This window comes from Candidatus Thiodictyon syntrophicum (assembly GCF_002813775.1).
In the GTDB taxonomy this organism is placed as follows: Bacteria; Pseudomonadota; Gammaproteobacteria; order Chromatiales; family Chromatiaceae; genus Thiodictyon; species Thiodictyon syntrophicum.
Map to the genome: position 1 here is coordinate 3,835,818 of NZ_CP020370.1, position 56,123 is coordinate 3,891,940.

General features: G+C 67.2%; 57 protein-coding genes and 1 tRNA gene. 18 read left to right on the top strand and 40 right to left on the bottom strand.

Translation table 11 applies throughout. The features are described from left to right. The first annotated feature begins 100 nt into the window (after positions 1–100). The 3 genes from THSYN_RS16065 to THSYN_RS35370 all read left to right on the top strand — a co-directional run bounded on the left by THSYN_RS16065 (position 101) and on the right by THSYN_RS35370 (position 2,935). On the top strand, positions 101–1,144 hold the full coding sequence (locus THSYN_RS16065) for a Fic family protein (protein ID WP_100920031.1): 1,044 nt from the start codon (positions 101–103) through the stop codon (positions 1,142–1,144). A 172-nt stretch (positions 1,145–1,316) separates the two neighbouring features. Further along, positions 1,317–2,162: a class I SAM-dependent DNA methyltransferase gene (locus THSYN_RS35365; RefSeq protein WP_216644548.1), complete on the top strand. Its 846-nt coding sequence runs from the start codon at positions 1,317–1,319 to the stop codon at positions 2,160–2,162. Between the two features lie 38 nt (positions 2,163–2,200). Continuing rightward, the gene (locus THSYN_RS35370) at positions 2,201–2,935 is read left to right on the top strand and encodes an SAM-dependent methyltransferase (protein ID WP_216644549.1); all 735 of its coding nucleotides are present in this window, start codon (positions 2,201–2,203) and stop codon (positions 2,933–2,935) included. A gap of 3 nt (positions 2,936–2,938) precedes the next feature. Here THSYN_RS35370 and THSYN_RS16075 read toward each other — a convergent pair whose 3' ends face one another. From THSYN_RS16075 to THSYN_RS16085, 3 genes are all read right to left on the bottom strand, one after another. After that, complete coding sequence (locus THSYN_RS16075; protein WP_100920032.1) at positions 2,939–4,468, bottom strand: Ppx/GppA phosphatase family protein; 1,530 nt, start codon at positions 4,466–4,468, stop codon at positions 2,939–2,941. Beyond that, entirely contained in the window at positions 4,465–5,283 is an 819-nt protein-coding gene (locus THSYN_RS16080; protein WP_100920033.1) for a CYTH domain-containing protein, read from the bottom strand. The genes THSYN_RS16075 and THSYN_RS16080 overlap by 4 nt, the downstream gene beginning before the upstream one ends. A 317-nt stretch (positions 5,284–5,600) precedes the next feature. Beyond that, positions 5,601–6,368 carry a competence/damage-inducible protein A gene (locus THSYN_RS16085; RefSeq protein ID WP_100920034.1) on the bottom strand — a complete coding sequence of 256 codons (768 nt, stop codon included), beginning with the start codon at positions 6,366–6,368 and terminating at the stop codon, positions 5,601–5,603. Between the two features lie 207 nt (positions 6,369–6,575). Here THSYN_RS16085 and THSYN_RS16090 point away from each other — a divergent pair, with 207 nt between their 5' ends. The 3 genes from THSYN_RS16090 (at position 6,576) to THSYN_RS16100 (ending at position 13,784) form a co-directional block, all read left to right on the top strand. After that, positions 6,576–12,323 carry a right-handed parallel beta-helix repeat-containing protein gene (locus tag THSYN_RS16090; RefSeq protein WP_100920035.1) on the top strand — a complete coding sequence of 1,916 codons (5,748 nt, stop codon included), beginning with the start codon at positions 6,576–6,578 and terminating at the stop codon, positions 12,321–12,323. A 122-nt stretch (positions 12,324–12,445) separates the two neighbouring features. Beyond that, positions 12,446–12,988, top strand: coding sequence for a CpsD/CapB family tyrosine-protein kinase (locus tag THSYN_RS16095; protein ID WP_172965296.1), 543 nt, complete (start codon positions 12,446–12,448; stop codon positions 12,986–12,988). Positions 12,989–13,016: 28 nt separating this feature from the next. Continuing rightward, the gene (locus THSYN_RS16100) at positions 13,017–13,784 is read left to right on the top strand and encodes a hypothetical protein (protein WP_100920037.1); all 768 of its coding nucleotides are present in this window, start codon (positions 13,017–13,019) and stop codon (positions 13,782–13,784) included. A gap of 74 nt (positions 13,785–13,858) precedes the next feature. On the opposite strand, the gene THSYN_RS35375 is transcribed toward THSYN_RS16100, so the two are convergent. From THSYN_RS35375 to THSYN_RS37005, 5 genes are all read right to left on the bottom strand, one after another. Next, entirely contained in the window at positions 13,859–14,038 is a 180-nt protein-coding gene (locus THSYN_RS35375; protein ID WP_157817725.1) for a hypothetical protein, read from the bottom strand. Then, positions 14,031–14,954, bottom strand: coding sequence for a hypothetical protein (locus tag THSYN_RS16105; protein WP_216644550.1), 924 nt, complete (start codon positions 14,952–14,954; stop codon positions 14,031–14,033). The genes THSYN_RS35375 and THSYN_RS16105 overlap by 8 nt, the downstream gene beginning before the upstream one ends. Positions 14,955–15,073: 119 nt before the next feature. Next, positions 15,074–16,900, bottom strand: a complete 1,827-nt coding sequence (locus tag THSYN_RS16110) for an SLC13 family permease (protein WP_100920039.1) — start codon at positions 16,898–16,900, stop codon at positions 15,074–15,076. A 404-nt stretch (positions 16,901–17,304) separates the two neighbouring features. Next, positions 17,305–17,988, bottom strand: a complete 684-nt coding sequence (locus THSYN_RS16120; protein WP_100920041.1) for a MarC family protein — start codon at positions 17,986–17,988, stop codon at positions 17,305–17,307. A gap of 288 nt (positions 17,989–18,276) precedes the next feature. Beyond that, entirely contained in the window at positions 18,277–18,564 is a 288-nt protein-coding gene (locus THSYN_RS37005; RefSeq protein WP_335582518.1) for a flavoprotein, read from the bottom strand. A 319-nt stretch (positions 18,565–18,883) separates the two neighbouring features. Between THSYN_RS37005 and THSYN_RS33980 the strand changes: the two genes are divergently transcribed. Beyond that, complete coding sequence (locus THSYN_RS33980) at positions 18,884–19,054, top strand: hypothetical protein (RefSeq protein WP_157817726.1); 171 nt, start codon at positions 18,884–18,886, stop codon at positions 19,052–19,054. 253 nt (positions 19,055–19,307) lie between these two features. Beyond that, a tRNA-Phe gene (locus THSYN_RS16130) sits at positions 19,308–19,383 on the top strand. Positions 19,384–19,481: 98 nt separating this feature from the next. Here the strand turns inward: THSYN_RS16130 and THSYN_RS33985 are convergent. Next, positions 19,482–19,760, bottom strand: a complete 279-nt coding sequence (locus THSYN_RS33985) for an ion channel (RefSeq protein WP_157817727.1) — start codon at positions 19,758–19,760, stop codon at positions 19,482–19,484. Between the two features lie 269 nt (positions 19,761–20,029). Here THSYN_RS33985 and THSYN_RS16140 point away from each other — a divergent pair, with 269 nt between their 5' ends. Further along, positions 20,030–20,722 carry an RpnC/YadD family protein gene (locus THSYN_RS16140; RefSeq protein WP_157817728.1) on the top strand — a complete coding sequence of 231 codons (693 nt, stop codon included), beginning with the start codon at positions 20,030–20,032 and terminating at the stop codon, positions 20,720–20,722. A 64-nt stretch (positions 20,723–20,786) separates the two neighbouring features. On the opposite strand, the gene THSYN_RS16145 is transcribed toward THSYN_RS16140, so the two are convergent. The 23 genes from THSYN_RS16145 to THSYN_RS16255 all read right to left on the bottom strand — a co-directional run bounded on the left by THSYN_RS16145 (position 20,787) and on the right by THSYN_RS16255 (position 41,282). Then, positions 20,787–22,958 (bottom strand): tetratricopeptide repeat protein, encoded by a 2,172-nt coding sequence (locus THSYN_RS16145; protein ID WP_100920044.1) that lies wholly within the window; start codon positions 22,956–22,958, stop codon positions 20,787–20,789. A 266-nt stretch (positions 22,959–23,224) separates the two neighbouring features. After that, positions 23,225–24,073, bottom strand: a complete 849-nt coding sequence (locus THSYN_RS34950; protein WP_100920045.1) for a toll/interleukin-1 receptor domain-containing protein — start codon at positions 24,071–24,073, stop codon at positions 23,225–23,227. Continuing rightward, positions 24,070–24,843 (bottom strand): TatD family hydrolase, encoded by a 774-nt coding sequence (locus tag THSYN_RS16155; RefSeq protein ID WP_100920046.1) that lies wholly within the window; start codon positions 24,841–24,843, stop codon positions 24,070–24,072. Before THSYN_RS16155 ends, THSYN_RS34950 begins: the two co-directional genes overlap by 4 nt. 178 nt (positions 24,844–25,021) lie before the next feature. Continuing rightward, positions 25,022–25,417, bottom strand: coding sequence for a PilZ domain-containing protein (locus THSYN_RS16160; RefSeq protein ID WP_172965297.1), 396 nt, complete (start codon positions 25,415–25,417; stop codon positions 25,022–25,024). After that, positions 25,417–26,457, bottom strand: a complete 1,041-nt coding sequence (gene holB, locus THSYN_RS16165) for a DNA polymerase III subunit delta' (RefSeq protein ID WP_236848579.1) — start codon at positions 26,455–26,457, stop codon at positions 25,417–25,419. The genes THSYN_RS16160 and holB overlap by 1 nt, the downstream gene beginning before the upstream one ends. Beyond that, positions 26,447–27,106, bottom strand: coding sequence for a dTMP kinase (tmk, locus tag THSYN_RS16170; RefSeq protein WP_100920048.1), 660 nt, complete (start codon positions 27,104–27,106; stop codon positions 26,447–26,449). The genes holB and tmk overlap by 11 nt, the downstream gene beginning before the upstream one ends. A gap of 392 nt (positions 27,107–27,498) precedes the next feature. Then, entirely contained in the window at positions 27,499–28,497 is a 999-nt protein-coding gene (mltG, locus tag THSYN_RS16175) for an endolytic transglycosylase MltG (protein ID WP_100922456.1), read from the bottom strand. Next, positions 28,494–29,396 (bottom strand): aminodeoxychorismate lyase, encoded by a 903-nt coding sequence (gene pabC / locus THSYN_RS16180; RefSeq protein WP_100922457.1) that lies wholly within the window; start codon positions 29,394–29,396, stop codon positions 28,494–28,496. Before pabC ends, mltG begins: the two co-directional genes overlap by 4 nt. Positions 29,397–29,634: 238 nt before the next feature. Beyond that, on the bottom strand, positions 29,635–30,873 hold the full coding sequence (gene fabF, locus THSYN_RS16185) for a beta-ketoacyl-ACP synthase II (protein ID WP_100920049.1): 1,239 nt from the start codon (positions 30,871–30,873) through the stop codon (positions 29,635–29,637). 98 nt (positions 30,874–30,971) lie between these two features. Then, a complete protein-coding gene (acpP, locus tag THSYN_RS16190; RefSeq protein WP_100920050.1) occupies positions 30,972–31,208 on the bottom strand; it encodes an acyl carrier protein in 237 nt (78 codons plus the stop codon). A 149-nt stretch (positions 31,209–31,357) separates the two neighbouring features. Beyond that, positions 31,358–32,098: a 3-oxoacyl-ACP reductase FabG gene (gene fabG / locus THSYN_RS16195; RefSeq protein ID WP_100920051.1), complete on the bottom strand. Its 741-nt coding sequence runs from the start codon at positions 32,096–32,098 to the stop codon at positions 31,358–31,360. Next, entirely contained in the window at positions 32,085–33,047 is a 963-nt protein-coding gene (gene fabD, locus THSYN_RS16200; RefSeq protein ID WP_100920052.1) for an ACP S-malonyltransferase, read from the bottom strand. The genes fabG and fabD overlap by 14 nt, the downstream gene beginning before the upstream one ends. A 209-nt stretch (positions 33,048–33,256) precedes the next feature. Continuing rightward, entirely contained in the window at positions 33,257–34,213 is a 957-nt protein-coding gene (locus THSYN_RS16205) for a beta-ketoacyl-ACP synthase III (RefSeq protein ID WP_100920053.1), read from the bottom strand. Next, entirely contained in the window at positions 34,213–35,283 is a 1,071-nt protein-coding gene (gene plsX, locus THSYN_RS16210) for a phosphate acyltransferase PlsX (RefSeq protein WP_100922458.1), read from the bottom strand. The genes THSYN_RS16205 and plsX overlap by 1 nt, the downstream gene beginning before the upstream one ends. 119 nt (positions 35,284–35,402) lie before the next feature. Continuing rightward, positions 35,403–35,579 carry a 50S ribosomal protein L32 gene (gene rpmF, locus THSYN_RS16215; RefSeq protein ID WP_100920054.1) on the bottom strand — a complete coding sequence of 59 codons (177 nt, stop codon included), beginning with the start codon at positions 35,577–35,579 and terminating at the stop codon, positions 35,403–35,405. Positions 35,580–35,640: 61 nt separating this feature from the next. After that, complete coding sequence (locus tag THSYN_RS16220; RefSeq protein WP_157817729.1) at positions 35,641–36,177, bottom strand: YceD family protein; 537 nt, start codon at positions 36,175–36,177, stop codon at positions 35,641–35,643. Positions 36,178–36,329: 152 nt separating this feature from the next. Then, positions 36,330–37,067: a hypothetical protein gene (locus THSYN_RS16225; RefSeq protein WP_100920056.1), complete on the bottom strand. Its 738-nt coding sequence runs from the start codon at positions 37,065–37,067 to the stop codon at positions 36,330–36,332. Between the two features lie 86 nt (positions 37,068–37,153). Further along, positions 37,154–37,522 carry an HVO_A0114 family putative DNA-binding protein gene (locus THSYN_RS16230; protein ID WP_100920057.1) on the bottom strand — a complete coding sequence of 123 codons (369 nt, stop codon included), beginning with the start codon at positions 37,520–37,522 and terminating at the stop codon, positions 37,154–37,156. 124 nt (positions 37,523–37,646) lie between these two features. Further along, positions 37,647–37,976: a hypothetical protein gene (locus THSYN_RS16235; protein WP_100920058.1), complete on the bottom strand. Its 330-nt coding sequence runs from the start codon at positions 37,974–37,976 to the stop codon at positions 37,647–37,649. Continuing rightward, positions 37,976–38,194: a DUF433 domain-containing protein gene (locus tag THSYN_RS16240; RefSeq protein ID WP_100920059.1), complete on the bottom strand. Its 219-nt coding sequence runs from the start codon at positions 38,192–38,194 to the stop codon at positions 37,976–37,978. Before THSYN_RS16240 ends, THSYN_RS16235 begins: the two co-directional genes overlap by 1 nt. A 480-nt stretch (positions 38,195–38,674) precedes the next feature. After that, the gene (locus tag THSYN_RS16245; protein WP_100920060.1) at positions 38,675–39,181 is read right to left on the bottom strand and encodes a response regulator transcription factor; all 507 of its coding nucleotides are present in this window, start codon (positions 39,179–39,181) and stop codon (positions 38,675–38,677) included. A 17-nt stretch (positions 39,182–39,198) separates the two neighbouring features. Beyond that, entirely contained in the window at positions 39,199–40,875 is a 1,677-nt protein-coding gene (locus tag THSYN_RS16250) for a DUF6399 domain-containing protein (RefSeq protein ID WP_100918590.1), read from the bottom strand. Positions 40,876–41,054: 179 nt separating this feature from the next. After that, a complete protein-coding gene (locus THSYN_RS16255) occupies positions 41,055–41,282 on the bottom strand; it encodes a response regulator (protein ID WP_100920061.1) in 228 nt (75 codons plus the stop codon). 275 nt (positions 41,283–41,557) lie between these two features. On the opposite strand from THSYN_RS16255, the gene THSYN_RS16260 reads away from it, so the two are divergent. From THSYN_RS16260 to THSYN_RS16280, 5 genes are all read left to right on the top strand, one after another. Then, positions 41,558–42,385 carry a sulfotransferase family protein gene (locus THSYN_RS16260; RefSeq protein ID WP_100920062.1) on the top strand — a complete coding sequence of 276 codons (828 nt, stop codon included), beginning with the start codon at positions 41,558–41,560 and terminating at the stop codon, positions 42,383–42,385. Positions 42,386–42,397: 12 nt separating this feature from the next. Further along, positions 42,398–44,917 (top strand): hypothetical protein, encoded by a 2,520-nt coding sequence (locus tag THSYN_RS16265; protein WP_157817730.1) that lies wholly within the window; start codon positions 42,398–42,400, stop codon positions 44,915–44,917. 83 nt (positions 44,918–45,000) lie between these two features. Next, a complete protein-coding gene (locus tag THSYN_RS16270) occupies positions 45,001–45,183 on the top strand; it encodes a hypothetical protein (RefSeq protein ID WP_100920064.1) in 183 nt (60 codons plus the stop codon). Between the two features lie 17 nt (positions 45,184–45,200). After that, complete coding sequence (locus THSYN_RS16275; protein ID WP_157817731.1) at positions 45,201–46,388, top strand: phosphoenolpyruvate carboxykinase (ATP); 1,188 nt, start codon at positions 45,201–45,203, stop codon at positions 46,386–46,388. Then, positions 46,372–47,436, top strand: coding sequence for a nucleotidyltransferase family protein (locus tag THSYN_RS16280; RefSeq protein ID WP_157817732.1), 1,065 nt, complete (start codon positions 46,372–46,374; stop codon positions 47,434–47,436). The genes THSYN_RS16275 and THSYN_RS16280 overlap by 17 nt, the downstream gene beginning before the upstream one ends. A gap of 300 nt (positions 47,437–47,736) precedes the next feature. Here THSYN_RS16280 and THSYN_RS16285 read toward each other — a convergent pair whose 3' ends face one another. The 8 genes from THSYN_RS16285 to THSYN_RS16320 form a co-directional block, all read right to left on the bottom strand. Further along, positions 47,737–48,150 carry a PIN domain-containing protein gene (locus THSYN_RS16285; RefSeq protein ID WP_100920067.1) on the bottom strand — a complete coding sequence of 138 codons (414 nt, stop codon included), beginning with the start codon at positions 48,148–48,150 and terminating at the stop codon, positions 47,737–47,739. Continuing rightward, a complete protein-coding gene (locus tag THSYN_RS16290) occupies positions 48,140–48,361 on the bottom strand; it encodes a hypothetical protein (RefSeq protein ID WP_100920068.1) in 222 nt (73 codons plus the stop codon). The genes THSYN_RS16285 and THSYN_RS16290 overlap by 11 nt, the downstream gene beginning before the upstream one ends. A gap of 175 nt (positions 48,362–48,536) precedes the next feature. Then, a complete protein-coding gene (locus tag THSYN_RS16295) occupies positions 48,537–48,911 on the bottom strand; it encodes a type II toxin-antitoxin system prevent-host-death family antitoxin (RefSeq protein ID WP_236848580.1) in 375 nt (124 codons plus the stop codon). A gap of 100 nt (positions 48,912–49,011) precedes the next feature. Beyond that, the gene (locus THSYN_RS16300; protein ID WP_100920069.1) at positions 49,012–49,335 is read right to left on the bottom strand and encodes an addiction module antidote protein; all 324 of its coding nucleotides are present in this window, start codon (positions 49,333–49,335) and stop codon (positions 49,012–49,014) included. 3 nt (positions 49,336–49,338) lie between these two features. Continuing rightward, the gene (locus tag THSYN_RS16305) at positions 49,339–49,569 is read right to left on the bottom strand and encodes a hypothetical protein (RefSeq protein ID WP_100920070.1); all 231 of its coding nucleotides are present in this window, start codon (positions 49,567–49,569) and stop codon (positions 49,339–49,341) included. 257 nt (positions 49,570–49,826) lie between these two features. Continuing rightward, positions 49,827–51,131: an adenylosuccinate synthase gene (locus THSYN_RS16310; protein ID WP_100920071.1), complete on the bottom strand. Its 1,305-nt coding sequence runs from the start codon at positions 51,129–51,131 to the stop codon at positions 49,827–49,829. Between the two features lie 11 nt (positions 51,132–51,142). Continuing rightward, positions 51,143–52,432: an ATP phosphoribosyltransferase regulatory subunit gene (locus tag THSYN_RS16315; RefSeq protein WP_100920072.1), complete on the bottom strand. Its 1,290-nt coding sequence runs from the start codon at positions 52,430–52,432 to the stop codon at positions 51,143–51,145. Positions 52,433–52,554: 122 nt separating this feature from the next. Then, complete coding sequence (locus THSYN_RS16320) at positions 52,555–52,737, bottom strand: DUF2065 domain-containing protein (RefSeq protein ID WP_100920073.1); 183 nt, start codon at positions 52,735–52,737, stop codon at positions 52,555–52,557. A gap of 330 nt (positions 52,738–53,067) precedes the next feature. Here THSYN_RS16320 and THSYN_RS16325 point away from each other — a divergent pair, with 330 nt between their 5' ends. The 4 genes from THSYN_RS16325 to THSYN_RS16340 all read left to right on the top strand — a co-directional run bounded on the left by THSYN_RS16325 (position 53,068) and on the right by THSYN_RS16340 (position 55,980). After that, positions 53,068–54,138, top strand: coding sequence for an SGNH/GDSL hydrolase family protein (locus THSYN_RS16325; protein ID WP_100920074.1), 1,071 nt, complete (start codon positions 53,068–53,070; stop codon positions 54,136–54,138). 166 nt (positions 54,139–54,304) lie between these two features. Next, positions 54,305–54,685 carry a Uma2 family endonuclease gene (locus tag THSYN_RS16330; protein WP_236848581.1) on the top strand — a complete coding sequence of 127 codons (381 nt, stop codon included), beginning with the start codon at positions 54,305–54,307 and terminating at the stop codon, positions 54,683–54,685. A gap of 179 nt (positions 54,686–54,864) precedes the next feature. Next, on the top strand, positions 54,865–55,281 hold the full coding sequence (locus THSYN_RS16335; protein ID WP_100920076.1) for a hypothetical protein: 417 nt from the start codon (positions 54,865–54,867) through the stop codon (positions 55,279–55,281). After that, positions 55,282–55,980 (top strand): HNH endonuclease, encoded by a 699-nt coding sequence (locus THSYN_RS16340; RefSeq protein ID WP_100920077.1) that lies wholly within the window; start codon positions 55,282–55,284, stop codon positions 55,978–55,980. Positions 55,981–56,123: the final 143 nt, after the last annotated feature.

Sequence of the window (56,123 nt, forward strand, 5' to 3'; positions counted from 1 at the left end):
GAGGAGCTGTCGGCCCTGCTCCTCGAGCGGGCGTTCTCCTCCTGAAACGTTCGCGGTAATCCGAACAACCAACGCGGCAGACCAACTGGCTCCTTACACTATGAACACCCTGCGCCGCTTCTGCGCCTCTGACACAACCGTCCCAGCCGGGACCTCCTGGTATCTCGCCGACCTGGGCGAGGCCCGCGGTCAGCAGGCGCTGTTCACGCGCCAATCGCCGCAGCGCTTGAAGGCCCTGCGGGAGCACGCCTTGATCGAGAGTGCGGTATCGAGTAATCGCATCGAGGGCGTGACGGTAGAGCACGGCCGGGTACGCGAACTGATCCTGGGCCAGCCGTTATTGCGTGACCGCGACGAAGAGGAGGTACGGGGGTACCGCGATGCCTTGACTCTGATTCACGAGGGTGCCGCGGGGCTGGACCTCAGTGATGCGACAATTCGCAAGCTGCATCGGCTGACCCGGGGCGAGATTTGGGACGCCGGCAAGTATAAGGAAAAGGATGTCGACATCATCGAGCGCTATCCGGATGGCGACGAGCGGATTCGCTTCCGCACGGTACCCGCGGCTGAAACCCTGGGCGCCATGAGCGAGCTGCTAGCCGACTGGCAATGTTGCTTGGATGAACGCTGGATTCACCCGCTGATCGCGTTAGCGGCATTCAACCTGGACTTTCTTTGCATCCATCCGTTCCGCGATGGCAACGGGCGCGTGTCGCGCCTGCTGTTGCTGCTCCAGTCTTACCAACTGGGCTACGAGGTGGGACGATATATCAGCCTGGAACGACTCATCGAACAGAACAAGGCGCGCTACTACGAAACCCTGGAGCAAAGCTCCCAGGGGTGGCACGCGGGCAAGCACGACTCATGGCCTTACATCAATTATCTGTTCTACATCCTCAAGACGGCCTACCGTGAATTTTCCGAACAGCTGGGAGAGATCAAGTCGCCGCGCGGGGCCAAGACCGATCAGGTTGTTATGGCGATCAGGGGGTTGTCTGTCGAGTTCACCCTGAGTCAATTGGAGCATGCCTGCCCGGGCGTCAGCCGGGACATGATTCGGCGCGTCCTGCGCGACCAGCAGGCGGCCGGCGTCATCGCGTGCCGCGGGCGCGGGCCGGCGGCCCGGTGGCAGAAGAAGGGGTAATAACGGCTAGTGAGGGTAATAGAGGGGGTAATGACTCGATGCAACGGCTCAGAAGCCGCCCGCGTCTGGCCCCAAAGCTGGTATGTCACGCCCCTTCGGGGCTCTTGCGCTCCATTTTTGTTCACATTTTCAGCGCCTTCACGTAATAAAGCTTCCGGACTGGATACCCACCATGCCCCGCCCTCCCCAGAAAAAGACCGCGCCCAAGTCCATTGCCTCCCTGGGCTCCCTGTCCGCCTTCGTAAAGGGCGTCTGCGACGTGATGCGCCGCTCCAATTGCGCGAGCGCACTGCAATATGTCCCGGAGCTGACCTGGATACTGTTCCTGCGCATCCTGGACGCCCAGGAGTCGCGGGAGGAGGCGGCGGCGGCGATCCAGGGTCGGGACTTCAGCCCCGCACTGCGCACGCCCTACCGGTGGCAGGACTGGGCGGCGCCCTACTCCGACGCCCCGGACCACCCGCGCACCAGCGACGGCAAGGCCCAGGGCTGGAAGCGCCACGAGTTGTTCGCCTTGGGCGACGAACACCTGATCGGGTTCATCAACAAGGCCCTGCTGCCCCAACTGCGCCGGCTTGACCTGCTGCCGGACGGGCGCCCCAATCCGCAGGCGAGCCGCAAGCAGCGCATCGTGGGGCGCATCATGACGGCGGTCGAGCGGGTGCGGGTGGACTCCGAGACCAATCTGGGCGAGATCCTGGACCGGGTGCACCGATTGAGCATCGACCATATCGAGGACACCCATTTCTTCACCCTGTCGCAGGTCTATGAAGACCTGCTGCTCAAAATGGGCGAGAAGAATTCCGACGGCGGCCAGTTCTTCACCCCGCGTGAGGTGATCCGGGCCATGGTCCATACCCTGGACCCCCAGCCCGGCGAGACGGTCTATGACCCCTGTTGCGGCACCGGCGGCTTCCTGGCGGAGGCCTATGAGCACCTGGCCCGGCGGCTCGGCGAGGCACCGGCGGCCACCGCGCTCGAACGCCTCAAGCACGACACGTTCTGTGGTGCGTCCTGAGCCTGCCGGGCGGGGTCTTCACCACCGCGGGGGCGGGCGTGAAGACCAACCTGCTCTTTTTCACCAAGGGCCGGCCGACCCGCCGGACCTGGTATTACGACCTCTCTGGGGTGCGGGTGGGCAAGAAGCAGCCGCTCACCCTGGCCCATTTCGGTTTCGGCCGCGACGGAGAGGTCCTGGACGACGCGGCCCTACCGGCGAGCCTGCTCCAACTGCTCGCCGAAGAGGCGATCGAGCCGCACGCGGACCCCGGCCCCCTGCCCGGGACCACCGACCAGGAGGTCGGTGCGCCCTTCCCCAGCTTCGCCCGCCTGCTGCCGACGCGCGGCACCCCGGCGGCCGACAGCGGCCTGTCCTGGACCCTGGACATCGAGACCAGGAGGGACCAGGCGCGCGCGGCGATGGCCCCCCACCTGGCCGAGGCCGAGCGCCGGCGCGCCCAGGCAATCCACTGGCGGGCCAAGGCCGCGGCGCTGCGGCGGGACAAGACCCAGGGGTTGGAACTCGCCGCGACCCTCGCCCACTTGGCTGACGCGGAGCGGGAGGCGCGCGAGGCCCAGACGCGGGCGGATGCCATCGATGCGGCGGTCTTCGACCTGAAGGCAGTCAACCCCCGCGCCCGCGGCGGGCAGGACAGCCGCTCGCCGGAAGCGGTCTTGACCGTGATCGCGGCGCATCAGCGTACGATCGACTCGGCATTGACTCGGCTCGCTGGTTTATTGACAGACTCCGACTTGACCGGTGCTGCCGAAGGCCCGATCGATCAATTCTAAGGATCAAGCGGAAAACCGGTCAATGAGGACACCGTGGCGCAGCCCCCGGTCGCTGACCTCGAGCTGGTCCTGCCTGAACTTGTCGAGCAGCGTGCGCACGATCAGTGCACCGGCCAGGATGACGTCGGCGCGACCGGGCTGCAGGCCGGGGACGGCGGTCCGCCCGGCGCGGTCCAGGCCGGCATAGAGTGCAATCTGGCGCTCGATCTCGCCGCGGGTGAGGATGGCGCCCTGGATCAGGTCCGGGTCATAGCGGGTCATGCCCAGGCTCACCGACGCCAGGTTGGTGACGGCACCGCCCATGCCGACCAGGGCGTCGGGCGGCGCGCTCTGGTCGAGCCGGGAGAGTTCGCGGGCGATGGCGGCCAGGGCCGCGTCCAGGTGGTCGCGCTCGACCGGGGCGGCCAGCCCGAACTGCTCGGTGATGCGCACGGCGCCCAGGTCCAGGCTGAAACGCTCAAGCACCCGCCCTCCCCGCCCGATGGTGACCTGGGTGCTGCCGCCGCCGGTGTCGAAGACGGCGACCGCGCCGTCCGGCAGGCCGACCCCGGCCTGCACCGCGAGGTAGGCGAGCCGGGCCTCCTCGGCGCCGTCGATGACCTCGATCGTCAGGCCGCACTGCTCCCGCACGGCGGCGATGAAGGCGTCGCTGTTGCCGGCGTTGCGCAGGCCCATGGTGCCCAGGGCGAGGGTCTGCGCGACCCCGGCGGCGCGCGCCTGCGCGGCCATGGCACAGACGGCGGCGAGGGTCCGGTCCCAGGCGGCGGGGGCGATGAAGCCGGATTCGCGCAGGCCCTCGCCCAGGCGGGTGACCTCGCCGCGGTCCAGGACGCGCTGCCAGCGGCCGGCGGGGTCACGCTCGCCGATATGGAACTTGACCGAGTTGGTGCCCAGGTCGAGGACGGCGATGCGCAACGGGAGCGCTGCCGCGCCCAGGCCAGGCGCTGTGGCCACCAGGGACTTGAGGCCGCGGGGGTAGCTCTGGTTGGGCAGGTCCGCGAGCCCGAGCCGTTGCACCAGGGCGAGCACCGCCGCGGGGTCCTCGGACTCCACGGCCAGGGTCTGTGTCTGCGCCCCGCCGGCCGCGACCCGGGTCAGTTCGCTCATGCAGCCGTCCACCCGGTAGCGCGTGCGCTCCTTGTGGACGGCGAGCACCCGCAACTGAGGCTCCGGCGCGATCAGCTCCCGGGTCAATTCGTCCAGACTGTAGGCGGCGCGTGCGAGGGTCGGCACGGGCAGCCCCAGGGCCGCGAAGACCTGGCCCAGGGTCGCCGCGGGCAACGGGAAGCCGGCCTTGAGGACCGGGCGCCACTGCTCCAGACCGGCCCGGTCGGTCTGCTCCAATTGCTTGATGTCCATCAGGTCGTCCCGGACTTTGACGTTGGCATCGCCGTGGCTTGAGAGCAGATAGACCTCGTCGCTCGACTGGACCGGGGGCGCCGCCGCGTCGGCCAGGGCGGCGAGGCGGGCGCCGGGCGCGCCGAGCCCGGCGCCGAAGGTCCGCCACTCCCATCGGGGGACTGGGGTACTCATGGCTGGTTCGCGAGCGCGCGCTCGGCGTCCGGTACCAGCGTCTGCGCCGCCGCCGCCGCGCGCAGGGCCGCGGCGTGGTGCTCCAGGGCCCAGCGGGTCTTGGTCTGCTGGGCCGCATCCCGCTCGGCGCCGACCTCGGCGAGCAGGGCCATGAAGCCGCCGATGGCCACCGCCGCCTGGACCGCCGGGGCCTTGATCGACAGCTCCATGAGGCGCGCGCCATCGGAGCGCTTCCAGAGTTCCGCGGTGATGGGCCAGGGACAGGCCGGCGCCGTGAACTTCCAGCGGTGCGCCGCCAAGGGGCCGAGGATGGACAGTGAGTCGTAGTCGATGGGTTGCCGCCCCATGGCAGCCAGAAACTCATCCTGCCCCTTGGTGAACAGCTTGCCGATCCCCTTATTGCCCGCGATCACTTGCTTGATCAAGCCCTTGGCCACCGGTTCAGTGAGCGACGCCGATTTGGTCACGCCGGTCTCGCTGGCGTCCGCCTCCAGCTTGAAGCCCTCATGGGCGCGCCAGGTCGCCGACACCTCGCTCGGATTCACCGGGCGGAACTTGACCGTGCTGTCGTGCTGGTCCCCGATGATGCGCCGTGCCCGGGCGATGACCCCCGCCTCGAACAGGGCGAGATCGGGGGTGTCGAAGAAATAGATGAAGCGCTCCTCGTCATTGTCGATGCTCAGGGCGTAGCGGTTCAGCGCCTCCTCGATCTGAGCGTCCGGGATCGTGACCTTGATCTCGATGGCATCGACACCGGCAATCTCGCGGGCGACCTGCTCGCGGGTGGCAGCGCCTCTTTCGGCAGTGGCTTTCATCGTGTTTAGTCTCCGTGGTGGCAGGTGGGGTAGCGTGCGAACTGGTACCGGGAAGCCCAGCCCCCGATCCCATTGAAGGATAACCGTGGCCGGGAAAAATGGACAGGATTGACAGGATTTCTCAGGATTAGCAGGATGTCTTGTTGCGGCACGTCGTACCCGATTCATCCTGTTAATCCAGCAGAATCCTGTTAATCCTGTCTAATTTCCTGGCTCGTGCTCGCTCGCCGAACGGGTGTCGGCAATCTTGCTTTGCGGTACTCGAGACGGGCGGCGCCCGCCGATGGGTACTGGGCCACGGGACGGAACATGGCCGCTCAGCCAGGGGGCTGCTCCCGGCAGTCCATGCCGGCAGCGGCGAGCCCGGCGCGCAGTGCGGCCATGGCCGGCCCCAGGTCGCACCGCCCGCGCAGCCCCAGCAGGATGTGGGGATCGGCCCCGATATGGGGCAGGCTGAAGGGCTTGACCCCGGGAAAACGGCTACCCAGGGCCAGCATCAATGGAATCAACTCGCTCTCCGGCACCCCCAGGACCTCCAGCGCCGCCTCCCGCAGGGGCTCGGCGCGGTCCTGATAGTGCCCAAGCACCCATTGCGCCATCGGCCAGGCCATCTGTGGGAAACCCGGCAGAAACCAGTGTTGACGCAGTGAAAAGCCGGGGATCTGGTTGTACGAATTGGGGATCAGGTCACAGCCCGCAGGCAGGTCTGCCATTAAAATGCGGTGAGGGTAGGCGGTAGCACCGAAGCGCCCCTCGATCAGGGCGCGCGCCCCCGGGTGACGCACCAGGTCCAGGCCGGCCGCCGCGGCGGCGCAGGCACGGGTATGGTCGTCCGGGGTGGCGCCGATGCCGCCGCAGACGAACACCGGCACCCCCAGGCCGAGCGAGATGCGCAACTGCCCGGTCAGTACCTCGGGGTCGTCCGGCAACAGCCAGTGCCAGGCCAGACAGTGCCCGCGCGCGGCGAGCAGTTGCTTGAAGAACGGCAGGTGCGCATCCGTGCGCAGACCGTTCAATACCTCGTCGCCGATGACGATGAGGCCGAAACCGGGCGCACCAACGCCGGATTCTGCTTCCTTATCCATTGGTTATCTTGCCTCTATTGGTGGTCCGAAATGTCCTAATATTACTCGCTGGACGCACGTTGCGATGCAGTCTGCGATGCCGTTTTGCGATGTCGAGCGGTGCCGGCCGGGGCGGCGAGCCACTCCCGCGGGTCTCCAAACCCTCTCAAGGGGCCGACGCACGCCACAGTACAATCCGCAAGCCCCTAAAAGGGAAGGATAATAGCGATGAAAGACGCACGTCTCCGGGTCTGGTCCTACTGCCTTGCCTGGTCGCTGCTGTGCGCTCCGGCACAGTCGGCCACCTTGAGCATCGGCACCGGTGCGGCCTACGACACCCTCGCCGCCGCCTACGCCGCGGCCCGGCCGGGCGACGTGCTGGAGATAGCGGACGACCGCACCTATAACGAAAGCCTCTCGATCCTCAAGGCCGATCTGACCCTGCGCGCCGCCCCGGGGGCCTCCCCCACCATCCGCGGCAAGGGCGCCGGCCAGGGGGCGGCAGTCTTCGTGGCCGCGGACGGCGTCACCATCGAGGGGCTGACCCTGGACGGAATCGACCGCACCGGGCGGGTCATCGCCACCCTGGCGCCCACGCGCCTCACCATCCGCGACAACCGCATCCGCAACGGCGACTACGGCATCTTCGCCCTCTACACCGCGGGCGACGCCCCAGGCCTGCGCATCGAGCGCAACGACCTGTCCGCCAACAACACGGACATCTGGCTGCACAACGTCAGCGGCGGCCGGGTGGCTGACAACCGGGTCCACTCCAACTCGGGCACCGGGATCGGGCTCGGCGGCTACAGCGCCGGGGTCCAGGTGGTCGGCAATGAGGCCTATGCGGACCTGCCCCCGACGCAACTGCGCTCACGCTCCGGCATCCTCGTCAGCGGTGACGACAATCTGGTCGAACACAATGAGGTCCACGGCAACGTCCAGGGCATCGTCCTGAGCGCGAGCACCGGCAACCGGGTGGCCCACAACCGCGTCTCCGACAACAGCGCGCAGAACTTCAGCCTGAGCGGGGCACACGACAACAGACTCGACGGCAACCTGGACTTTTTCACCGGGGTCCCCTTCAAGGGCGGGCTCTCCATCCTGCTGGCCAATGCCAGCCGCAACCTGATCCTCCAGCACTCCTCGATCGGCGCCGGGCGCGGGGTCTGGTTCACCCAGACCGGGGGCGCGAGCCGCGACAACAACGTGCGCGACTCGCTGTTCAGGGGCGACCCGGTCACCGGCAAGTACGGGCTCGACGCCACCACCGGGGCACTCACCCAGACCGAACTCGACCACCTTGCGATCTCGGGCTTTCGCATCGCGGTCGGCGCCGGCCTGGCCGCCACCCACTTGAACGGCGCCGACCCACGCCTGACCGCGGATTACCACCTGGCCGGCGATAGCTGGGCCCTGAGCGCCGGGAGCGCGGGCCAGCCGGTGGGCGCCACCGGCACCGGCCCTCAGGTCCCGAGCAACCGCGAACTGGACAGCGTCGCCGACCTCAACGCCTTCACCGCCGTCAACACGCCCGCCGCGGCCCTGACCGGGGGCCTGCTCACCCTGTCCGATCCGCAGGACCAGACCCTGCGCGACGCCGGCCTCATCGACCGCGCGGACCTGCCCGGGGACCTGGACGTAATCCTGGAATACCGCGATCAGGCTCTGCCCAATCCCGGCTATCAGGCCACGCTGGCCCTGATGCTGGTGGGACCCGACTACCAGTGGGCGAGCGACCAGCCGGTGGCGCGTCTCACCCATCGCATCCACGACACCAGCGACTGGTCCTGGCACGACTTCACCCAACCCGGCGGTCCCAACTGGTACTACAACCACAGTGGGCGCTTGCAGAGTGGGCTGTTGCGCCTGACCCGGCAGTCCGGGCTGATCCGCGCCTATGCCTGGAACACGGACCATTGGCAGGCACTGGCGGGCAGCGCTCTGGGGGTCGCAAGCGGGGCGCGGCTGCGCGTCGGGGTGCGGATGCTCAACAACTGGAATGACGACTACGCAGTCCAGATCGAGCGCATCCAGGTCCAGTCGGACGCGGACGGCGACGGGCTCCTGGACGCGGAGGAAGAGGCCATCGGCACCTTCCCGGACCTGGCGGACAGCGATGCAGACGGGACCCCGGACGGCGCGGATCTCAGCCCCCGGGATGCCCGCACCGGGGTCGCCACCCCGGCCCCGCTGGTGGGCACCGCCGCGGTGCGGCTGGACTGGTACCGGGCACCGACCCAGGACCTGTTCATCGTGGCGCGGAATCTGACCGGGGCGGACGCCACGCTCGACGTCACCTTGGACGGCCTCGGCGCGACCGGCGAGGTCGTGGTGCCGCTGGAGGCGACCAGCCTGCCGCTCACCGCCGGGCACCTCACCGACACCCTGCCGTCCTTCGGCCGGCGTCTGTATCGGCTCCCGGCGGGTGTCTCGCACCTGTACCCGGCACCGCCCGCGGCGCCCTTGGTGCAGCCCCGCCAGGGACCCTGGACCCTGGATCTCAGCCGCTATGTCTTGGATCTTTACGGCGCCGAGGTCCTGCGTTACAGCCTCATGTCCAGCGACGCGGGCCTGAGCGCCAGCCTCAGCGGGTCGCAACTCACGCTGACGCCGACCGGCGAGGCCTGCGGCACCACGACCCTGCGCTTTACCGTGGTCAATGGCCTGGACGAGCAGACGCTCGTTGACCTGCCGCTGCGCACGCTCGGCAGCGCCGGACCCAATCTGATCACGAACGGCGGATTCGAGCAGGTCGGCAACACGGCGGGCCAGATCCCGGGTTGGACTTACGGCATCTGGAGCGGGGCCTCGCAACTGGACCAGGATACCCTGGCGCTCGAAGGGCAGCACGCCGCGCGCCTGCAAGGTCTGGGCACCAACAAGGCGGCCATCCGCCAGACCCTGACACTGCCGCCCGGGCGCTACCGGCTGAGCGCGCGGGTCGCCTCCTGGGATCTCAAGCCCGGTGAGTACAACCAGACGAGCCTGCTCTATCTGACCGGCGTGGGCGCCTCCGACCTGTCGCTCAAGCTGGTCTCCGGCGACCGCGACTGGAGCGTCGCGCAGCAGGTCTTCACGCTCACGCAGACGCGCAGCGTCACGCTCTATTTCTTTATCTACGGCCCCGGCTACCTGTGGGTCGACGATGTGCGGCTCCAGACCCTGGAGCCCTGCGCGAGCGACCCCGACGGGGGGACGCTGCTCGGCCCCACCGGCGACGCACTGGGCTTCCTGCCCCCGGTCACGGTCGCGGATCGCGTGCTCCAGGGCTATTGCGGCGACCCGGGGATGGCCGCGACCCGCCTGTGCCAACGCCTCGCCGGGATCGACCCGGCGAGCCTGGCCCCACCGCGCGCCGCCGCCCCCCTCACCCTGGCCGCCTTCGCCGCGCTGGCCCCGGTCGGCGACACCGCCCGCTATCTGGACCTGACCCCCGAGGTCGCGGCGGCGCCCGACTGGAGCGGCTACGACTATCTGGAGATCCGTCTCACCAACCCGGGCGCGAGCACGCTCAAGGGCATCGTCGAGATCCGCGACCGGCAGACCACGGACTATTGGTCGCGGGTGAACTGGTACACCGAGTTCGTCCCCGGCGAGCAGGTCATCCGTATCCCGCTCCAGGTCTTCGTCGGCGAGAAGTCGGTGATCAAACAGCGCCGCCGCCTGGATGTCACCGCCATCACGCGGCTCTTCGTGGACGTGCTGGAGCCCGGGCAGGTCTTTGTCCAAGACGTGCGGCTGACGCTGGAGCCGCCCTACCGGCACGACTTCGCACGCCTCATCAAGCTCGACCCAGGTACCGACACCAGCCCCGTGATGTTCGGGTTCACTGCCCTGACCACGGCCTCCGGCTATCGACCCGAATACGGCTTCGGGCTGCGCAATACCCCGGCGGCACTGCGCGCCGAGGACCGCCGCCACCCCGACGACCTGCTGCGTGACTGGATCTCGATCCCATCCGGGGAGCTCGCCGTCGACCTGCCCAACGGGCGCTATCACGTCTGGCTGATGCTGGAGGACCCCGGTTACTGGGAGTATGTGCAGAACTATGACTGGCGCTCGGTCTCCGCCGAGGGCGCCGTCAAGTATCAGCACGTCATGAGCGCGGACAACCTGTGGGCGCGCATCTTCGCCAACGCCGCCACGCAGGACCTGCCCGGCGACGACGCCTGGCAGCGCTATATCCCGACGCGCTACCAACCCGTGGAGTTCACGGTCGAGGTCGCCGACGGCCAACTCAACCTGGGTTTCGCCGCCGGGTCCTCTTTCACCTATGCCAACACCCTGTCCGCCCTGCTGATCTGGCCCGCCGCCCAAGAGGCCCAGGGCCAGGCCTTCGTGGCGGAGCTGTGGGAGCGGCTGCGGGCACACTTCGACACCGAGTATGTCCAGACCCTGCCCGCGACCGCCCCGCACCCGGTACCGGGCCCGGAGTCCGCCCCCGGCCTCCTGGTGTTCCAGCGCCACTTCGACCAGGATATCCAGGCGACCGACATCCCGCAGAGCCCGGAACTGGTCGACATCCTGGCGCTCGATCTCGCCCGCGGCGAGTTCGAGCCCCTGACGGTCGGTCTCTACGCCAAGACGAACCTCACCCTGACCCGGGCCGAGCTGACCCTGCCGGGGCTCGCCACCCAATCACTGAGCGTCCGGACCAAGTTCCGCCGCACCGCCCCCGGCGGGGTGCGCTACACGGCGCTGCCCCATCTGCTGGACGACCTGGCACTACCGCTGGAACTGCCGGCCAACCAGTCCCGGCGGCTCTGGTTTGTGGTTCAGGCACCGGCAGACGCCCAGGAGACGGAGATCCAAGGCAGCCTGCTGCTGGGCTTTGCCAACGGCAGCCAGGTGACCCTGCCGGTCATCGCGCGGGTCGCGCCCTTCGTCCTGCCACCGGCCGACATCCCCTTCGGTTGGCTGGGCGCCCTGCCCAACTACCCGTCCAGCGCCTTCCCGGGCGCGGTGGACGCCCGCGCCGTCGCAGACCTGGGCCCGTCCCTGCAACTGGCCCAGGACCACGCCATGACCTCCTTCAGCGGCGGGCGCGGCGGTCCGGCCGTCAGCGGCTCTGGCGCCGGGGGCCTGCTGCTCGACTTCAGCCGCTTCGACTCGGTGATGGGCGCGGCGGCCGGCGCCTTCCCCTTTGCCCCGCTCAGCTATGGCGGGCTGGCCCCCAGTGGTGGGCTCGGCTTCGAGGGCTATGCCGTCACGGACACCCAAAGCCGCTACGGCAAGCCCTACGCGATGGTGCTGGCGGAGGTCCTGGGCGCCGTGCGCGCCCATGTCGCCGCCCGCGGCTGGGCGGAACCGGTCTATACGGTGGGCGACGAACCGGGCGAGGCCGGTATCCCCCAGGTCATTGCCTTCGCGGACGCCATCCGCACCGCCGGGTCCAAGACCTCGGTCTTCACCAGTTTCACCAGCACGACCGAACCCAAGGCCGCGCTGGGCGCCCATGTCGATCAGGTCTATCTGTCACACCACAGCGCCGCCGCGCTGCAGGCCATCCTCGATCAGGGCCACGACTGCGGCACCTACAACCTGGGCGGACGCTATGCGCGCGGGATCTACCAATTCCTGCTGCGCAGCCTGGGCTGCCGCGCCGGCTTCTACCAATTCGCCTTCAACTCCACCCACGGTGACCTGTATTATCCGCTGGACGGCCGCGAGGACGACCTGGTGGCCGCCCTGCCCACGGCCACGGCCGGCAGGCTCCTCCCCACCCTGGACGCCGAGCGCTTGCGTGAATCGATCGACGACTTCCGTTACCTCCTGGCCCTGGAACAGGCCCTGGAAGACCCGCGCGACGCCCAGGCGGCGGCCGAGGCCCGCGCCTGGCTCGACGGCACCCTGGAGGACCTGCGGATCGGCCACCTCGAACTGGCCGACCCGCCCCTGGACGACGCCGGCCTGGACGCGCTGCGTGCCGTCGCCCGTCACTACATTCTGGCCATCCGTGGGCTTGCCGCGCCCTAGTATCGATTCCCATGACACACAACGAACAAAGGCGCCGACAAACCCTGGAACAAATCGCCGAGGTCAAACGGATATTGAGCGCGACCGAGTATGCCTTGAACCACAAAACGCCTGCCACGCTCTTGGTCACCAGCGGCGCGCGGGGAGAAGGCAAGAGTCTGTTTGCGGCAGCGCTTGCGGCAGCCGCCGCGCAGAGCGGGCGATATCGCGTGGCCGCCCTCGATCTGAATTGGTATCAACCGACGCTGCACCGGTTTTTCGGTCTTGCGCAAACCCACACCACGCAGCAGATCGGCGAGGCCGACCTGCGCGATCTGGTCTGTCAGTCCGGCGAGGATTCGCTGGACATCCTGACCGCGCCAAGCGACTTTGCCGATCAGTCGCGGCGCCATGGCCCGGCGCTCACGAGCCCAGCACGCCTGATCAGGCAGGCCAGGGACGCCTATGACCTGGTGGTGATCGACAGCGCGGCCGTGTTTCCGACCAATCGCATCATGCTGGACCCCGTGATGCTGGCGGGCATCGCCGATGGCGTCGTGCTGGTGATCCTGACTGCGGCGACCCCCAGGCAACAGGTCAGAAAGGCACAGAAAATCATGGAGGCCGCCGGCGCGAATATCCTCGGCGCCGTCGCCAACCACTGGCCGCCGGCGGCCCAGGGATAACCGCAGACAGGCGGATCGGAGTACGACAATGGGTTTTTTCCTTAAACGTTACGGCACGGCGCTACGCAGTCACAAGCAGTGGGCACTGCTGGCACTGCTGCCGCTCGCCCTCTACCTGATCGTGGCGGCCATCGCCGGTGTGACCTACCGCGTGTCACAGGATTTCGCGCCCTATTCCGCAGACCTCCCGCTCGCTGCATCCACCAGTCCAATCGCCACCATCAAACTGAACAAGGTGGTCACGGAACCGGACCTCCTGTTCCTCGACGCGGTCGCGTTGACGCAACTGCAAAAGACCCTGGGTCGCCAAACCGACGACCGCCTGCCGGTGGATGACGGCGAGTTGCGGCGCGTGGCACGCCGCGCCCTGTCACTGTCCACGACAGGCGACTCCGGGATCCGGTTGAGCTATGCGGGGAGGGACCTGGCGCTCGGACGCCTGCTCGTCGCATTCTATAGCGACCGGCTCATGAAAAGGATCGCCGACGGCGCCACCCGCGCCAGGTCGGGCCTGGCCGCGGCGCCGCCCGAGTTCCAGCCGACGGGCGCGATCGTCGTGGTCGGCGAGCGCTCAGTGTGGAGCGCCGAGCGGCGGTGGCCGGCAGCCGGCGTGCTGCTCCTTTCGTCCCTGGGCGTGCTGGCACTGATTGCCGTTTTCGAACTGGCCGACCCGTCATTCAAGTCCGAACGGCAAATCGCACGCTACCTGGGGGTACCGGTCCTGGGTGCGCTGCCGGATGCCGATCCGCTGGTCCGCACGCTCCCCGGGGTAACTGACGATTCACGAATAGTTTAGACGCAAACACAGTCGTCGTTGTCGTTGTCGTTGTCGTAATCGGAAAAGCGATGCAATTCGGAATGCGAGAGAATTCACGGCGGAGCAAAGCCATTGGTCCCACAGCCCGCCGCACCCAGGATGCCGCCTGCCAGCAGTGCGGCCTCGATCATAATCCCGGCCACTGCACCGAGTGCGAGGCCGCTGGTCCGCACAGCGGACCCTACGGGCGCGGGGCCGTAGGGTCCGCTGTGCGGACCAGCGACCTCACTCATGGCTCTGGGGCGGATTGCCCTTGAGCCGATAAACCAGCCCGGTCTTGGTCGTGCCGAGCGCCAGCCAGTTTCGCCCAGCCTGCTGTAAGGCAATGAAGAACTGCCGACAGCGTTCAATCGCCTTGTCGTGCAAGTCGTCCCGGCGCTTGAACTTGGCCTGAAATGCGAACTCGCCGCACAGGGTGTGATGGTCGCCGCGCTCACGCCAGACGGCAATATTCGACGCGGCCGTCACCCCCTTGCCGAAATCCAGCGTACCCAGGTCCTGCAAGACCTCCTCGACGATGGTCCGGTTCACCAGTTCGACCCGCTCGGCAACGGATGCCTGCACGAGCGCTAAGGCGGGGAACACCTGCACCAGGGTCCCCATCGCGGTGCGGTCGCCCTCGGGTGCCTGGCTCAAGGGAAACTGCGCGTTGTGCGAATACAGCACCCGGTACCCGCCCACCTGGTCGCGCAGCGGCAGGGCCTCGGCCTTGAACTTGATCCGGTAATTGCCGGCGATCTGCGGCCGCACGTCCAAGGCAGCGGCCGTTTGCAGATCGGGGTGGCGGAACTTGAGGACGATCTCCGGATCACCTACGCGGAAGCCGTGCTCGTAGAGGGTGCGCTTGCGCAGGATAAAGGCGTTGTTGTAGAGGCGGAAGTCGACCGTGTCCAGGAACACGACCTCGCGCAGTTCGGGGTTGAGCACCAGGCCCTGGTTCAGCACGCCGATCCCGAATTGCCGCGCCGTCTGCGCCACCAACTCGCCGTACTCCAGGAAGACCTGGGCCGATGTGAAGCGCTCCGGCTTCAGGATCAGCTTGCACTCGAGATAATGCACCTCATCGAGCGGACTCCCGTCGCTGTATTGACCCGGCTGCACGCGGTCGTCCACCCCGAGCCGCCCCGGCGTCGCTACCATTTCTGTCATTGCCGAACCTCCCCAAAAAAACTGAAAGCCGTGCCCCAGGATGCCGTATCACACTCAAATCAATGATGACAAAATCCAGTTTCCCAACCAAATTGAAAAATCGCCCAGCGGGCGATTTTTCAATAGAGGTAGATGAGGGCCACCAGTGCGATGGTCACGACCATCGTCAGCAGCAGCAGCGGCAGGCCGACCTTGACATAGTCGCCGAAACGGTAGCCGCCGGGCTCCATCACCAACATGTTGACCGGCGACGACACGGGTGTGACGAAGGCGGCACAGCAGGCGATCGACACCGTCATGGCGAAGGCCTGGGGCGACACATGCAGTGACTGGGCGGCCTGAATCGCAATCGGCGCAATCAGGACGGCAGTCGCGGAGTTGGAGATGAAGAGCCCCACCACCGCGGTCACCAGGAACAGCACCGCCAGCATCGCAATCGGCCCCAGTGACCCGAGCGTGGCGACCAGTTGGTTTGCCATCAACACCGTCGCCCCGGTCTTGGTCAGCGCGGTTGCCAAGGGCAGCATACCGGCAATCAGCACCACCGTCTTCCAACTGATGACGCGGTAGATGCTGTCCAGTTTGACGCAGCCGGTGGCGACCATCAGGAGCGCGGCGATCAGCACGGTCGCCGTGTTCGGCAGCAGTTCCAGGGCCATCACCGTGATCATCAGCGCCACAATGCCCACGGCGGCCGGCGCGCGGCCGCGCGCGGGCAGCCGCTCCTGGTATTCCGCCGGCAGCGCCAGGACCACAAAGTTCTGCCGGTCCTCCCCCAGCCGCCGGATATCGTCCCACTCACCCAAGACCAACAGGGTGTCACCGAAGTCCAGCGGCTCATCCACCAGATTCATGGTGAGCGGCTCACCGCGATGACGAACGGCGAGCACGGTGACCCGATATCGCCCGCGGAATTCGATCTCACGCAGGGTCTTGCCGATCAACTTGGATTCCGGCGCGAGCATGATCTCGGCCACCCCCAACTCCTGCAGGACCTCATAGCGCTGCCGCTCGCTCAGCGGGGGCAGTCGGATCAGGCGGTGCGCCGCAATCAGGGACTCCACCTGTGGGGCATCCGCGACGACGGTGATCGCGTCCTCGGGCTCGAAGACCGTCTCCGGCAGGGCCGGCACACCCTGCATCTTACCGTCGCGTTGCCGCTCCAAACCCACGATGACACAACCGAAGCGACTGCGCAGCCGGGCCGCGGCCACCGATTGCGCGAGCAGGGGGGAACCCGCGGGAACGCGCAGGCGGTGCCACCAAGCGGCCAGCCCATAGGCCGTGATCAGATCGACCACGCTTGCCTGACGCCCGCCGTCGGCCGCGGCGCTGCGGCTGCGACTGAGCCAGTTGCGCGCCGCCAGCATGAAGAGCATGCCCACGGCGAGCACGGCCAGACCAAAGGGCGCCCAACTGAAGAAGCCGAGCGGGGCCAGATGCTGCGCGCGCAAGGCGGCATCGACGATCAAATTGGGGGAGGACGCGATCAGGGTCATCATCCCGCTGGTCAGGGCCGCGACGGACAACGGCATCAGCATCCGCTTGCGGTTCAATCCGGTCTTGTCGGCAATCGCCAGCACCACCGGAATCAGCATGGCAGTAATCGCCGACGAACTCATGAAGGCCCCGACCCCTCCCGCCAGCGCCATCACCAGCGCGATCAGGCGCACCTCGCTGCCGGCGCCCGCCTTCAGTACCGCCTCCCCCAGGCGATGCGCGACCCCGGTGGTCACCAAGGCCTCGCTGACGATGAACATCCCGGCAATCAGGACCACCACCGGGTCACCGAACCCGGCCAGCGACTCCTGGGGCGTCAGCACCCCGCTGAGCATCAGCGCCAGCACCACGAGGATCGCCACCATATCGGCGCGCAGACGTCCCCAGGCGAACAGCGCGATGGCGCCCGCCAGGATGCCGAACACGATCATCATGTGGTCGGTCATGCCCGTCCCCGCGCCTGAAGCCGGGCCGCAGGGGCCCCGTGCTGCCTACAGCTTCTTTTCAAGCTTCTTGATCTCGGCCTTCAGCTTGTGCCGGAAGGACCCCAAATACGCAATACCTGGTATGCATGAGTCACTCCGTCAACAGTTTTCGTTCGGGATGACGCTCGGGTACGCGAACTCTGGCTGGCCTTGGTTCGACGACACCGCCCGCTGATTATATCCTGCCTGCGACTGCGCCGGCGTGGTGTGTTGGACCCCAACACCAGTTTCGTTGTCGTTGTCGTTGTCGTAATCGAGGCTTTCGTAGCGCCCCGAATTCTCTCGCCCCCCCAAAGCACGTCGCTTCTCCGATTACGATTACGACAACGACAACGATTGTGCTTAACTTGTTCTTAACTCGTTACCTAATGGAGTTTCAGCACCTGCGGGGCAATCGATTGAACGATGACATTCGTCACCCCGGTGACCACGAACTGCATGCCGATCGAGGCCACGAGCAACCCCAGGACACGGGTCATGATGCTCAGGCCCACATCCCCGAGCAGGCGACGCAGCAGCCGCCCCGCCAGCAGAATCACGAAGGTCAGCGCGCAAATCCCGACGCTGACCAGCACCATCCCGATCAGCAGGGTATCGCTCTTGATGGCTCGGGCCTGGCCGGCATGGAGGATCAGATTGGCGATGACGCCTGGCCCGACCAGTAGCGGCATCGCGAATGGAACGACGATTCGCCGATAGACGGACTTGGCCTCCGCGACAGCGCCCAGCTCGGTCATCGCGACCAGGTCCTTGGCCGCCTTCCCCGGCTCAGCCGTGACGATCCTGATGCCGATCGACAGCAGCAGGATGCCCCCCGCCAGGCGAAACGAATCCAGCGTGATACCGAAAAAATCGATGATGGACGTGCCGGCCAGCAGAAACACCAGGATCAGCCCCAACACCGTCAATGCCACGAACAGCGCCAACCAGCGCTGGACCCCTGGACCCAGGCCCTCGGTATAGCCCATAAAGACCGGCAGCATACCCAATGGGTTGAGCAGCGCAAACAAGGTGGCGCCGAAGGTGGTGAGGATGGCGGTTTCGCCCATGGTCTGGATTACCTTTAGATCGCGCTGACCCCTGGACCTGGAAAGGGCCGCGCGGCTCGGCTGATGGTCTTTCTCGGGTCGCGCCGAGTCGGCGCCTCACTCACCGCCGCGCCACCAGGGATTGTCGCATGACGGCCGGGGGGCGTGGTGCGTCAGTGCAGCAGTTTGGCCCGCGGCAGGTGCAAGCGCAAATCCGCGCGCAGTCACCCACGCCCCTCCAAGTGCGCAGGACCCGCCGGCCTGCCATCGACCAGGCGCAGGCACAGGCCTGTCCCCAACCCCAAGGCGTTATCCAGGTGCATCATCGCCCCACCGTCTGAACAGTTCATGCTCGATCGCGAACTGGTCGAGGACCTTGCCTAGCGTCTGGTCCACCAGGTCCATGATCGTCGTGGGGCTGTGGTAGAAGGACGGCGCCGGGGGCAGGATGACGGCCCCCATCTCGGTGACCGCCGTCATGTGGCGCAGATGGCCCAGATGCAGCGGAGACTCTCGGGGGACCAGGACCAGTTTGCGACGCTCGCGCCCGTCAGGCCGACGATGAGCCGCTTCATGAGACCTGACTCCCCTGACGATTCATAAGTTGGACCCTCCCGGCAGTGTCATGCCGCACCGCCCCAGCCGCAGAGGTGGCGGCGATCAGCGCGCGGCAGCCGCCGATGTTGCGCCGCTTGCGCGCCTGGCGCGACGGCCACACTGCGGCCCGCTCGGCCGGTCGAGCCGACGCCAGGCCTCACAGGGTGTAACGCCGCACCGACCGCGACCACCTTAACCGCTACGCTTGCCTCTAAGCCACCTCGTCTGCGCAATACCGTGATACCCCTATGGACAATTCAGCCATGACCGCCAAGATCAGAGATGCAACTGAGCCGGCGCGTTGCAAGCGATGACAATTGTGAGACCGAAGTATGTCCTGTGGCTACTGGTTACGGTTGTGTTCGCGGCCTGGTACCTGGTCGATCCGCAGGCCAAGGGCAGCGACGACCAGGCCCCCTACCTGGCCGGGCTGGTCGCGGTCTGGCCGCTGCCAGCCCTCGACGCGCACCGGTCTCAGGCACGACGGTGATGGGTGCGCCCGGCTTGGTGCGCGGTCACCGCCCCCCGGCCGGGATCGCGCAGGCCCGCGTCACTAGATTATTGTTTATAAACTACTTTCCAGAACACTTGGGGCGCTGCCAAAAAATGTAAGGCTCCCACCCCACTTTCACGCTTGACTGAAGGCGCCGATCCGTCTTAAATACGGGGCTCGCAGCGCTGCATGGCTGGCTCCCAGCCTTCAGGATGCAACGCACGCTCGGCAGGCAGTTTTCCGCGCCCACGCCCAGGTAGCTCAGTTGGTAGAGCAGGGGACTGAAAATCCCCGTGTCGGTGGTTCGATTCCGCCCCTGGGCACCATAAGATGATAAAGATACGCCAACCCGAAAGGTTGGCGTTTTTTTTGCGTGTGTGCCCGGGTGAACTCGGGACTGAAGATCGAAGCCTGGGCGCGCGCCTCAGCCGCCGCCCCGGCTCCCCGGACCTTGCGCCAGGCGCATGCCGACGAGTTGTGCCACCACGACGGCGATATAGAACTGGCCGAACACCGTTTCGAGCATGGCGATGGCCGTCATGGGACCCCGTAACGGGGCTATGTCCCCATAGCCGACCGAGGTGATGGTGGCGAGACTAAAATAGAGGAACAGGCAGGTGCGCCCCCGCGGGTCGGCAAACTGACCCGCCAGGTCGGGACTGACGGCGAAGGAGTCCGCGATCAGGCCGCAGACCAAGAGCAACAGCAAGATCAGATAGCGGTGATCACGCAGGGTCTTGGTCCAGGCAGCGGCCGGGGCGCCGCCGGCCCGCGAGGGATGGCTCGCGCGGCGGGTTGATCCCGGCGTGACCAGCGGCGACCGGCGGCCCCGCAGGCACCGCGGTTTGCGATTCGCCGGCGCTCGCACCTGGTTCAGGCGGTCCCGAACAACCGCACGTAGTTCTCGTCCGGGTGCGTGAGGAACAACTGAAGGAGCGACTGGGCGAGCGCTTCCGCGAACTGGATATCCCCTTGCTCGTCGAGTGGCCCGACGGCCGCCGGGCAGCGCTGGTCTTCGTCGTCGAAGAAGAGACCGATCCGAAGCGCTTCTCCGTCCTGCGTCTGGCCCACTACTGCCTGGACATCGCCGAGTTACTCGATACTCGGCGCGTGGTTCCCGTCGTCGTCTTCCTGCGGGGCGGCCCGGCGGAGCGAAAGCTCGATCTCGGGGGCGACGAACAAACCTATCTGCGCTTCCGCTTTCTGTCGATCGAATTGTCGACCCTGCCCTACCGCGAGCATCGCGACAGCCGGAACATCGTCGTGCGGCTCAACCTACCCAATATGAACTACGCGCCGCAGGAAAGGGTGGAGGTCTATGCCGCGGCGGTGCGTGGGCTCGCCAGCCTGGAGCCGGACCCGGAGCGGCAACGCAAATACCTGGATTTCGTGGACATCTACGCCGACCTTGATGACCAGGAACGCAAGCGTTATGAACGTGAATACCCTGATGAGGTGCAAACGATGACGAGTTTCTCCGAACGCTTTGAGGCAAAGGGGCGGCAGCAAGGCGAGGCCGTGGCGCTGATGCGCGTCATGCGCCGCAAATTCGGTGAGTTGCCGGAACCGGCCCGGCAACGGATCGAAGCGGCCGACGCGCAAACCCTGCTCGAATGGATTGATCGGATATTTACGGCCGAAAGCATCGACGAGGTAATCCACTGATAAAGAAGCGGGGGCGTCCCGCCCCCGCGGGCGCGCCGGGGCGGGACGCCCCGGCTCCTCTTGCTCACCGCCCCGCCGCACCGGTCAGTGCGCCGCCAGCCGAATCGATGGCCGCGAGCAGTGCGTCGCGCCCCTCCCCGGCCGCCCGGATCAGGGCGAGCAGGGCCGCGCGACTGGGGGCAAAGGCGGGGGCCGTCTCGATGTAATGGCCGGTCCCGGCGAAGGTCCAACCCGGCTTGAAGTCGGCCGGCTGGGCGGCGACCAGGGCGCGCAGGTCGGCGAGGCGCCCGGGTAGCGCGGCGCTGGACTGGGGATCGGCGAGTCCGGCGAGTGCGGCGATCTCCAGCAGGCGCAAGGCGGATTCGGTCGCCGGCTCCGGCCGCTGGGCCGGGTCTGCGAGGGCGATCAGGGCGGCGAGCCGGTCTCGGGCCTCGGGGAGGCGGCCGGTGGTCAGGTGGGTCTCGGCGAAGTTCATCCGCGCGGACAGTTTGTCCGGGTGGCGTTGCAGCCAGGCGGCGGTGAGGTGGTAGGCGGCGGCGAAGTCGAACAATTTCTCGTGATACAGGGTCTGCGCGGCGTTATAGAGATCCGCATCATCCGGGTCCGCCCGCAACAAGTCCTTCAGGACACCGGCCATGCCGCGGGCATCCTCCAAGGTGGCGCAGGCCCTGAGCAGATTCTGCTGGGTCAGAGCCCATTGGGGCGCCATGTGCTCCAGGGTGAAGACGGTCAGCGCCTCCCGGTAGGCGGCGATCGCCACGGCGAGCAGCCGCCGGCCCTCCTCACCACCGGTGCGGGAGCCCTGCTGCTGGAGCGCGCGGCCGAGGTTGTTCTGAGTCATGGCCCAATCCTGGGGCAACGCCGCGCGGGCGTAGACACCCAGGGCCTCCCGGTAGGAAGCGACCGCCTCGGCGAGCAGCCGCCGACCCTCCTCGCCGTCGGTGCGGGTGCAGACGCCCAGTGCCTCCCGGGAGGTAGCGACCGACTCGGCGAGCAACCGCCAGCCCTCCTCGCCGTCGGTGCGAGTGCCCTGCGCCAGGAGCGCGACGCCGAGGTTGTTCTGGGTCGCGGCCCATTGCTGGGGCAGCTCCGCACGGCTTTGGACGCCTAGGGCCTCCCGGAAGGCGGCGACCGCCGCGGCGAGCAGCCGCCGCCCCGCGTCGCCGTCGGCGCGGATGCCCTGCTCCTTGAGCGCGACGCCGAGGTTGTTCTGGGTCATGGCCCACTCCAGGGGCAGTTCCGCACGGGTGTAGACGCCCAGGGCCTCCTGGTAGGCGACGACCGCCGCGGCCAGATGGCGCCTGGACTCGGTGCCCCCGAGCCGGATTCCGAGTTCCTGGTGGGCATCCGCGACCAGGACTGTCATCTCGGCCCAGGACCGCGGCGACTCCTCCTTGCGCACCGCCGCCAGCCCCTTTCCATAGGCATCCAGCGCCTCGTCGAAGCGGTACCCGGTGCCCGCGGCATCCCCGGCCAGCCGATAACCACGCAGGGTCTTCTCCAGCAGGTCCTGTTCGCGCGTGCGGTTGGCGGCCAGGCGCCCGGCATAGGCGTCGCCCGATTCCATGCCGCGGCTGAAGGCGTCCGCGAAGTTCTTACGGGCATAGGCGGCGAGTCCCAGCCGCCAGGGGTCGTCGGCGCGCGCCTCGGTCTGCGCGACCCAGCGGTCGATCTGCCCCTGGACCTCCGCGGGACCGAAGCCGTAGCGCCCGGACCAGTCGGCGATCAGGGCGGCGACGTCCGGGGGCGGACTCGGTGTCTTCCCGACGCCGGCCCCCTGTTCGGGCAGCCGGTCCTTGATCGCGGCGGCCGCCTTCTCGTGCAGTTCGGTGATCAGGGACTCGATGCGCTCGTCGGTCCGGAGCCGCTTGGACCCCTTGGGCAGCAGGCGCAACTCCACCACCCGGGCGGCCAGGTCGTCCGGGATGTCGACGCGGCCCTCCAGTGGATGGTCGATCACCCAGCCGTCCTTGCGCACCAAGAGTTGCACCTGCCGGCCGGCGACCTGGGCGGCGGTCAGTTCCAACAGGAAGACACCCAGGCTGTCGGTCGTGGCCGTGCGCCCGGTCTGGACTAGGGCCACGTCCACCGCGGGCGCGGGGTTCAAGTCACCCTGGGTTCCGACCGTCTGAACCAGTCCGTGGAGCAGCCGCTCCGCGGCCGGCACCGGCCAGGGGGCGAGCAGAATCAGCAGGACGAGCGTCAGGGCGAGCGGCGGGCGGGGGATGGCGTCCAAGAGTGTCTCCGCTGGTCGTGGGGTCGGGGAACCTGGTGCCAAAAAATACCGTCATTCTCGTTCCCGCGCTCCGCGTCACTGCCGTTGAGGCAAGCCGCGCTCGTCGACCGTGCGCCCTCCGACTGGAGTCCAAGGCTTCAGCCTTGGCGCCCTCCTCCAAGGCTGAAGCCTTGGACTCCAGGGGCTTCGGCCGACAGCGGCGACTTGGCCAGCCGCTGCGCCTGGAAACGAGAGCTAGTTGCATTACGGGAACTGCCAACGGGGATTCACTCCGGCCGCATGATGAAACTCAGGCGTCGGCTGCCGGTCAGGACATATTGACGGTGGGGCGCGAGCCCCGGGCCGGTGGCGATGAGTTGGACCTGCTGCTCTCCGCGGCCCGGCACCTCCAGGGTGAAGCGACCCAGCGCGTCGGTCTGGGTATGCAAGCCCTGTTCGGGCAGGGCGACAGTGACGCCGGGGATGGGCCGACCGGCGCCGTCCAGGATGGTCCCGGCCAACTCCGGATGAGGCCCGGCGCCAAACCAGACCCCGAGGCCGCCCAGGGCCAAGAGGATCGCCAGGGTCGCGATCAGCCGGAACCGCCAAGCCCGGAACCAAGGTCCCAACCTCGCCGGCCAGCCGCGGGCCGACGCCGGGGTCCCGGCCCCTCCGGGTGGCGCTGCGCCCGGCGCCCGCCCCTGGTCCAAGAGGCGCAGGCGCTCCAGAATGACCTCGGCGATCTCGGCCGACGAGCGCTTGCCGATCCAGACGGACCCATCAATAGAAAAGAGCCCGGGGATCGCCGTGTCATCCAGGCGCAACGGCATGACCGAGTCCGCCCGGCGGAGCTTGATCAGATCGCGCACGGCGCGCCACTCCAGCCCGCACCACTCCTTGCGCTCGTAGTCCGCGCAGAGCAAGACGGCGATCAGCTCGCAGTGGTCGTGGTAGAGGGACTGGAGATAGGTGTCCAGGTCCGAGCGGGCGAACTCGGCCTCGCACCAGGCGTCGTAGAGGACCGCCTGGCGTCCCAGGTCCGTGGCCAGCCGCTCCGCGACGCGGGCGACAAAGGGGCGCTGCTCGCCGGGGAAGGAGAGTGCAACGCGGAAGCGCTTGGACGACTCCAGGGTCAAGCGGCCCCGAACAATCGAAGGTAGTTCTCGCTGGTGGCCCGCGCCAAATCCTCCACCGCCATCCCCCGCTCCGCGGCGATGCAGGCGGCGACCAGCGGCACGAAGCGGGGCTGGTTGGACTTGCCGCGATGGGGCACCGGGGCGAGATAGGGCGCGTCGGTCTCGATCAGGAGTCGGTCCAGGGGGACCTGGCGCGCGGCCTCGCGCAGGGCGACGGCCGTCTTGAAGGTAACGATGCCGGAGAAGGAGACATAGAGGCCCAGGTCGAGCCCCCGGCGGGCCGTCTCCCAGTCCTCGGTGAAGCAGTGCAGCACGCCGCCCACGGCGTCCGCGCCCTCCTCACGCAGGATGCGGATACAGTCCTCGCGGGCATCGCGCATATGGATGATCAGTGGCTTGGCGCAGGTGCGGGCGGCGGCGATGTGGGTGCGCAAGCGCTCACGCTGCCATTCCAGGTCCCCCTCGCTGCGGAAATAGTCGAGCCCGGTCTCCCCGATGCCCACCACGCGCGGGTCCGCGGCCAAGGCGACCAGGTCCGCGACGCTCGGCTCGGGGCCACCCGTCTCGTTGGGGTGGACGCCCACGGACACCGCCACCCAGGAGTAGGGCTCCACCAGGGCCCGCATGGCGGGGTAGGCGACCAGATCGATGCAGGCACAGAGGATGCGGTCGACCCCGGCCTCCCGGGTCGCGGTCATCAGGCGGGCGAAGTCACCCTGGTAAGGGGTCAGGTCGACGCGATCGAGGTGGCAGTGGGAGTCGGTGAACATGTGGTCGGTGGCCAGTGGTGAGTGGGTTGTTGCTTCGCATTGAAGCGCCATTGTCGTTGTCGTTGTCGTTGTCGTTGTCGAGTTTATCGTAGCGCCCCGGATTCTCTCGCACCCCAAAGTGCATCGCTTCTCCGATTACGATTACGACAACGACAACGACAACGATACTGACCACTCCCTACATGGTATGCGTCGGCCGCTCGGAACTCAGGACACCGACCAGATACTCCTCGATCTTGCGGCGGGCCACGCCCTTGTCCTGCTCGCTGAACTGGACCCCGACCCCAACCGCCCGGTTGCCCTCGGCGCCGGGTGGGGTGACCCAGATCACCTTGCCGGCCACCGGGATACGGTCGGGTTCGTCCATCAACTGCAGCAGCAGGAAGATCTCATCGCCCAATTGGTAGCGCTTGGTGGTCGGGATGAAGAGTCCGCCGTTGCGGATAAAGGGCATGAAGGAGGCATAGAGGGCGGCCTTGTCCTTGATCGCGAAGCTCAGTATGCGCTGCTGGCCGCCGATCGCGCCGCCCGGGACGCCCGTCGCGATCCCGCTCGGAGTAAGGGGGGTACTCATCACTTAGTCTCCTTAAGGTTTAATCGACGCTGACCGACCCGCGCCCATTCGATCAGGAGCGACTCCAACTGCATCAGCGCATTGATGGTGCTCTCCAGCAGCCCCCTGGCCGCGAAGACCCGCCGCAGCAGCCGCTGGGCCGCACCGGGGTCGACGTAGGCGGCGAATGCGGCAAGCGCAGGCGCCAACCCCGGGTCCGCGAGGCGCGGCGGCGCGGGTGAGGCCATCAGGCGCAGCAGGTCACAGAGACAATCCGCCAGGCAGTCCAATGATAGCCGCGCGCCCGCCGCGCTCCAAGCCACGGCGGCGGCCACCGGGTCCAGTTCACCCCGGCCGATGCCGATGAAGCTGCGCACCAGGGTATCGCGGCTATCGAGGGTCGCCTGATCGAACTCCTCCAGGGCCCGCAGGGGGGCGCCATAGGCCAGGCGCAGACGGGGTGCCGCGGCCTCGCCAAGCAAAGGAGTCAGCCAGGCAAGGGCCTGGTCGGACGGCGGTACCGCCAGCTTGAGCAATTGGCAGCGGCTGCGGATCGTCGCCGGGAGCCGACCGGGCTGTTCAGCGATCAGCATCAGCAGGGTGTTGCCCGCGGGCTCCTCCAGGGTCTTCAAGAGCGCATTGGCGGCGGCGGCGTTCATCCGGTCCGCCGGGTCGATCAGGATCACCTTGCGCGCCCCGCGCACCGGGGTGAGGACCGCGCGTTCGGTCAGCTCACGGATGGCATCGATGGGTATCTCCCCGGACTTGGACTCGGGATCGGGCGCCACGCGCGCCAGATCGGGGTGACTCCCGGCGGCGCTGAGGCGGCAGTCCGCGCAGACGCCGCAGGCCAGACCGTCCGGGCGCGGCGTCGGACACAGGAGCGCGCGGGCGAACAGGGTGGCCAGGCGCCGCTTGCCCAAGCCCCGCGCACCGACCACCAACAGCGCATGGGGCAGCCGATCCGCCGCCTGCGCCTGCCGCAGCCGCGCCCAGGCCGGTTCCAGCCAGGGCAGCAGTTCGCCATCGGCAGAGACTTTGGTAAGGGGGTCAGTCATCATTTGCGGACAAATAATCTTCTCTCGACTCCACGAACTCGCCGATGATTCGAGTCACGGCGGCAGTCACCTCGCCTAAGGGCCGGGTCGCGTCCAGCACCCGATAGCGCTGCGGGCAGGCGGCGGCGCGCCCGCGATAGACGGCGCGGGCGGCCGCGAAAAAGCCCAGCCGCTCGGCCTCGAAACGGTCCGGCTCACCCCGCCTCCGCGCCCGCGCCAGGCCGAGTTCCGGGGGCAGATCGAAGAGGAGCGTGAGATCCGGGCGCAGGTCTCCCTGGACCAGGTCCTCGAGCGCCGCGATGCGCGCCTGGGCGATCCCGCGGCCCCCGCCCTGATAGGCGTAGGTGGCATCGGTGAAGCGGTCGCACAGTACCCAGGTGCCCGCGGCCAGGGCGGGCTCGATGACCTGGGCCAGGTGCTCGGCGCGGGCGGCGAAGACCAGCAACAGTTCCGTCGTCCCGCCCATGCCCGTATTGGCCCGATCCAGCAGCAGGGCGCGGATGCGCTCGGCGATCGGCGAGCCCCCGGGCTCACGGGTCGTGACGACGCCGCGCCCGCGCGCCCGCAGCCAGTCCGCCAGGGGGGCAATCTGGGAGGACTTGCCGGCCCCCTCGATCCCCTCGAAGGTGATGAATCGTCCGCGCTCGGTCATCCTAATACATTTTCATAAATAATGTTTTTCGCGTAACGACCCCAACGGGGTCGCACATACCAGCCCAGGGCAACGCCCTGGGGATGGGGTATTGTAGAGTTCAGCCCTGAAAGGGCGTGACATAACGGCGTGGCTCCTTATGTCACGCCCTTTCAGGGCTAGGCCGAATAAACAACGCTATCCCAGGGCGTTGCCCTGGGCTGGTATATCGCGCCCCTGCGGGGCTTGAGCAGCCTTTTCGCGCCATTGTCGTTGTCGTTGTCGTTGTCGTTGTCGTAATCGAGGTTATCGTAACGCCCCGGATTCTTTCGCACCCATATTTTCTTCGCGTCTCCGATTACGATTACGACAACGGCAACGACTGCGTTTGTGCTTAACTCGTTCTCGACTCGTTACTTATGGAGTTGAAACTCACTCACGGCCCGGTTGTGGCCCTCCAGGGTCGCGGAGAAGACATGCCCGCCGTCGCCCCGCGCCACGAAATAGAGACTGTCGCCGTCTGCCGGATGCAGGGCGGCGTTGATCGCCGCCCGCCCGGGGAGCGCAATCGGGGTCGGCGGCAGCCCGGCGATGACATAGGTGTTGTAGGGGGTCGCCTCGCGCAGATCGGCGCGGCGCAGATTGCCGTCGAAGCGCGCACCCATCCCATAGATCACGGTGGGGTCGGTCTGGAGCCGCATCCCGGCGCGCAGCCGCCGCACGAAGACCCCGGCGATCTGCGGGCGTTCGGCGGCGAGACCGGTCTCCTTCTCGATGATCGAGGCCAGGATCAGGGCCTCGTCGGGGGACTTCAGCGGCAGGCCCGCGGCCCGCTCCTGCCACTCCTGCGCCAGCACCGCCTCCATGCGCCCGTAGGCGCGCCGCAGGACCTCGAGCCCGGTGGTGTGCCGCGGGAAGTTGTAGGTGTCCGGGAAGAAGCGCCCTTCCGGGTGCTCCCCGGGGTGGCCCAGGGCGGCCATCAGGGACTCGTCGGACCGATCGGCCAGATCGGTGCCGAAGCGGCCATTGGCGAGGATCGCCGCCACCGCCTGGCGGAAGGTCCAACCCTCCACCAGGACGATGGGATATTGGATCACCCGCCCGGAGACGAATCGATCGAGGACCTCTCCCGGACTCAGGCCCCGCGTCAGCTCGAACTCACCGGCCTTGAGGCGGGCGCCGTCGCCGCGCTGATAGGCGAGCAGCAACAGATAGTAGGGGTGGCGGATCAGACCGCGGGCGGTCAGGGTCGCGGCGACCTGACGCAAGCCGCTGCCGCGCTCGACCGCGACGACCATGGTCGGTTCGGCCATCCGCACCGGGGTCGCGGTGAAGCGCTGATAGTCCAGCCAAACGCCCCCCGCCAGGGTTCCCAGGCCGAGCAGGAGCAACAACAGTACACGGACGATCATGGCGTCGGCCACTCCGCGGTCTGCGCCGCCTGGGCGACGGCCTTGAGCAAGCCCCAGGGCAGGAGCCCCGGGTCGTAGTCACGTCCGTCCAACCGGCGAACCGGCCAGACCCCGATCAGGGCGTTGGTAAGAAACAGACCGCGGGCCGCGTTCAGGTCCGCGGGCCTGAGATCCCGCTCCCGGCAAGCGATCCCCAGACCGGCCGCCAGTTCCAGGGTCAGTGCGCGTACGGTACCCGCGATCCCGGCACGGTCCAGGAGTGGCGTGTCCAGGGTCGTGCCGGTCCAGAGGAAGAGGTTGCTCATGGTCCCGCCGACGACCTGCCCGTCGTCGCGCAGCATCAGCCCCTCCGCAATCTCCGGGTCGGTCCATTCGGCGCGCGCGAGTACGTTATCCAGGCGGTTGAGATGCTTGATCCCGGCCAGTGAGCGGTTCTCGGAGGCGCGGGTCAGACAATAGCGCACCGACAGGCCCCGCGTATAGCAGTCCGGCGGCCAGACGGGCAAGGGATAGACGAGCAAGGCACGGCGAGGTTGTGGCTGCGCGGGTGGACGATAGCCGCGCCCGCCCGTCCCCCGGGTGATCAGGACCTTGAGGACTCCCGCGTCGAGCCCCTCGATCAGGGGGCGGGCTTCTCCCTCCAGGCACCGGGCCGACGGGACCGGGATCCCCAGACGGCCGCAGCCCAGTGCCAATCGCGCGAGGTGCCTGGACCACTGACAGGGCGCCCCGTTCCTGATCAGGACGGTCTCGAACAGACCGTCACCGTAGCCGATCCCGCGATCCCAGACCGGCACCAGGCCCGTCTGCACGCCATCGATCAGGACCCGCAGCGGCGCTGCTTCACCCGCAGCGCCGACGACAGCCCCAGCGCCGCGGAGCGCGGTTCCCGATACCATGTCGAGCATCACCCTGGGCTTGAGAAATGGACAGGATTAACAGGATTTCTCAGGATTAACAGGATCTGTTGTTGATGCGCGTCGCACCCGATCTATCCTGTCAATCCTGCAAAATCCTGTTAATCCTGTCTAATCTTGGCTCTTGCTCGATCTCCAGCCCGGTATCGCAAGTTCCGCTTCGCGGTACCACCCCTGAGCGCGGGACCACCTGCGACCCAGGCCTGATTCCGGCTGCGCGCTAGGGACGACGGAAGATCAGGGTCCCGTTGGTCCCGCCGAAGCCGAAGGAGTTGGTCAGGGCCACGTCGATGCGCATCTCGCGCGCCGTGTTCGGGACGTAGTCGAGATCGCAGTCCGGATCGGGGGTCTCGTAGTTGATGGTCGGCGGGGCCACCTGATCGCGCAGCGCCAGGATGGTGAAGATGGCCTCGGCCCCCCCGGCAGCGCCCAGCATGTGCCCGGTCATGGACTTGGTCGAACTGACCGGGACCTTGTAGGCCAAGTCGCCGAAGGTCCGCTTGATCGCCATGGTCTCGGCCGCGTCACCCGCGGGGGTGGAGGTGCCGTGGGCGTTGATGTAACCGATCTGATCCAGGTTGACGCCGGCATCGCTCATGGCGAGCAACATGCAGTCGGAGGCGCCGGCGCCGTCCTCCGAGGGGGCAGTCATGTGATAGGCATCGGAATTCATGCCGACCCCGATCAACTCCGCGTAGATCGGCGCCCCCCGGGCCACCGCCCGCTCGTACTCCTCCAGCACGACCACGCCGGCCCCGTCGCTGAGCACGAAACCGTCCCGGTCCTTATCGAACGGCCGGCTGGCGCGCTCCGGGTCCTCGTTGCGCGTGGACAGCGCCCGGGCCGCGGCGAAACCGCCCAAGCCGACCGGGGAGGTTGCCATCTCGGCCCCGCCCGCGATCATCACGTCCACATAGCCGTGGCGGATCATGATCGCCGCCTCACCGATGTTGTGGCTGCCGGTACTGCACGCGGACACGATCGAGTAGTTCGGCCCCTTGAGCCCGAACTTGATCGAGATGTCCCCTGCAACCATGTTGATGATGTTGGCCGGCACGAAGAACGGCGAGATGCGGCGCGGCCCCTTGGTGCGATACGCCTCGTAGTTGTTCTCGATCCCGGTGATGCCGCCGATGCCGGAGCCGATCGCCACCCCGATGCGCCGACAGTTGGACTCATCGATCTCAAGACCCGAGTCGGCGATGGCCTGGCAACCTGCCGCCATCCCGTAGTGGATGAACTTGTCCATCTTGCGGGAGTCCTTCTCCGAGACATAGATGGTCGGATCGAAACCGTAGATCGGACCGCCGAAGCGGGTACTGAACGGCCCCACGTCGAAGTGGGTGATCGACTTGATTCCGCTCCTGCCGGCCAGGATGCTTTCCCAGGACGATTTTACGTCCAAACCTACCGGCGCCACCAAACCCAGTCCGGTGACCACGACCCTTCTGACTGTCATTACCTACCCCTCTCGCTCGGAATGACCCGACGGGCAAGCGCCGCACGTGACGTCCGTATCGCCGGGCGGCGGCCGTTCCGTCCTCGAAGCAGCGCGCCTCAGCCTAGGTGCTCGTTGATGTAGTTGATCGCCTGCTGGACGGTGGTTATCTTCTCGGCATCCTCGTCGGGAATTTCGGTCTCGAACTCCTCCTCCAGCGCCATCACCAGTTCGACGGTGTCGAGGGAATCCGCGCCGAGGTCATCGACGAAGGAGGCCTCCAGGGTCACCTCATCTTCCTTGACGCCCAACTGCTCGACGACGATCTTCTTAACTCGTTCTTCAACGCTGCTCATGAGTCTGCAACCTCCAGATGAAAAAGCGACCCGGGCTGGGCCAGGCGGTATTCTAGTGACAATCGAGGGGCGATGAAAGCCGTTAACGGGGGTTATGCCCCTCGATTAACAAAATGATTTTGCTTGCGTTTGCCCGCAAGCAAGCGAGTTTACGCCATATACATGCCGCCGTTGACCTGCAAGGTCTCCCCGGTGATGTAGGCGGCGCCGCGCGAGGCGAGGAAGACGACCGCCGCGGCGACCTCCTCCGGCAGGCCGAAACGCCCCAGCGGCACGGCCCCCAGCACGGTATCACGCTGGGCCTCGGTCATGGCCCTGGTCATGTCGGTGTCGATCAGACCCGGGGCGATGCAGTTGACCGTGATGGCGCGCGAGCCGAGCTCCCGGGCCAGCGCCCGGGTGAACCCCATCATGCCCGCCTTGGCGGCACAATAGTTGGTCTGCCCGGCGTTGCCCATGCTGCCGACCACGGAGGCGATGTTGATGATCCGCCCGCGACGCGCCTTGGTCATACTGCGCAGGCACGCCTTGGACATGCGGTAGACGGACCCGAGATTGGTGTCGATGACCGACTGCCACTCCTCGTCCTTCATGCGCATCAGCAGGTTGTCCCGGGTGATGCCGGCATTGTTGACCAGGATACCGGGCGGGCCGACGCGTTGCGTGACCTGCTCCATGGCGGCCTCGACCGAAGCGGGATCGGCGACATCGAGCACCACGCCTACCCCTTCATGTCCGGCGTCGCGCAACGCCTGCCCGATGCCGTCGGCACCGGCCTGGGTGGTCGCGGTGCCGGCGACGACGGCGCCCTGCTGCGCCAGCGCGAGCAGGATGGCGCGGCCGATCCCGCGCGAGGCCCCGGTCACCAGGGCGATTTCACCGTTGAGCATGGGCCGTCGTCTCCAGTGCCGCCGCCAGTGCCTGATCCAGGGTCTCGGGATCGCAGACCGGCAGCGTGATCATGGTCTTGTCGATACGCTTGTTGAGCCCGGTGAGCACCTTGCCCGGGCCGAATTCGATCGCCAGGCGGACCCCGCCGGCCGCCATGGCCTGGACGGTCTCCACCCAGCGGACCGGCTGGTAGAGTTGCCGACACAGACGCGTCGTCAATGCCGCGACCGAATCCGCGGCAGTGACGTCCACATTGTGCAGCACCGGCACCCGGGGCACCCGCAGGTCCAGCGCGGACAGGGCCTCCGCCAGGTCGATCGCGGCCGGGCGCATCAGGGCGCAGTGGGAGGGCACGCTGACCGGCAGCAGCAGCGCGCGCTTGGCGCCCGCGGCCTTGGCGGCGGTCGTGGCGCGCGCCACCGCGGCGCTCTCCCCGGCGATCACCACCTGCCCGGGGCCATTGAAATTCACCGCCTCCAGCACCGCCCCCTGGGCCTGCCCGGCACACAGTGCAATGACCTGCGCGTCGGTCAGGCCGAGCACCGCGGCCATGGCCCCCTGCCCCGCCGGCACCGCCGCTTGCATGAAACGCGCGCGCGCGGCCGCCAGCCGGACCCCGTCGGCAAGACTCAGGGCATCCGCCGCCACCAGGGCGGCGTATTCACCCAGGCTGTGCCCGGCCATGATGGTCGCGTCCGGTCCCCCCTGCGCCCGCCAGACCCGCCAGGCGGCGACCCCGGCGACCAGCATGGCGGGCTGGGTGTTCTCGGTCTGGTCCAGGGTCTCCTTGGGCCCGTCACTGACCAGGGTCCAGAGGTCCCGGCCCAGGGCCTGCGACGCCTCCGCAAAGGTGTCGCGCACCAGCGGAAAGGCGGCGGCCAGGCCATCGAGCATCCCGACGGACTGGGAGCCCTGACCGGGGAAACAGGCAGCGAGTGGAGTAGTCATCCGGGATAAAAACCAGGGCTCAAATCAACCTGAAAGGAGTTTTTTGCCGCAAATGAACGCAAATAGACGCAAATAAATCTGCTGGTCAGCGGTGTCCCGGGGCACCCCCGAATGACCGGGAGGACCAGGATCACCCTGAGATTATTTGCGTCTATTTGCGTCATTTGCGGCTAAACTATTTATTTCCGGAGCTAAATTTGGATCAGAGGTCAGTAGCGTACCAGGGCCGAGCCCCAGGTAAAGCCGCCGCCGATGGCCTCCATCAGCACCAGGTGACCACGCTGGATGCGCCCATCGCGTACCGCCTGATCCAGTGCCAAGGGGACCGAGGCGGCGGAGGTATTGGCGTGGTCGGCCACCGTGACCACCACCCGCTCCATCGGCAGGCGGATCTTACGTGTGATCGCCTGGATGATGCGCAGGTTGGCCTGATGGGGGATAAACCAGTCGATGTCGGCCATCGTCAAGTCATTGGCCGCCAGCGTCTCGGCGACCAGCTTGCTCAAGACCATGACAGCGAATCGAAAGACCTCATTGCCCTTCATCGTTACCCGGTTGTTGGCATAGTCCCCGTTGCCGATGCCACCCGGAACCTGGAGCATCTCCTTGTAGGCACCGTCGGCATGCAGACTGGTCGCGATGATCCCGGGTTCATCGGCGGCGCCCAAGACCACCGCCCCGGCACCGTCGCCGAACAGAACACAGGTCCCCCGGTCCTCCCAATTGAGGAGGCGGGAGAAGGTCTCGGCCCCGACCACCAGGACCCGCCGGGCGGACCCGGTGCGCACGAACTTGTCGGCGATGGTCAGGGCGTAGACGAAGCCGGCGCAGACCGCCTGGACATCGAAGGCGGGGCAGCCGTGGATGTCCAGACGGCGTTGCAGGATGGTCGCCGTGCTCGGGAAGTACTGGTCGGGGGTGGTCGTGGCGACGATGATCAGGTCCACTTCCTGGGCACTGACCCCGGCCGCCTCCAGCGCGCGGCGCGCAGCCCGCTCCGCCAGATCGCAACAGGTTTCGCCGTCCACTACGAGGTGACGCCGCTCAATTCCGGTGCGTTCGCGGATCCAGGCGTCGGTGGTATCGACAAAGGCTTCGAGATCGGCATTGGTCACCACCCGCTCCGGGAGATAGCCGCCGGTCCCGAGGATTCGGGAATAGATCATCAGGCGGTCGCCCTGCGTTGGTCCTGGTCATCGACGTCTCGAGCGGGCGGCGCCTCACCCAGGTGGCGCCCCACCTGCTCGGCGATGCGGCGCGGGATATCGCAGTGGATCTCCTTCTCGGCGATGCCGATCGCATTTTCGAAGGCGATCTCATCGGCCCCGCCGTGGCTCTTGACCACGATGCCGCGCAGGCCGAGCAGGCTCGCGCCGTTGTAGCGCCGCGGGTCCATGGTGCGGCGAAAGGCGTTGAGGATCGGCATCGCCGCCAGGCCCGCCAGGCGGGTGAACAGGTTGCGCTTGAACTGCGCGCTCAGGGTATGGCGCACGAACTTGGCGACCCCCTCGCTGCTCTTTAAGGCGACATTGCCGACGAACCCGTCCGTCACCACCAGATCCACGTCTTCCAGATAGATGCCGTCGCCTTCGACATAGCCCACATAGTTGAGTGCGCTGCGCGACAGGAGTTCGTGGGCCTTCTTGACCTGCTCGTTGCCCTTCATCTCTTCCTGGCCGATGTTGAGCAGGGCGACCTTGGGCCTGGCCACGCCATCCACGGCCTTGACCAGTTCGCTGCCCATCGCGGCGAACTGCATCAGGTGCGCCGCGGTGCAGTCCACATTGGCGCCCAGATCGAGCATGTGGGTATGACCATGCAGGGAGGGGACCGCCGTGATGATTGCGGGGCGATCCACGTTGGGCAGCATCTTGAGCACGAAGCGTGCAGTGGCCATCAGGGCCCCGGTGTTGCCGGCGCTCACGCAAGCGTGGGCCTCACCGCTCTTGACCAGATCAATGGCCACGCGCATCGAGGAATCCTTCTTGCCGCGCAGCGCCTTGGCCGGCGACTCGTCCATCTCCACCGTCTCGGTGGTGTGCCTGACCCGGATGCGATCTCGCAGCTTCGCGGCCGCCTTGCCGGCGAGTTGGGTCTCGATCCGCGCCTGATCCCCGACCAGGATCAGGTCCACCGCGGTCCGGTGGGCCAGGAAGCGCAGGGCCGCCGGCACCACGACCTGGGGGCCGTGGTCGCCGCCCATCGCATCCAGGGCAATGGTGTGGCGCCGGTTCAGGAACAACCCCGGCGACCACTGGGGCGCGTCCGCGGGGGACTCCTGTGGAATGTCCTGTGACATGGCAGGGCCGGGACGCGGTACCAATTTCGCACGAACGGCAACGGCCGGGTCCTGACTCACTCGGCCTTGTCCAGCACCTTGCGGCCCCGATAGAAGCCGTCCGCGGAGATGTGGTGACGCCGATGGACCTCGCCGGTCGTGGAGTCGACCGACAGGGTCGGACCGCTCAGGGCATCGTGGGAGCGGCGCATGTCGCGCCGCGAGCGGGTCTTGCGGTTCTGGGGAACAGCCATGGTCTACTCCTGATAGGGCGGTCAGTAGACCGTCCTATTGATTAAAATAAATCAAAGGCTTTTAGCCTTTGGACTTCAGTGTGGCGAGCACTGCGAACGGGTTTACCCGCGCGGCTGCTTCCGTAGCCGGCGCGTTCTCGGTCAGGCCTGACGAGAGCGCCGCCTGGCACTCACCGACCCCGTGCATGGGTACCAGCGGGAGGGCGAGCAGCAATTCGTCCTCGATCAGGTCCAGGGGGTTGATCGGCTCCTCGCCGAGCGGCAGCGTGTCCAGATGATCCGCCACCTCCGGAGTCTGGACCAGGCCCAGGCCGTCCGCACCCGTCGTCGCGCGGACCAAAGCCAAGGCGATCGGCGCCTCCAGCCGGTACACCACGTCCTTGAGACAACGCTGGCAGATGAGCCTCACCGCCATCGAAACCTGGCCCAGCGCAACCGCCTGTCGCGCCTCATCCCGCTCGAACCGCAACGCGTACTGCGCCGGTCCGTCGGCCCCCGCGACCGCCGCGGCCAGCCGCGGCAACTGCGCAAGGGTCGCGCTGCCGGCGAAGGCGGCACCCAGGTGCACCGCCCGCCAGGGATCGAGTTTCTGAGGCAATGGGGCCGACATAAGCCGGGTAAAATAACCGATCTTTGGTCAGTGAGTCAATCACACATCAAGTCCCCGGGTGCGATCGGAACTGATGTTGTGGCCGACGAATCCGCTTGCGGACGTTCACGTCTCGGGGAAGCGACCGACGGCTGGCCCACTTAATCCCGGAGTTCCAAGGGACTCGACTCGGCCTCGCGTCCTGGATCGCCCTGCGCCAGGCCGGCACCCAGCCCCAGGCCCATTCCTCCCCCGGCGGCACCACCCCCGCCGGCCCCCGCACCCTTGCCGTCCTGCTTCGTGCCGGCCCGGTCACCACCGCCCGTGTCCCCCTTGCCTTTGCCGCCGCCTCCGCCGCCGGGGCGAGTTGGACCCTGCTTCGGGATCGCCACCTTCGTTGGCACGGGCTCCAGGTCGAGCACCTTGCGAATGAAGTCGCGCAGCGAGACCACCAGTTCATCGGTGTGGACCGGGCGTCCCGCGACGAGATCGGTCGCCGCCCGCGCCGCCAGCAGCACCTGCCGCTCGGTGCCGAGCAGGATCACGTCCGACAGCGCCCCTTCAACGACATCGCGGATGCGGCGCGCACGATCAAAGGAGACGGAGACCGAGAGGTCCTCGCCCGCCGCTGTGTCTGCGCCCCCGGCCGACGCCCGGAGATCGCGCAGGTGCGTCGGATCGACCGCCAGGTCGCCGGTGAAGGAACCGCCCAGCGTCTTGTAGGCGGCGATCAAGGTGCGCAGCCGTTCGTTGATCTGACGGTTCTCGCGATTGCGGCGCTGCTGCACCGTCTCCATCACCAGCAGGCGGATACCCACCATCAGCACGGTCACGACGACCAACCCGAGCAATGTCGTGATCACCGCCTGCCAGGAACTGAAATCCATCAGATTGCGCATTTTGGAAGCCGATCTCCGGGCGGATGAACCTCATTTATGGGGATACCTCGGGGTCTGTCACCTGCTTCGCCCCTGATTCGCCCGGCTTATGCCGCCGCGGCCCTGGTCAGCCCTGCATCGATCTCGATCGCTTCCCAGGGCACGAAGACCCGGCCTGCCGTGTCCTGCTCCACCAGCCCCAGGTCCAAGAACTTGGCGGTATCCGTCTGTACCAGCGCGGGGATACACCCCAACTGCTTGGCGAGTCCCTTGATGCTGAGCGGCCCGAGTGGCTTGAGCACGTCCAGCAGCTTCAGCCGGGCCGGCGTCAACTCGCTGGCGAGGTGTTCCGCGCTGCTGAAGTTGAGGTAATAGTCCGCCTCCGGGACATCTTGGCCGGCATCCACCCGGCGGGCGATGGCGAGGGCGCGCTCCTGCATGGTGGTCCAGGTCTCCACCCCGATACATGCCTTCATCTATCTGCCTCCACCCATCGTGCGACCGGGAGCCAATTCCTTGCGATCTCTGACAAGTTGCCTGGACTAGACTACGCGACTTTGCCAAGCCGCACTGGCCCCTTATTCGCACCATATTTGCAAGTCAGTAGTTGCGTGGCACAAGAATTTCAATGTAGCTGTTCGGCTTGATACTTGCAAGAACATTGGCAATATGGTGCGCGAAAGTTCTAATTCGTGGCCAACTCGTCGTGCTCAGGACAACGATAGCAATAGTTCTGCCGGCAAGATTCTGCTGATATCGGAGATTTTGATCGGTTGTGACCAAAACTTCAAAACCAGAGAACTCTGCCTGTTGTAGTAATTCGCCGTTCTTAAGGTTATTCCAGCCCAACTCGTGGGCGGTGGAGACATGATGATCCGGCAGATGGTTACGTAGCGGGGCAGGTGTGCCTTGATCGAAAAGCACTCGCACTACGCAGCCTCCAACGTGTGTGCCGCGTGCTCCAACACGGCGCGCGCCTGTTGAAGTGTAACGCCTGGAAACCAGTTAACGAAATCAGATAGTTGCGCCCCATCTTCGAGGTTTTCAAACAGGGCCGAAACCGGGACACGGGTGCCTCGGAAGACCCATGCTCCGCTGACTTTTTCAGGGTCGCGCTCGACGGCAGGACAAGAGGACCAGTCGTTCATGTAGTAACTGTAGACCTTAGAGAAAGCTCTTTCAACTTGTTGGAAGAGCAGTTGCTCACGGCTTGCTGGAGCAGAAACCGTGGTCTGTCCCCAGTATCCGCCAAGCGCAATCGGATACGGCCCCTATCTTAGCCGCGCCAAGGACACCGGGCAAATGGGTTTGCAGATCAGGCGGGCGGGCTGGGTGGGGCTCGGCAGCGTGACTAAGCGTGATTGCCGCTGGGTCGGTTCCAGGCGATCTTGGGCTTGACGCCAAAAGTGCGGGCGGGACGCCCGCGCCCCTTTCAGTTCCCCTCGCTCGGCGCCGCCGCTCGGCGCCCCAGTCGGCGGTGAGTGCCGGGGCCGGGGTTGTGGTCCTCGGGCCAGACCCGCCACAGGACCACCGCAATTCCGGGGACAGTTTACTCAGTTCGGTCTCTGTAGCCGGCGGAGAGATAAGTAAACTGTCCCCGGAACTCGCGAACTCGCCGCTCCGCTGGGTTAAGCCAGCCGATAGCCGACGCCATAGCGATTGAGGATCGCGTCCGTCCCGATCTTGTGGCGCAGCCGCAGGAGCAGGTTCTTCAGGCTCGCCTCGCTGCCGGTGTCGGTCTCGGCGTAGAGCCCGGCCAGCAGGCGCTCCTTGCTCAGCCACTGGCCGCGATGCGCCGCCAGCAGGTCGAGTACGTCCCGTTCGCGGGAGGTCAGCGCGATCCGCTCCGTCAGACGGCAGAGAGTGCCGTCGGCGGCACAATAAGTGGTGTCGGCATCCAACCGGACGAACACCCGGCCCTCGGCGAGCAGCCCCAAGGCCGCACGTTCGAGCGCCGCCTTGATCCGCTCCCGGGACAGTGGTTTGACTAGATAATCCACGAGCTGGAGCTGGTTCGCCGCCAGCAGATCGGCGGTCTCGGTAGATACGCTGGTGATGATAATCGGCACCGTGCGGTCGCGTTCCCGAATGGCCGCGGCCAACTCCAGACCGTTCATCCTAGGGGCCTTGATCATCGTTCCGGCCACCCCCGTTACGCCGCTACCGGCAGGAGCGCGGGCGGCTTGGGCGGGCGCGGTCGTCGGCGCGCTGGCGGCGGGGGCAACGGCATGCGCTGGAGCACCTGCGCGAACAGCGTTTCGTGGGCCCGGCCGAAGAAGCGCTCAGCGGCAGTGGTCCCGTCGGGGCGACGGAGGTGGAAGTTATGTACGGCGGTCAGTGCCTCGAGCTTGCGGTCGCTCAGGCGATGTCGGCCATGGTGATGTAGGGACAGTTGGCCGTTGCGCCCCTCCACGCTGGAACTGCTGCGCTGGAACAGGTCGGCGCAGTCACCGGCCACCTGTTCGAGGCGCGCGCGCTCGGCCTCTGGGAGGGCCTGGAGCGGATGATCGCGTTGGCGCAGCGGTTCGAGCAACTGCCGGCTCAGGGCGTGCAGACGGTGGCGCGGTTCAGCGAGCGTGCTGCGATTGGCGACGCGCTCGAGGTAGAGCGCCGGAATCAGCTGCGTGAGCAACGCCAGTTCCACGGCGGGCGGCAGATTCAGCGCCTCGACCTTGGCCTGCACGGTCGCAAAGAAAAAGGTAATGGTGGCAAGGAACTGAATCGTCAGGCGCTGCGCCTTGGCCAGGCGCTCACGGGCGCGCGTTGGCAGATCGGCCGCGTCGGCCAGCTGTTGCAGCCGCGTCCACACGTCGGCAAAGCGTTGCGCGATGCGCGCCACGGGCTGCGCCTGTCCCTGCTCCAACTCATAGGGGTGATAGAGGGTCCCCAACTCACGCACCAGTTCACGGGCCTCGGCCTGACGCGCTTGCGCCTGTACCTGATCGGCTTCGGCCTGCACCACGACCGCCAGGGCGGCTTCAATGCGGGGCGCGAACGCCGGTGGGCGCCCGCGCGGACGCGGGGATTGGGCGTCATAGGCCTGCGCGGTCGCCCGCTCAGCGTCCAGCGACGTCTGGGCGGCCGCGACGCTGGCGCCCGCCTGTTTCACGTGGCGGACCAAGTGTAGGCTGGTGCCCTTGGACACCTCCTGTTGCACATGAAACAGGTCCGGGGAATGATGGGCCGCACAATCCGTCTGGATATGGCGGCGCAACGCTGTGGCCTCGTCGCTGGTGCCCTGGATCACGGTCACGTTCAAGCCGTCCAGACCCGCGCGCAACGCCTGCGTCCAGGTGGCCGCCGTGCGATCGGCGGCGTACTGTTCGCGCAGCAGAAAGTTCGACACCGGCTCCAACATGACCAACAAAATCTGCGGATGAAAGGTCTCATCCTCGCACGCCGTGATCGCGCGGTGCGGCATGCCCACCGCCAACGCCGCCCGTTGCTCACGCGCCACGGCGACCACCATCTCCTCCAAGGCCGCATTGAGGGCCTGGTGGGTGCCATAGCTCGCGCCGACGAACGCCGACAACCCACTCAACTTCAAGAATTCACACACCATCCGCACCCCGGCACCGCCGTGCAGCGTGATGACGAAGTGCGCCGCCACCACCACTTGGTGCAGCCACTGCACGCCCTCAGGGGTCGCCACGAAGGCTGCCAACACCGCCGGGGCCGCGCCGACCGGGGTCGGCTTGCACCAGTCCTGCAAGGTGCTGCGCGCCACGCCCAGTTCGGCGGCGACGTGGCGTTGCGGCTGCCCCGTCGCCAAGCGGGCCACGGCCGCCCCGCGCTGTTCGGCTCGCTCCAGGCGCGAGCGGTGCTTCACGACCCACCGCCGGCCGACCGCCGGACCACGCCCGATGGCGTCGACCCGATGTCTGCGCTAAAGTCGATCCCGGCAGGACCTTCGAACATCGTGCTTCTCCCTCGGTTTGTTTGCACTTCCAAGGGTACACAATTTCGCGGGTCCTGCCGCTCTCCAGTGGGGGTTAACCAAGCCCTACGCTAGGTCTTGGCCGGATTTATGATCAAGGCCATCCTAGGCATCTTCAGGTCCGTGATCACCAGTTGGATTGGCCTCTGCCCGAACAGCCGCAACCCCTCCTCGCCGCTCTCCGCCATCAGCAATTCGTTAAAGAAACTTAACAGTAATTGACTGGCCACCTTACGCTGGCCGCGATCGTCCTCGACACAGAGGGCGGTCAGATGGCGGAGCAGGACGAGCGGTTTCATGGCGGCACCAAAAAAATGAACGCATTGGCGGGTAATAGTCTCACAAGAGTCTCAGGTCATTGTGTCCTTTTTTGAGACTTTCCTTTGTTAGACTGTTGCGTAGTGGATCACCGCCCGCGCCGCCGCCGTGCAGCGGCCATGGTCGGCGTTGCTCCGTATCGTCGAGGCTTACCGAATAAAGCCGCGGCGGGGGCGCGCTCCACATTCAGATGAACACGCCCGCGCTGGTCGCCTTGCCGGTGGCACTGCCACCGTCTGGCGAGAGGTAAACCACCATGCCCCCCCGCCTGATCTATGTCGCCGGCCTGCCGCGCGCCGGCTCCACCCTGCTGTGCCAGTTGCTCAGCCTGCATCCGCAGATTGAGAGCAGCGGTCACAGCTCCCCCCTGTGCCAGATCCTGATCCAGTTGCGCCACCAGTGGAGTGACAACGAGTTCCTGCTGGCGCAACTGGACGTGGACTTCGCGCGCGCCTATGCCCGCCTGCCGCGCGCCTGGCACGGCTTTGTCGACGGCTGGTTCGCCGATGCCGAGCGGCCCTGGGTGGTGGACAAAAATCGCGGCTGGCTGGCGCAGATCGAGACCGTGCAGGCGGTCGACCCGGGGTTCCGGATGCTGGTGTGCGTGCGCGAGCTCGGCCAGGTCCTGGGCTCGATCGAGGCGCAGCACGCCCGTACCCGGCTGCTCGACTTCCCCGACCACTTGGCGCACCTCTCGCACTATGCCCGCGCCGACAAGCTGCTGGCGGCCGACGGGCTGATCGGCGGACCGCTCAAGTCGATCGAGGCCCTGCAAGAGGTCCCGGAGGCGGTGCAGCGGCAGGTCTATTACGTCGTCTTCGAGCACCTGGTGAGCGAGCCGGTGGCCGCGATGCAGGACATCCACCGCTGGCTGGGGCTCCCGGCGACCCCCTTCGACCCGCTCGCGCTCCCGGTCAAGCCCGGCGAGAGCGACAGCCATTACCGCTACAAATACCCGCATCGCACCTTCACCGCCATCCGCCCGCCGGCCCCGCACCCGGTCCCACCGCGCATCGCCCGGGAGTTGCGCGACCATTTCGGCGATTTTTATCGCACCTTTTTCCCCGGCCGACTCACCGATTGAAAGGAATTCCTGATGCACGCACCAAGTTTCTCCCGTCCTGACCGGCTCGCGCTGGCCGTCGCGCTGGCCTTGGCCGGTCCCGCGGCCCAGGCGGCCGTCGATTGTTCAGTCACGCAGCCCACGGACGACGGCACCGGCGGCACGATCGGCAGCCTCAGTTGGGCGATCATGACTGCGAACAAGGGCACGGCGCCGGATACCCCTTACTCCTCCGGTCATCCCGGCGGCGGCTGCGTCAACGACACCATCACCCTGACGACCGACGTCACCATTCAAGGGGTGATGAAGCGGTTGATCGACGCCAATGTCAGCCTGCAAAGCGACAGTACCACCCGGACCCTGAGCGGCGGCGAGAGCTACCGCCCGCTGTTCGTGAAATCCGGCACGGTCACGATCAGGAACCTGAACCTCGCCAACGGCATGGCGCGCGGCGGTGCTGGCCACAAAGGCGGTGGCGGGGCCGGACTGGGTGGCGCCCTCTTCATCTATGGCGGGACCGTCACGGTCGAGAACGTCGCCCTCACCGGCAACGCGGCGGCAGGTGGAAACGCTTTCTGGGCTGGCGGTTTCGTGGGCGGTGGGGGGATGTTTGGACGCAGCCATTGGGGTGGCGGCGGTCTCTTCGGTGCCAGCACGGATCCCGATGGCGGCCGCGCCGGCTACGGCGGCCTGGGTGCTTACGGGGGCAGTGCCGGTAGCAACTATGACTCGCCCAACGGTGGCTTCGGAGGTGGCGGCTACAATGGCGACGGCGGCTTCGGCGGCGGCGGTGGCGGCTCCTACGGCGGCACAAGCGGCGGCGGCGGCTTCGGCGGCGGCGGCGGCTTCGGCTCCGTCTTTGGGATGTCCGGCATGGACCCCATCGGCACCGGCGGCGCCGCTGGCGGCTTCGGCGGTGGCGGTGGCGGCAGCACTTACGAGAACTGGGACACGGGGGCAAGCTCTGGCCTTGGCACCAACGGCGGCTTCGGGGGCGGCCGCGGCCTTGGCCTCTACGGCGGTGGCGGTGCTGGCCTCGGCGGCGCCATCTTCGTCAAACGCGGCAGCCTGGTCCTGAGGAACGTGAGCTTCGCCGGCAGCAGTGCCTTCCAGGGCACATCCAGTGGTGCTGCCGCCACTGCAGGTCAGGGCCTGGGCGGCGCCATCTTCATCTGTACCAGCACCCAGGACGTCGGCTGTTCCGCCGGCATCGACGAGGCCAATTCATCCGGCGTGACCTTTAGCGGCGGGTCGGCGACCACGGCCCAGCCCGACCTGTTCTGGACCGAGGCCAGCGGCGGGGAGAACAGCACCGCGGGGATCACCGATGCCGCCGCCCCCTGCGGTCCAGGCATCGCCCTCCCCATAGGCCAATGGCAGATGCTGGCCCTGCCCTGCCAGCCTGTTGCCGGCCCGGCCAACGTCGCCAACGTACTGGGCAACGGCCCCACGGCCAACCTGGTCGGCGCCAATTACGGTTCCAGCGGTTGGCTGATGTATGACCTGCCGCTCACCGCGAGCGCCTATCGGGTGCTGACCAAACCGAGTGCGCTCAGGTCCGGCGCCGGCTACTGGATCAAGACCCTGGCGGCGCCGGTCGGGGGCAAGCTCGCCGTCACGGGCAGCGCCACCCCGGTGACCACCGGCCTCACCGGCTGCCAGTCGGCCAACGGCTGCGTGGTGGTGCCGGTGCGTGCCGGCAGCGATCCGACCGGCTATAAGCTGATCGGCAATCCCTTTCCCTATGATGTGGACTGGTCCAAGGTGCGGGTGCGGGTCAATGGCAGCACCATCTATACCCCTAGTGAGGCGGCCGCTGCCAACGTCCTGTCCAATCAGATCTGGATCTGGAATGGCAACACCTTCGAGTACTGGAGCGATGCCTTGTCCAGCCCGGGCAACCTGCAATATTTCAAGGCGTTCTGGGTCAAGGTGCTGCCCGGGGCAACGGACCAGACCATCGAGCTGCTGATCCCCGCCGAGGCATCCACGCTGCAACTGGGCGCGCTGCCGACGGGGTTCGCGGCACCGCTGGCCGCCGCGCCGGCGCGGCCCTGGTATCTGGCCTGGCTGGATGCGCTGATCCCGAGCGCCGCCGCCGCCGACCTGCCGGCGGGTGCCTGGGTGGTCCAGCTCAAGGTCGATGCCCCCAAGACCGGCTGGAAGGCCCAGGCCAGACTCGGTCAATGGCCGGATGCCGAACCGGGCTATGACCCCGCGGACCTCAGCGCCATGGCGCCCTTCGCCACGCCCTATCTGACCCTGGTCTATCCGCAACCCGCGTGGGGGCCGCGCAAGGGCGACTATGGCACCGACTTCCGCCCCGCCGACGGCTGGCCGGGCACCTGGAACCTGGAGTTGCGCACCGCTCCGGTGGGTTCGCAGGTGGTGCTGCACTGGACGGGCGACCCCGCCATCCTGGCACGCTCGCGTCTGACCGACCGGCAGACCGGCAAGGTGATCAATGCGAACGATCCCGCGTACGCCAACGGTTACCCCCTCACCCTCACCACCAAGGTGCGCTCACTGACCTGGGACTATCTGGGTAACTGAGCCGGGCCGGGCGCGCCGGGCGCTTCGGCGCGCCCGCGCTCCTCTGTCCGCGACTGACCCCTTCACCGACGAGAACCATAGCGATGTACACACCCGTTGACGACGCCACCCCGGACGCCGCCGCGCCCACCGATGCCGAGCGCCGCGCGGCCTTGCGCACACTCGGCGCCCTGGCGGCCCTGACCCCGCCGGCGGTGCTCACCCTGCTGCTATCGCCGCGCGCCTCGGCGGCGTCCATCACCGATCTGCCAGAGATGCCTGGCTAGGGCGAGGGCCGGGCATCATGCTCCATACCACACTTGGCACGAGCCGTTTGCTGGCGCGCCCGGGCGACCGCCGGCTCTGGTTGCTGGATGCCGCGACCGCTGCACTGTGGGACCTGCACGCGGCGGGCTGGGCGCCGGCGCCGCTGGCCGCGCTGCTGGTAGAGCGCTTCGGGCTGAACACGGGCGAGGCCCGCGACTATCTCGACAATTTGCGCGGACATTGGCGCGCCGCCGGTTTGCTCGCGGACGCGCCCGCCGGGCTGGCGGTGCCGGTGCAGTCCTTACCGACCCTGTCCCCGCCCGACGGCGCGCCGCCACTGCCCGGGGCCTGGCGGCTGCGGGTGGCGCAACGGACACTGACGCTCGCAATCACCGATGACGCCTTGGGCGCCTGCCTCGCCCCGCTGCTTGCTCCCTTGATGGTGCCGCTGCCGATCCCGGACCAGCCCGATCGGGGGCGGCCCAGCGATGGCCTTATTCTGGATGGTACGGTCTCGCACTGGTCCTTCACCGCCAACGGCCGGGTCTGGGAGACGGGGCACGGCCGCGACGGCGCACTGGTGGCCATGCTGCACGGCCTGACCGAGTTCGGCTGCCGCACCAGCGAGCGCCTGCTGGTGGTGCATGGCGGCGGACTGGTCGCGCCCGACGGGCGTGCGTTCCTGTTGGTCGCGCCCGGCGGCTCCGGCAAGAGCACCCTGACCGCGGCACTCAATGCCGCGGGCTACGGGCTGCTCAGCGACGACGTGGTCCCGGTGACCCCGGACGGCGAATTGGTGGGACTGGGGTTGCCGCTGTGTCTGAAGCCCGGCAGTTGGCCGGTGTTGGCGGGGTGCCGACCGGACCTGGCCCAGGCGCCGACCGTGCAGCGCCTGGGCCAGTCGGTGCGTTTCCTGCCGCCCTGCGGGCGGGCGGCGACCGGTCTGCGGGCGCCGGCCCTGTTTCTGTTTCCGCGCTTTCGACCCGGCCGGGCGCCCCGCTGCGAGCCGCTGACGCCCGCGCGGGCACTGCAAGGCATCATCGAGGCCGAGGCGGTGATCCGCGATCTGACCCAGATCAAGCTCGAGGCCCTGGCACGCTGGGTGAGTAAGGTGCCGGCCTATGCCGTCAGCTATCCGGACCTCGACCAGGGTCTGGCGCTGGTACGCGACCTCCTCAATGACCGTGACTCACGCGAGTACGACGCCCATGGCACATCGGCTTAGGATCACCCGCTGGTCCGATCTCGCCGCCCTGCTCGATCCGGTCGGGCATTGCGCGGACCCGCTGACGGAGGGGCGTGCCCTCGACTGGGAGGGGATTTACGGGCTGGCCGCCGCCCGCTTGGTGGCCCCCACCCTCTATGCCGTACTGGCGGCACGAGAGCGGCTGGACGCGGTGCCGACCCCGGTGCGCGCCGCCCTGGCGGAACTTCATCGGCTCAATGACGCGCGCAATGCGCGGCTGCGTGCGGTCCTGCGTGACACGGTGCGCTACCTGAACGCGGCCGGGATCGAGCCGCTCCTGCTCAAGGGGTCGATCGCCCTGCTGCCCGATCAATACCCGCAGGCGGCGGCGCGCATGATGAGCGATCTGGACCTGGCGCTGGTCAACGCGCCGGCCGAGCACGGCGAGGCCGTGTTGCGGGCGGGCGGCTATTTCGATGCACCCAATGTCGATCCGGCGGATTATGCCGCATTTCATCATGTCGCCCCCCTGTTTCATCCCAGCGGCGACGGTTATGTGGAACTGCATCGCGGGATGCTGCCCGCGTCAGTGCCTGCGCAAGCGCTCCCGCTGGCGCGGGTGTGCGGCGCAGCGCAGCCGCTTGACTGGGACGGGCTGCGGTTGTGGGTGCCATCCCTGGAGCATCGGCTGCTGCATAATGCGTTGCACCATCAGGTGGCTGATGGGGGCTTACGCGCTGGGCATCGCGCCTTGCGCCAACTGTTGGAGTTTGCGCAACTGCGGGCGCTGCCGGGCGCCGCGGGGATCGCTTGGCCGGGCCTGCTCGCCGCGCTCGATCGGGTGGGGCACGGCGTTGCGGTGCGCGCCTATCTGCTCGCGGTGCAACGGTTGTTCGGCCAACCGTTGCCGGCCGGCGTCAGGCCCGGTGTCAGGGCCCATTGGTCGCAGTGCCTTGCTTGGCTGCGCATCGCGCTGCCGCGCCTGGCGCCGCAATTCGATCTGGTCGGCCGCCTGCACAACCTGCCCCAGCGCCTGATCACGCCGAGTTGGTATCCGCAGAAGATTCGTTCCCTGTGTCAGCGGTGATTGCCCGGGCGGTGGGCCGACGGCCTCCCGGGTGCGCGGCCTCAGGCGCGGATCACCTTTCAGATCGAATTCCTGGGGAATCGGGGGGGGGGAATCGGGGGGGAATCGGGGACGCACCACGATTATTCGCGGCCTCCTCCCCGATGAACCGCTCAAGCGCAAGCGCACGCAGCACCGGGCCCGAATTGCGATCCGGGCGGGGGGCGGATCGGCGAAGCGGCGCCGTGCGGCATGGCTGACTCGGCAGCGGTTCACGGCGGACGGATCCGCGACCGGCGCCCTGCCGGCCGATCGGGTGGTTCATGGTTCGACTGGTTCGAGAAACGGGTTGACGACGGTCAATCCGGGGCCCACAACCTGGCCGTGCTGCAAGTCTTCGGAATAAACGATAGCGCAGCCGGCTTCTTGGGCTGCGGCGACAATCAGGCTGTCGTAGTACGAGAAGCCGAAACGCTGTGCGACATCGAGCGCGCGCAGGACCGTCGAGGGTGCCAACGGATGGAGTGGGCAGTCGCCGATGAGCCGTAGCAGGACATCGCGGATCGCTGGGACCTCGTAGCCGAGCTTGCGGCGCATCACGTTGGCCACCTCCCCAAGGACCTGGGTGGAGATCAGACCACCGCTGGCCAGCAGTTCCAGTGCTCTGCGCTGCTTGGATTCGTCCTTGCTCAGACTGTAGAGGACGACATTGGAGTCGATGAAGCTACCGGGCATTGGCTTCGTCCCGATCGAAGACGAAGTTACCGAAGTCCTTTCGATAGGGCGCAAAAAACGCCATTAATTCTGATAACCCAGCGTCGCTGGAGGCAACCGCAGGGGCCCTGGGGTGGCGAGTCTTGAGATAGCCGATGAAGTCCAGGACCTCGGCCTGCAGGGCCTCGGGCAGCTCGGTTGCTTCATGGGCGATCAGATCGACGGCGTTCATAGATGGGCTCCGGGGACGGGGTATCGGGGTCAGAACGATTTTACGATATCGGGTCCAGACTTCATTTCAGTGATTATGCCTCGTCCGCCAGCCCACCGTAGCGGCGAATACCGAAGCTACCCCTCCCGCTCACCCGCGACGCGGCATGTTGAGAGCAATTGGATTTCCTCGATGCCTAATAGGCGAAGCAGTCCCCGAAATTGAGGGCCGCGGGGTTTATGCCTTTTCCCCACCGCTCATAAGCCCGCGCAATGCGCCGGGCCGAGGTTGCGGTCACAGGCACCACTTCGAGGCCAAGGCCATCGTCACCGTAGAGAAAATCCTGGCTGCGCGCAACGCTCGGCCCGGCCGTGGGGGACGCGGACGCCCGTAATGCCTCTAACAGCGTCCGCCGGGTTTTCTTGTCCGGCGCTGTCTTGATGGGGACCAGACGAACGGTTGCATGACCGTTGCGGGTCAGAATGACCTCATCTCCAGCGTCGGCGCGTCGCACCAGGTCCGGTAGTTGCCCCTTGGCCTCGGTTACTGAAACTTGCATCGGTATCTCCATGGGCAATTCCGACGACAGTCTACTCAATTCAACTCTTAGCCGGAACATAGGGTCAAGCAAGACCCGACCCAGAATCTCCGACTGGCCCGCCGCTCGCCATTCAGCCCTGACTCAGATCGTCGCGAACCAGCGGTTGCGCCACCAGCTTTACCCCCAGGGCCTGGCATACGCGGCTCACGGTCTCGAAGCGCGGCTGCGCATTCGGGCGCAACGCCTTGTACAGCGCCTCGCGCGTAAGGCCGGAGGCCTTCGCGATCTCGGTCATTCCGCGCGCGCGGGCGACGATCCCCAAGGCATGCGCCAACTCGGCCGGATCGCCCTCCTCGATCACCAGGGTCAGGTAAGCGGCCATGTCCTCGTCGTCCTTCAGATGCTCGGCCGGATCGAAGTCGGGCAGGTCGGCAATGCGGATCTTATCAGTCATGGCTTATTCCTCGATCACCGTTTGATCGCGAACATAGGCACTACTGTAATCGAGCGATGATAGGCGATCAAGCCTGATGGTCCGCCGCACTTCGGCGTCCGGGCCAAGCAGGCGCGGGAGGCCGAGCGGGGGCTCCGGGCGCTGCTGGAAGCGGTTCGCACCGGCGGCCTTGATCATCGTGCCGGCCGGCGGCCACCTGCTGGAGTCCAAGGCTTCAGCCTTGGTCTTGCCCATCCAAGGCGGAAGCCTTGAACTAGGTCCGGGGGTGGCCGGAACGATGATCAAGGCGAACCAGGGCCTCGATCATCATTCCGGCCACTAGGAGCGCCGCACCCCAGTGCGGCGCGGCCTATCCGCAGAACGCAACGCCGCGGTCGCTCGCGAGGCCGCGCCGCACTGGGGTGCGGCGCTCCCATCGTCCGCGCGGGCTTAAGCGCGTGCGCTCGCCGGTGCGGCTTGGCCGGGGTTATGATCAAGGCTAATTCACCACATCACTGTGGCTCGCCCTCGAACGGATTGCGCAGCACCAGGGTCTCCGCCCGATCGGGCCCGGTCGAGAGCAGGTCGATGGGCAGGCCGCACAGGTCCTCGATGGTCTTGAGATAGGCGCGCGCATTGGGCGGCAGGGACGCCAGTGAGTCGGTGCCCACGGTGGACTCCGACCAACCCGGCAACTCCAGATAGCGCGGGGTACAGCGGGCCACGGCATCGGCACCCACCGGCAGGGTGTCGATCGTCTGACCATCCAGCTCGTAGGCAGTACAGATCTTGAGCGTCGGCATCCCGTCGAGCACGTCGAGCTTGGTGATGCACAGACCGGTGACGCTGTTGATGGCGAAGGAGCGCTTGAGGGCAACCATATCGAGCCAACCGCAGCGACGCTTGCGCCCGGTGGTGGCACCGAACTCGTGCCCGCGCTCGCTCAGCCGATCCCCCTGGGCATCGAACAACTCGGTCGGGAAGGGCCCGCCGCCGACCCGCGTCGTATAGGCCTTGACGATCCCCAGGATGTAGTCCAAGTCCCGCGGCCCCACGCCGCTGCCGCAGGCGGCACCGCCGGCCGTGGTGTTGGATGACGTCACATAGGGGTAGGTGCCGTGATCGATGTCGAGCATGGACCCCTGGGCGCCCTCGAACAGCAGGTCCGCACCCTGGGCGCGCAGGGTGTGCAGCACCCCGGGCACGTCGGCCACCAGGGGCCGCAGTTGCTCCGCGTGCGCCAGGGCCTCGTCCAGCACTGCGGCATAGTCGACCGGCGCGGCCTTGAACCAGTGTTCCAGGGTGAAGTTGTGATACTCCATCACCTCGCGCAGGCGCTCCTTGAAGTGCTCGGGCTCCAGCAGTTCGCCCAAGCGAAGCCCGCGGCGCGCCGCCTTGTCCTCGTAGGCCGGGCCGATGCCGCGGCCGGTGGTGCCGATCGCCTTGACGCCGCGGGCCACCTCACGCGCCTGATCCAGCGCCACATGGTAGGGCAGGATCAGGGCGCAGGCGGCGCTGATGCCGAGCCGCTCGCGCACCGGGATCCCGGTCTGCTCCAGGGCCGCAATCTCCGCCAACAGGGCCGCGGGCGAGAGCACGACGCCGTTGCCGATCAGGCAGCGCACCCCCGCCCTCAGGACGCCCGAGGGTATCAGGTGCAGCACGGTCTTGACCCCGTCGATCACCAGCGTATGGCCCGCATTGTGTCCGCCCTGAAAGCGCACCACGGCGGCCACCCGGTCGGTGAGCAGGTCCACGACCTTGCCCTTACCCTCGTCACCCCATTGGGTGCCAATCACTACGACGCTATTGCCCATCTGAGCGATTCCTAAGTCTTAGCCAATGCCTGAATTTCCCAACCGGACGCACCCTCGACCAGGCGCCGGTCGCACCCTTGGGCGCGGGCCTCCTGGTCCGGGGTCAGAACGATCGATTCGCCCCCCCCGGGAGCGCGGGCGTCCCGCCCGCGGGTTCCCGGCGTGGCAGACGAGACCCCCGCGCGCCCAGCGGCGCAACCCGGCAGCGCGGTGACGACCCGCTCCCCCGCCTGGCGCAGTCGTTGTATCTGCGCGAGCAGCGCCGGGGCCGCGGACCAGGGCGCATAGATCGCCGCCCGCTCCTGATCGGGGGCCGCGCGCCCCGCGCCCAGCCGCAGCAGTCCCTTCAGATCGGTGCTGAAGCCCACCGCCGGGCGCGCCCGCCCGAAGACCCGACCGATGTCGTCATAGCGCCCGCCGCGGGCGATCTCCAGCCCCCAACCCGGGACAAAGGCGGCGAACACCGCCCCGGTCTTGTAGCGATAACCGCGCAGTTCGGCCAGGTCGTAATGGATCGAGACCTGCGGCAGCCACTGGTTCAGCGCTGCGGCCAGCCGCCGCAGGTCAGCGAGCGCCTCCTGCACCGGCGCGTCGGCCGCGCGCAGGACCGTCGCTGCCCGCGTCAGGGCGTCATCCCCGTTCAGCTCGGCCAGGGCCGCCAGCATGTCGGCGGACGCGCCGGCGAGACCGAAACCGGCCACCAGGGTCTCGATTTCCGGGATCGCCTTGCGTTGCAGCGCGTCGAAGAGGGCGTGCTCCTGGGCCGCGGTCAGACCCGCCTGGCGGGCCAGACCGCGGAAGATCCCCACATGCCCCAGGTCCAGGTAGCAGCCCGCGATTCCGGCGGTGCCCAGGGTCTCGATGATCAGGCGCAGGATCTCGACCTCGCTCTCGATCCCCGCGTGACCGTAGATCTCCGCGCCGATCTGGTAGGGGCTGCGGGTCCCGGCGAAACCGTCCGCCCGGGTGTGCAGCACCGTGCCCAGATAGCACAGGCGCGTGGGGGTGTCGCGGCGCAGGTGGTGGGCGTCGATGCGCGCCACCTGGGGCGTCATGTCCGCCCGCACCCCGAGCATCCGGCCGCTCAGTTGATCGGTCAGCTTGAAGGTCTGCAGATCGAGATCCTGCCCGGTCCCGGTCAGCAGGGACTCCAGGTAATCGATGAAGGGTGGGATCACCAGTTCGTAACCCCAGCCCCGATACAGGTCCAACAAATCCCGGCGCAACGACTCCAGCACCTGCGCCTGGGGCGGCAGGACCTCGTCGATCCCGGTCGGCAGCAGCCAGCGTTCCTCGTCCATCGACACCACTTCAGTAGGGTCCGCTGTGCGGACCGATAGAGACACGAGCCCCCAACCCCCCGCCCCCCTGGTGCAGAAGTTGGGGTACGGGGGTCTGAACCGCGACGCCGAACCCGCGCCGCTCAGTTGACCAGATATAAGAGTCCCACCCCGACGACCATGCTGATGAGCCCGGTCAACCGCAGGGGGCCGTCGCGCTCCCCGGCCACCGCCAGCAGGGCGCGCCGAAAGCTCACGGGGCTCAGGAAGGGCCAGACGCCCTCCAGGACGAAGAGCAGCGCCATCGCGATCAGAAGTTCATGCACCAGAGTCAGGCATCGCGCCGGTTGGACAGGGACCCCAGACCGCCGACCCGTGCCGCACGGCCCCCGGGAGTCCCCGAAGAGCGTTTCAAGCCCGGCAGTGTTCCAGACCTGGGGGCGTTTGTCCAACGCGGAACCGCTGCCGCCCCTGGCCGCCGGCCCGGCAGCAGCGGCAACCGGGGTCGCGCGCGACGACGTGGGTCCGCGCCGACAACCCCAGAATATTTGTCTTGCCGCAAAACGCCTTGTCCGTCACCCTCAGCGCCCTAAGATCGCTACACGGCCCGCATTCGGATAGCTCGATTTCCTGCCCCCCAACCCCGGAGCCGCCCCATGCCACCCTTGCGCTACGCCCTCTCCGCACTACTGATCGCCGCCCTGACCCCGCCGGTCGCCGCCATGCCGGCCTACTCCACCATGTACGTCTTCGGTGACAGCCTGTCCGACAACGGCAACCTGTTCGCCGCGACCCAGGGTACAGTTCCGACCCCGGACTACTATGATAACGGCCGCTTCCTGAACGGCCGCAGCTACTCCGAACTGCTCTGGGACAAACTCGCCCTGCCTGGGGACCTCACACCCGTCTACCTGGGGGGAACCAACTATGCGGTGGGCGGGGCGCGCTCCCGGTATCACGCCAGCAATGTCGTAGACGGTCTGCCGCCCGCGGTTGGCACCGCCACGAAGCCCTTCAGCCTGCTCGACCAGATCACCAAGTATGAGGCCGATACGCCTGGCGTGTTCGACTCCAACGCACTGTATCTACTCTGGCTCGGCTCCAACGACCTGTTCGACATCCTCTCCGTGGCGGCCGCACCGTCCGGCGGCCCCGCCGCGGCCGCCGCACTCATGGGTCAATCGTTAGCGGACATACAGTCGTCCCTGAACACCCTGATCAACAACGGCGCCCGCCGCTTTCTACTGCCATCGATCCCCGACATCGGCCTGACGCCGGAGATTCGGGCGCTCGAAGCACTCTTTCCCGGTACTGCAGCCGACGCCACCACGTTGACCCAGTCATACAACGCCCAACTTGATTTGATCTTCAACACTTTTCTGGGCGTGTCGGGGATCGACCTCGTCCGCTTCGACGGCTTCGGCTTTCTCCAGGACGCCGTCGCCAACGCGACCGAAATGGGTTTCAGCAACGTGACCGACGCCTGTCTGATTGGGGTCTTTGTCGTCAAGCCGACCGGAGCCGTCAGCGAATGCGCGACCCCGCAGAGCTATCTCTTCTGGGACCAGATCCACCCGAGCGCGCTCGCCCACCAGTACCTGGCCGCAGGGATGTACGACGCCGTCCCGGAGCCCGCACCCATGCTCTTGCTTGGCGCGGGGCTGATTCTGCTGCTGCTCGGACCCGGGCGGCAGCGGGCCGCGGCAGCGGGGCTGCGCCGCGCCTGAGGGCGCGACCGGCGATCAACCGCCAGCACCTGGCGTATCCGTTGCGCGCTGGCCCAGGCCTCACCGCTCGCCCTTGATTGACGTTATCGCGCAAGACGACTGGCTGAATGTCCCGGCAGTCCCGGATGGGTAGAGCGCAGCGAAACCCATCGTTTGCGCCAGCGAGTTGCGCCAACAGCTCAAGTCACGCCCCTGCACCGTGCTCGCCCGCGACATGCGTCTACGTGTCGCGACCGCCGACGCCTGCGCCTACCCCGATATCGTGGTCCTGTGCGATCGGCCGGTCTTTCACGACAGCCGCCGCGACGTCCTGACCAACGCCACCCTGGTGGCCGAGGTCCTCTCCCCCTCCACCGAGGGCTACGACCGCGGCGGCAAGTTCGCCATCTACCGCGGCCTGCCGAGCCTGCACCAGTATGTGCTGATCGCCCAGGACCGGCCCGCCATCGACGTCTTCACCCGTCAACCGGACGGCCGCTGGATACTCGATGCCTGTACGGCCATATCTTTGGTCCGCACAGCGGACCCTACGGCCCCGCGCCCGTAGGGTCCGCTGTGCGGACCAGCGACCTCCCGTCCAGCAGGGTCGCCGGAGCTATGATCAAGGCCGCCAGGCGCTTCGCGCCCGGGGCGAGCCGACGCCCCGGCATTTCCGTCCCGGAGTCGCTTCGTTGAGGGCCAAGGTATACTTCTCACTCGACGGTTGCACTTCTCGAAGGGTTTCCAATGAACGCATCGCACCCCAGCGCACCCGACTTGTCGGCGGACCAAGCTCAACCCGTATCGCAGGCCAAGCCGCGCGCCACCGCCTTCGACGCACTGGGCTTCCGCAAGACCGTCGCCGAACTCCAGGAGGAGATTCGCGCACCCTACACCGCGGACAACCTGCCCTGGATCATCGGTTACTCCGGCGGAAAGGACTCGACCACCACCCTGCAACTGATCTGGACCGCCATCGCTGCCCTGCCCCCCGACAGCACGCGCAAGACTGTCCATATCATTTCCACCGATACGCTGGTCGAGAACCCGATCGTCTCCGCCTGGGTGGGAAACTCCATCGAGGTCATGCGCAAGGCGGCTGCTGGGATCAGCAAGCGCATTGACTCCTCCATGCATGGACGAGCGCCGGTTCTTGGCGGATAGATGCGCCTGCCGTTCCATGCCCTGGGCGGGCACCGGGATCGCATCTGGGAACGCTTCACCGAGGACCGGGAACCGTCCCGCTCCAGGGAAACGACGAGGCTGTGCCATATAGACGAGTCGCTCTGGGATGCACTGCAAGACGCGGCCTTCCGACGCAGCGCCCGCATCCAACTGGTCGCCGTGTACTTCGAGGCGGCCGAGCAAATTGCCCTCTGCGCCAACCTCAAGATCCCCGAGCCGACCACGGAAGCCATCGCGACCATCAAGCGCAACGCCGCCGAGTACAAGAAGAGCCTCGCGAAGGGCCGAAGCGCCAGGTTCCGCAGCGATGTACTGACTGGCTACAAGTTCACCTGCGCTTTGACAGATTATCGGATGAATACCGACAGCGAGCACCTTGTCGAAGCGGCACACATCCACAAGCATTCGGAAAGCGGAGACAACGATCCGCGCAATGGCCTCGCGCTGACGCGAGACGCCCATTGGATGTTTGATCGGGGGCTATGGACGGTCGATTGTCAGGACGGGGTCTATGTGGTTCGCGTCGCGGAGGGAAGGTTTGAAGATGAATCGCCGATTGGCCGCAGTCTGATGCAGCACCAAGGTGGACTGCTCTACCTCCCCGAGACCCAGGGTTTGCGGCCAGACCCGAAGCGGCTGAGTTGGCACCGGAGCAGCGTATTTGTGGGTTTACGATGACTCGATTCGGAGGTACCTGAGCCTTGGGGCGTCTCCCGAAAGGTGAAGTTGCACGCCCGCAGCCCCCCGTGTCGTACACAAGCACTCGGAAAGCGGTGAAACGACCCGCGCGATTGCCTCGCGCTGACTGGATGTTCGATCCG

Coding starts and splice junctions, on each gene's coding strand:
- THSYN_RS16315 (WP_100920072.1), bottom strand. CDS start 52,432: ATGGACGAGGAACGCTGGCTGCTGCCGACCGGGATCGACGAGGTCCTG.
- THSYN_RS16100 (WP_100920037.1), top strand. CDS start 13,017: ATGGGTTTTTTCCTTAAACGTTACGGCACGGCGCTACGCAGTCACAAG.
- fabG (WP_100920051.1), bottom strand. CDS start 32,098: ATGCTCAACGGTGAAATCGCCCTGGTGACCGGGGCCTCGCGCGGGATC.
- THSYN_RS16205 (WP_100920053.1), bottom strand. CDS start 34,213: ATGATCTATTCCCGAATCCTCGGGACCGGCGGCTATCTCCCGGAGCGG.
- THSYN_RS16085 (WP_100920034.1), bottom strand. CDS start 6,368: ATGGATAAGGAAGCAGAATCCGGCGTTGGTGCGCCCGGTTTCGGCCTC.
- THSYN_RS35365 (WP_216644548.1), top strand. CDS start 1,317: ATGCCCCGCCCTCCCCAGAAAAAGACCGCGCCCAAGTCCATTGCCTCC.
- THSYN_RS16065 (WP_100920031.1), top strand. CDS start 101: ATGAACACCCTGCGCCGCTTCTGCGCCTCTGACACAACCGTCCCAGCC.
- THSYN_RS16325 (WP_100920074.1), top strand. CDS start 53,068: ATGCCACCCTTGCGCTACGCCCTCTCCGCACTACTGATCGCCGCCCTG.
- fabF (WP_100920049.1), bottom strand. CDS start 30,873: ATGACAGTCAGAAGGGTCGTGGTCACCGGACTGGGTTTGGTGGCGCCG.
- pabC (WP_100922457.1), bottom strand. CDS start 29,396: ATGGTATCGGGAACCGCGCTCCGCGGCGCTGGGGCTGTCGTCGGCGCT.
- THSYN_RS16160 (WP_172965297.1), bottom strand. CDS start 25,417: ATGAGTACCCCCCTTACTCCGAGCGGGATCGCGACGGGCGTCCCGGGC.
- THSYN_RS16240 (WP_100920059.1), bottom strand. CDS start 38,194: ATGAACGACTGGTCCTCTTGTCCTGCCGTCGAGCGCGACCCTGAAAAA.
- THSYN_RS16090 (WP_100920035.1), top strand. CDS start 6,576: ATGAAAGACGCACGTCTCCGGGTCTGGTCCTACTGCCTTGCCTGGTCG.
- THSYN_RS16230 (WP_100920057.1), bottom strand. CDS start 37,522: ATGAAGGCATGTATCGGGGTGGAGACCTGGACCACCATGCAGGAGCGC.
- THSYN_RS16120 (WP_100920041.1), bottom strand. CDS start 17,988: ATGGGCGAAACCGCCATCCTCACCACCTTCGGCGCCACCTTGTTTGCG.
- THSYN_RS16305 (WP_100920070.1), bottom strand. CDS start 49,569: ATGGGCAAGACCAAGGCTGAAGCCTTGGACTCCAGCAGGTGGCCGCCG.
- THSYN_RS16300 (WP_100920069.1), bottom strand. CDS start 49,335: ATGACTGATAAGATCCGCATTGCCGACCTGCCCGACTTCGATCCGGCC.
- rpmF (WP_100920054.1), bottom strand. CDS start 35,579: ATGGCTGTTCCCCAGAACCGCAAGACCCGCTCGCGGCGCGACATGCGC.
- THSYN_RS16155 (WP_100920046.1), bottom strand. CDS start 24,843: ATGTTCACCGACTCCCACTGCCACCTCGATCGCGTCGACCTGACCCCT.
- THSYN_RS16225 (WP_100920056.1), bottom strand. CDS start 37,067: ATGCGCAATCTGATGGATTTCAGTTCCTGGCAGGCGGTGATCACGACA.
- THSYN_RS16295 (WP_236848580.1), bottom strand. CDS start 48,911: ATGGAGATACCGATGCAAGTTTCAGTAACCGAGGCCAAGGGGCAACTA.
- THSYN_RS35375 (WP_157817725.1), bottom strand. CDS start 14,038: ATGAGTGAGGTCGCTGGTCCGCACAGCGGACCCTACGGCCCCGCGCCC.
- THSYN_RS16335 (WP_100920076.1), top strand. CDS start 54,865: ATGAACGCATCGCACCCCAGCGCACCCGACTTGTCGGCGGACCAAGCT.
- fabD (WP_100920052.1), bottom strand. CDS start 33,047: ATGACTACTCCACTCGCTGCCTGTTTCCCCGGTCAGGGCTCCCAGTCC.
- THSYN_RS16340 (WP_100920077.1), top strand. CDS start 55,282: ATGCGCCTGCCGTTCCATGCCCTGGGCGGGCACCGGGATCGCATCTGG.
- THSYN_RS16075 (WP_100920032.1), bottom strand. CDS start 4,468: ATGAGTACCCCAGTCCCCCGATGGGAGTGGCGGACCTTCGGCGCCGGG.
- THSYN_RS16280 (WP_157817732.1), top strand. CDS start 46,372: ATGGCACATCGGCTTAGGATCACCCGCTGGTCCGATCTCGCCGCCCTG.
- THSYN_RS16245 (WP_100920060.1), bottom strand. CDS start 39,181: ATGATCAAGGCCCCTAGGATGAACGGTCTGGAGTTGGCCGCGGCCATT.
- tmk (WP_100920048.1), bottom strand. CDS start 27,106: ATGACCGAGCGCGGACGATTCATCACCTTCGAGGGGATCGAGGGGGCC.
- THSYN_RS16105 (WP_216644550.1), bottom strand. CDS start 14,954: ATGACAGAAATGGTAGCGACGCCGGGGCGGCTCGGGGTGGACGACCGC.
- THSYN_RS16110 (WP_100920039.1), bottom strand. CDS start 16,900: ATGACCGACCACATGATGATCGTGTTCGGCATCCTGGCGGGCGCCATC.
- acpP (WP_100920050.1), bottom strand. CDS start 31,208: ATGAGCAGCGTTGAAGAACGAGTTAAGAAGATCGTCGTCGAGCAGTTG.
- THSYN_RS16265 (WP_157817730.1), top strand. CDS start 42,398: ATGCACGCACCAAGTTTCTCCCGTCCTGACCGGCTCGCGCTGGCCGTC.
- THSYN_RS16255 (WP_100920061.1), bottom strand. CDS start 41,282: ATGAAACCGCTCGTCCTGCTCCGCCATCTGACCGCCCTCTGTGTCGAG.
- THSYN_RS16080 (WP_100920033.1), bottom strand. CDS start 5,283: ATGAAAGCCACTGCCGAAAGAGGCGCTGCCACCCGCGAGCAGGTCGCC.
- THSYN_RS16270 (WP_100920064.1), top strand. CDS start 45,001: ATGTACACACCCGTTGACGACGCCACCCCGGACGCCGCCGCGCCCACC.
- THSYN_RS16260 (WP_100920062.1), top strand. CDS start 41,558: ATGCCCCCCCGCCTGATCTATGTCGCCGGCCTGCCGCGCGCCGGCTCC.
- THSYN_RS16290 (WP_100920068.1), bottom strand. CDS start 48,361: ATGAACGCCGTCGATCTGATCGCCCATGAAGCAACCGAGCTGCCCGAG.
- THSYN_RS16275 (WP_157817731.1), top strand. CDS start 45,201: ATGCTCCATACCACACTTGGCACGAGCCGTTTGCTGGCGCGCCCGGGC.
- holB (WP_236848579.1), bottom strand. CDS start 26,457: ATGATGACTGACCCCCTTACCAAAGTCTCTGCCGATGGCGAACTGCTG.
- mltG (WP_100922456.1), bottom strand. CDS start 28,497: ATGATCGTCCGTGTACTGTTGTTGCTCCTGCTCGGCCTGGGAACCCTG.
- THSYN_RS16310 (WP_100920071.1), bottom strand. CDS start 51,131: ATGGGCAATAGCGTCGTAGTGATTGGCACCCAATGGGGTGACGAGGGT.
- THSYN_RS16285 (WP_100920067.1), bottom strand. CDS start 48,150: ATGCCCGGTAGCTTCATCGACTCCAATGTCGTCCTCTACAGTCTGAGC.